Below are 56,900 nucleotides of genomic sequence, written 5' to 3' on the forward strand. Positions count from 1 at the left end.
CCACCCGGCCGCCGCGGCCGCCCCGCCCGCGCGGGCCGGCGCGGCGCCGCCTCCCCCCCCCCCCCCCGCGCGCGCGGGGGGGGGGGGGCGCCCCGCCCGGGGGGGCGGCCCCCACCAGCGCGGTGACGATCAGCCGGCGTGGTACGCCCGGATGATGGTCTGGTCGATCCCGCTACCACCGTTGCCGTCGGCCTTCACCCGCAGCGACACGGCCCCGCCGGCGGGTCCCTTCGGCAGCTCGGCCCGGTAGCTCTCCCCGTTTCGGGTCACCCGGGCCGCCTTCCAGGTGGCGCCGTCGTCGGTCGAGGTCCAGACCTGGAACGAGGTCACCTTCTGCGCGGGCACGCCGCGCGCCTGCCGGACGGCGAACTCGGCGCTGCCACCAACGGTGTGGTTGTCGCTGTCCATCGGCAGCGCGTAGTCGACGGCGAGCAGCGGCAACGGCACGCTCCCGGTCCCGTCCGGTCCGGCGGACCGGAACGTCCAGGAGGTGTTGACCCTGGTCGAGACGGGCAGGATCAGGCTGGTGTCGACGTCGAGGGTCAGCCGGTAGTCCGCCGCCCGCTGGGGAACGGTGAAGTCGGCGAGCGGGCGGTCGCGTTCCTCGACGAGCTTGCCGTCGCGGTAGAGCGACAGCTTGCGCCGCACCCCGATCGTGTTGCCCTGCAGGCAGTCGGCCCGCTGGTGCTGGTCGACCAGGGTGGCCAGGTCGACGTGCAGGTTGCCCCGGGTCCGCGACGGTGGGGTGGCACAGCTCCAGCTGGCGCCGGCCGGGTCGTCGTACCAGCCGGAGCGCAGCGGCTGCCGCGCCCAGATCTTCGTCTGCCGGCTCCCCGGCTGGTAGCTGCGCGGCGCCTCCTGGGCCGACAGTCCACCGTAGACGCCCTCGTCGGCCCAGCGGATGCCGGGCGAGACGTAGTCGGTCCGGTACGGCGGAAGGTTCCCCTCGTGGGTCTGGGTCACACCGACCCCGTCGGGGGTGAAGCCGGTACGGACCAGTTGGGTGACCATCCCCGGCGAATCCATCTGGTGGAACCGCTCGTCGATCCGGGCCAGCTTGGCCTGCTCGGCCTTGGTCACCCGGTACGCGGGCTCGGCCGGCACCCCGTTCGGGTACTCGTGCACCAGGTTGTAGCGGTACGGGTCGGCCGCGCCGGCCGGCGAGTTCAGGTTGACAGCCGCCCAGGTTCGCCGCGATCCGATGCTGGGCTGTGGCAGCGGGGACGTACGGACCGTCGTCGCACCCCCGTACCCACTGATCTGGTGCCACCAGGACAGACCGTTCGACGCGGTCTGGAGGTTGGTGAAGTCGATCCGGGTGGGCGTGGTGGGGACCCCGTCGACCGTCGCCGTCACCGGCCTGGTCCGCGTCGGGTCGAGCGTCACGCTCCGGGCGCTACGCACGTCCAGGTCGGCCTCACCGGTGAGCGTCGTCTCCAGCACGTCGCTGTCGACGTAGTAGGCGACGGAGGCGCCGAGCACCGCGTAACGGCCGGCCGGAACCCGAAGCGTGAAGGTGTCTCCGGGCGTGCCGCCCGCCCCACCGTAGTAGAGCAGCGGGTCGGTGAGGTTGGTGACCATGAGGTTGATCCAGGTCTCCGCCCCGTCCTGAAGTCCCGACAGCGGTTTCGTGCGGATCGTCAGGTCATAGCTGGGCTGCTCGACGTAGAAGCTCACCGGCGTGGTCGAGACCAGTTTGCGGCCGGCGGTACGGGCGGTGACGGTGGCCAGGTAGAAGCCCGGCCTGCCGGCCAGTGCCGCGCGGTCGAGCCGGAGCGTCGTGCCGGCGGTGACACCCCGCTTCAGGGTCAGCCGGCTCGTCGACAGCGTCGCCGCGCCGCGCGGTACCGGCGCTCCGTCGTGGTTGACGACCGACACGTCGAGGTCGAGGACGGTCGTCGCCGGCGTCGGCACACCGGTCCAGCTCAGCGTCGTCTCGCTGGTCCCGGACTGCGGGTACGCGAAGGTGCCGAGGTTGACCACCGGCTGGTTGCTGACCGGCCCGTTGAGGGCCCGCGCGGCGTTGAGCCGTCCGGCGCCGACCGCGTACGGGTCGACGCCGGTCAGCGGGTCGGCGGCGCCGACGAGGGCGGCCTTGAGCTGCTTTCCCGTCCAGTCCGGATACCGCTGGGCGAGCAGCGCGGCGGCGCCCGCCGCATGTGGCGCAGCCATCGAGGTGCCGCTGATGCTTTCGTAGTAGCGGTCGACGGGGTCCTGGAGGTTGGTGCCGGCGGCCCGCGCCGCGACGATGTCGACGCCGGGCGCGACCAGCTCCGGCTTGGCCACGTTGCTGGTGACCAGCGGGCCGCGGCTGGAGAAGTCGGCGAGATTGTCGTCGCGGTCGACGGCGCCGACGGTGAGCGCGCTGGCGGCCGAGCCGGGCGCGGAGATGGCGGCGCCGTTGTTGCCGGCGGCGATGACGAAGAGCGCGCCGGTCTGCTCGCTCAGACCGTCGACGGCGAGCGAGAGCGGGTCGTTGCCGTCGTCCGCGTCGCTGCCGCCGAGGCTCATGTTGATGACATCAGCCCGGGTGGCCGCCCACTCCATGCCGGCGATGATTCCGGAGTCGTCACCGTAGCCGTGGTCGTCGAGGACCTTGCCGATCACCAGCGTGGCGTCCGGCGCCACGCCACGACGCTGACCGCGGGCGGCCGCGCCGGTGCCGGCGATGGTCGACGCGACGTGCGTACCGTGGCCGTTGTGGTCGACGGCGTCACCGCCCTCGGCGGTGAAGTCGGCCCGGTCGGCGACCCGGCCGACCAGGTCCGGGTGGGTGAAGTCGGCGCCGGTGTCGAGCACCGCGACCCGGATCCCCTTGCCGGTGTAGCCGGCCCGCCAGGCCTCGGGCGCGGCGATCTGGTCCAGGTTCCGGTCGAGGTCGCCGCGGTCTGCGCCGCCGTGTCCGCCGGCGGTCAGCGCGGTGGCGCGGACCTTGCGGTCCAGCCAGATCTTCTTCGCGCCGGCGAGCAGCGAGTTCGTCGCCAGCTTCGCGGTGGCCGGGTTCTTCTTGGGTACGTGGCCGGCCACCGCGTCGATGCTGGGCAGTGGCAGTACGTCGTCGAGGGCGGCCACCCGGGCCGACTTCGTGGCCGGCTGGACGATCACCGGCAGTTCAGCGGTGTTCTCGTCGTCGTAGCCGTCGGTGATGAGCGCGGTGACGTCGAAGAGGTCGGGGTCGAGGACCGGACCGATCCGGGCCGCGACCTTCGCGGGGATGACGTGCAGATGCCCGTCCGGGCCGCAGGTCTGCCGGATCACCGCGTTCGGCTCGGCCGGCCGCACCGTGGCCTGCGGGCATCCCGACCCGCTGCTGCGTACGGTCACCACGTCCCCGGTCAGCAGGGTGACGGTGTAGGTCTTCCCGCCGGCGCGGGCGTCGGCTGCGCCCGCCGGGGCGGCATTGTCGGTGGCGGCCGTGGCCGGGTTGCCCGGCAGGGCGCCGAACGCCGTCGCCGTGACAGCGACGGCCATCAGCCACCGCATCGTCCTGTGCATCTTGCTCCCTGTTTCCACTGGACGCCGCGCTCCTGCGCGGCGTGGAGCAAGATCCTATGTGCGGCGACCGCACCGCAATGCCCTGCGGCGCAACGGATTGCGCGGCACTGAGCGGCCGGTGCCAGAACCGTTTCCCGGCTGGTTCGCCGTTGCTCTCCCCGACGTCGGGGGAGATCATCAGGTCACACCTTCGTGGTGCCGGCCGGACCAGCGGACCGCGCCAAACGTCACCCGGTAGGGCAGTTGTTGCTCTGACGCCGGACCGTGTATTCGGTGTCGTCGTTCGTGATGCCCGACGCCGATCCGTCGAAGTACGTCTCGACCTTCTCCCAGCCCCGGCGCTGCTCGTAGTGCAGGTGCGGAGCGCCGGAGTTGCCGGTGCTGCCGAGCCGCCCGATCTGGTCGCCCTGCGCGACCTGCTGACCAACCCGGACCAGCGGCGGCTCGAGCAGGTGCAGATACTGCGTCTCCCACTTGCCGCCGTGGTCGATCTTCACCCAGTAGCCCCCGCCACGGCCGCGCGGCCCCTCCGGGTTCTCCGGGGTGCGCCCACCCAGGGAGCCGTTGATCCCCGCCACGGTGACCGTGCCGGCGTACGAGGCGAGCACGGGTCTCCCCCACGCCTCGCCCTCGGTCGGGAAGAGGTCGACGTCGTAGTCGTCGTGGCCGGGATAGGTACCGAGCTGCCAGGTCTCGCCGCAGGCGACGGGGAGTTGGAAGAGCGGGCGCGGACCCGCGGGCCGCAGCAGCGGCACGACGACCACGGCGATCGCGACGAGGGCTGCGACCGCGCCGAGCACGAGGACCAGGCGAAGGGTACGGCGTGGCCCGCGACGGCGGTGGCGGAAGCGGGAGGGGTGGCCGGTCGTCACCGTCCAGAGCATGACAGACGCCGGCAAGGCCCCGACTGTCAGATGGCGTGACCGCTCGGGCCGGCGGCTCGGGCACAACGGCTCGGGCACCCTCGCTGCCGCCGGCCTGATGCGGCGGACCGTCCGATGCCTTGTACCCCGCCCGCCCGCCGTGCGAGTCTGCCGGGAGAGCAGCGCCGGAGGAAGCGGTTGCACATGTTGGCGATTGACGACCTGTCCGTCGGTTACGGCGACGCACCAGCCGTGCTCAGCGGCGTCTCGGTGACGGTCCGGCCGGGCCGGATGCTGGCGGTGACCGGCTCGTCCGGTGCCGGCAAGACCACCCTGCTGCACGCGATGGCAGGGTTGCTGCGGCCCCGAACCGGCACGGTGAGCGTCGCCGACCAGCGGTTGCGGGACCGCGATCACGCGGTGCAGCGCGGGGTCGTCCTCATTCCGCAGGACAACGGCCTGGCCCCGATCCTGACCGCGACGGAGAACCTGCAGGTGGCCCTGGTCGGCAGCGGCGTCACCGCCCCCGAGGCGCGCCGGCTCACCGCCGCGACGCTGGACCGCCTTGGTCTCGCCGGCCAGGCCGACCAGCTCGTGGAGGAGCTGTCGGGCGGCCAGCAGCAGCGTACGGCGATCGCCCGCGGCGTGGCGCTGCGCGGCGAGGTGCTGCTGGCCGACGAGGTGACCAGCGAGCTGGACGCCGGAAACCGGCAGCGGGTGCTCGACCTGCTGCACGACGAGGCGCGGCGGGGCGTGGCCGTCGTGTTCGCCACCCACGACCCGGAGGTTGCCGCCGGCTGCGAGGCGGAGCTGCACCTCGTCGACGGGCGAGCGGAGCGCGTGCGCGGCTGAGCAGGACGGTAACCGTCGGGTATCGATCCTCGTCGCGGGCCATCCCGATTCTCGGCCGCTCATAGTATGGCTGTCGATGCTGGCTGTGATCGCAGGAGCACTCGCCGCCCGCCGGGCACACGCCGTGGCGGTGCTGCTCCTGTCGGTGCTCGCCGGCGCCGCGGCCGCGGTCGCACCGATGTACGCGGCCGCCGCGGGGCGGGTCCTGGCCGACGCGGAACTCTCCGCCGCCACACCGGAGGAGCGCCGGCTGCGGTTCGTCGCGATCCAGGAGTCCCCGGGCATGCCCGGTGATCCGGCCCGGTCCGGCTTCGCCGACGAGGTCGAGCAGCTCGCACCGGCCGGCTTCGACGTCGTCTTCGGCTCGCAGTCCGGTGGCGTCGCCCGCGGCCCGGCGGCGGCCGTGACGACGAACCTGGTCTTCCGCACGGGGATCTGCGAGCGGGTCGTGGTGACCGGCCGCTGCCCGGCGTCCACCACGGCGAGCGAACGGCCCGAGGTGATGGTCAGTGCGGGCACCGCGGCGCACCTGAAGGTCGCGGCCGGCGGTGAGATCACGTTCAAGGCGGTGCCGCTGCGGGTGTCCGGTGTGTACCGGCCCGTCGACGCGACCGACCCGTACTGGATGGGCCACGAGCTTCTCCGGGCGCCCGCACCGGGGACACCGGCCACGTCAGCGGTGGGCGGCGCCGATGACGCCATCTTCACCGCCGAGTCGGCACGGCTCCCCGACGACGACGCCCTTCTGCACCAGCCGACGGCGGACGTGTTCGTCACCGAGCACCTGTTGCACACGCAGCCGACCGACGGGCTGCGCACCGCGGTCTCGGCGGCGGGCCGCGACGCGAGGCAGTTCGAGATCGGAGTCGGCACCGCCCTGCCCAACCTGCTCGATCGCATCGCGCTGCAGCGCGACCAACTGGCGGCCGGGGTGACGCTGGGTGCCGCGCTGCTCGTCCTGCTCTGCTGGCTGGTGCTCTTCGTGGCGGTCAGCTCGGCCGCCGACGAACGCCGACCGGAACAGGGCCTGCTGCTGCTGCGCGGGCTGCAGCGCCGCCGGCTGTGGGCGCTGGCGATCGGCGAACACGCCGCACCCGCGCTGGCCGCGATCCCGCTCGGCTGCCTGGCCGGCCTCGCCGCGACCGAGCTGCTCGCCGCGCACACCCTGACCGGTGACGCCGACGTCACGCTGAACACCACCGCGATCGGCTACGCCACCGTCGCCGCCGTCGGCGCGCTCGTCGCGGTCCTGCTGGCCCAGGCCCGCACCCTGGCCGCACCCGTCGTCGATCTGCTCCGGCGGGTGCCGGCGCGAGCCCGTGGCTGGCGGGCGAGCGCCGCCGACCTGGTCGCGGTCTCCCTCGCCGCCGCGGCCGCGGTGCAGTTGCGCGCCGGCGGGTCACCCAGCGGGCTCGCCCTGCTGGCACCGGTCGTCGGCGCGCTCGCGGTCAGCTTCCTGCTGGCGCGGGTGGCCATGCTGGTGGGGGCGGCGGCCGGCGCGGCACTGCTGGCACGCGGCCGGACCCGGATCGGCCTTCCGCTCGTGCAGGTGGCCCGGCAGCCACGGTTCCGACCCCTGATCGCCTTGCTCACGGTCGTTGTCGCGATGCTCGCCTTCACCGTGGCGGCGCGGGAGGTCGCGTCGGCCGCCTACGCGGATCGGGCGACCCTCGAGGTCGGCGCTCCCCGGGTGGTCGGCGTCGACGCGCTGTCGCGCCGGCATCTGCTCGAAGCCGTCCGGGCCGTCGACCCCGAGCGGCGGTTCGCGATGGCCACGGTGGTGACGAACCTCGCCGACGAGGTCGGCACCCCGGTCCTCGCCGTGGACTCCGACCGGCTTGCGGCCGTCGTCGCGCCGCACCCGTCGTACGGCGCGGACCTGGCGAAGCTGACCCGGACGCTCCGCCCGGATCCGCTCCCACCGATCCTCCTGCGGGGACGTCTGCTCACTGTCGACCTGACGGCCAGTTACGACGAGGCGGTCTTCGGCAAGCCCCAGCCCCGCCTCTACGCCCTGATCGCCAGCACGAACGGCACCCGTCGGGTCAGTGCGGGCACCCCCATCGTTCCCGGTCGGAAGGGATACTCCGTCGCGGCGCCGGAGTGCGCGTCGGAGTGCCGGTTGGTCGGGTTCGAGATCACCACACCGCTCGCCCTCCCCCAACCGCTCCGCCTGCAGTTCAACGAGCTGCGCTCGGACGACGCCGACCCGGTGCAGGTCAGCGGCGCGGAGTTCGCCGAGCTGAACCGGTGGCGGATGTCCAAGCTGGACGACGTCGCGATGTACGGCGTGACCGAGGGTGGTCCAGCTCTGGGCGTCGAGGCGCCGGACGGCCGGCGGCCGAGGCCGATCTCCCTGAGGGTGGCCGATACGCCGGAGCTGGTACCCGGTTGGCTGACCCGCTCGAAGCTGACACCCGTCGGCTGGCAGCACCCGTACGAGGGAGTCGACTCGCTGCCGACCACGGCCTGGGTCGTCGGCCAGGTGGACCGGCTGCCCCGGCTGGGGGGAACCGGTCTGCTGGTCGACCTGGACTACGTGGACCGGCCCGCCGTCGGCGGGCAGTCCGGGGTCAAGGAGGTGTGGTTGGGCCCGGCGGCACCCGCCGACGTGCTCGACCGACTGCGCGAGCGGGGTCTGGTGGTGCGCTACGACCGGACGATCCCCGCCGCCCGGGCGGACTTCGACCGGCAGGCTCCCTCGCTGGCGTTGACCTTCAACCTGTTCGCCGCGCTGGCCGGGGTCCTGATCGGGGCGGGTGGTCTGGTCGCGATGGCGGCGGCGGAGCAGCGCAACCGGGTGGCCATGCTGGTCGCGCTCCGCCGGCAGGGTGTGCCCGCGCGTGCTGTTCGCGGCAGCTACGGGTGGCCGGTCGCGGTCGCCACGGCGGCGGGCGGGCTCGCCACAGTACTGATCTGGATGCTGGCCCGGTCCGGGCAGCGGTTCTTCGTCGACGGCCGGTCGCCCGTCCCGGTCCCCGTCTGGCCGGACGCCGGCCGGTTGGTGTTGATCACGGTGCCGGCGGTGGCCGTCTTCGCGGTGACCGCGGCGGTGTTGGGCCAGGTCTTCGCCGCCTCGGTCCGCCGGCGGAGCCGTCGGTGACCGCGCGGGTGCCCGACGAGGGCGTGGCGGTCACCTGCCACCGGCTGATCCACATCTACTCGACTCCAGCCGGCGACGTGGTCGCGCTCTCCGGTGTGGACCTGCACATCTCCCCCGGCGAGATGCTCGCGCTGGTCGGGCCGTCCGGCTCCGGAAAGTCCACCCTGGTGTCGATCCTCGGTGGGCTCATGCGGCCCAGCGCCGGACGGGTGTACGTGGCCGACCACGACCTGTCGCGGCTGTCCACGACCGAGCTGGCCACCCTGCGCGGGACGATGGTGGGCACGGTGCTGCAGGGCGCCGAGCGCAACCTGCTGCCGTACGTGTCGCTGGCGCGCAACGTCTGGTTGGCGCAGCGATCCGCGGCCCGTCTCGCCGGGCGCCGACTGGATCCGCCGGAGGCGGTGCTCGACCTCGTCGGCCTCGCCGACGCCGGAGCACGGCGGGCCGGTGACCTGACCCCGGGCCAGCGCCAGCGGGCCGCCCTGGCCCAGGGCCTCGCCGCCGGGCCGGGTCTGCTCCTGGTCGACGAGCCGACCAGTCAACTCGACAGCGCCGGCCGGGACGAGGTGCTCGCGGCCCTGGACACGATCAACTCCGAGCGCGGAACCACCGTGGTCGTGGTGACCCACGATGCCGAGGTCGGTACCCGGCTCGGCCGGGCCGTGACCATCCGCGACGGTCGGGTCGGGGCCGAAGGGCGCGACGGCCGGGAATTCGCCGTGGTGGCCGGGGACGGCACCATCCAGTTGCCGCCCGAGACGCTGGCGGCCTTTCCGCCCGGCACGCTCTTCGCGGTCGACCACACCGCGGACTCCATCACCTTGGACGCGACGGTGAAGCCCACGGCCTCCGCGCAACGACAGGATGGCCGAGCGGAGCGGTGATTCGCCGGGCGACGGCGAAGCTGACGACCGGTCCTCAACCCGCGGTTCCGGCCGCAAGGAGCGGCGCGTCCCGGGTGAACTCCCGGAACCCGACGCTGTAGTACAGCCCGCGCGCCTGGGGATGCCCCGGCGCACCCAGGCAGGCGACCGTCACGTGAGTGGCTCCGGCCGCCCGCGCCAACCGCATCCCGTGCAGAAGCATCGCCCGTCCAAGCCCCCGACGCCGGTAGTCCGGTGCGTACCGACCGGCTCGAACTCGGCGGTCCTGTTCGCTTCGTCGAGCCACATGATCGTCGAGGACGCCATCGTCCCGTCCGGCGCCTCCACCAGGATGTGCAGGTCGCCGCGGTACCCCGCCGCCTGCCGGACGCCCTGGTAGCCCTCGTCGAGGGAGCCCAGGCGTCCAGATGGGCCTGGACAGCGGCCTCCGGCCCGGCCTCGTCGGCGGTGCGAAACCGGAATCCGCCCGGCAGCACCGGCTGCTCCACGTCAGTGAGGTCCCGCTCGCTGAGCTGGGTCCAGGACCCGGTGTCGCCGAGCGAGGCCGGGTCGGTCTCATAGCCGTGCGCCGCCCAACGCTGTAGGGCGAATTGATCGACGGCGCTCGGCATCACCCTACGCGCGACGTCCGCCGCCGTAGCGTCGTACCAGTCGATCACCTCGTCGACCAGCCCGGCGTGGTCGGGGTGGACCTGATACGCCAGATAGGCGCCGGTGACGTCCTGCACCGACCCGTCGCTCCGCCTGACCTGGTGCGGAAGATGCGTCCAGCTCCACGCCACCAGATCCCCGCCCGAGAACCACAACCGACGCCGCCAGGTCGCGCCGTAGCCGGCGTGCCCCTTGCCCCAGTTCCAGGCCAGCTCGCCGAAGGTCGCGTCGCTGTTCACCAGATCCGGGCGGGTGGCGGTGACCCGCTGCGCCAGACCCTGCATGAGCCGCACGTCCGCGGCCGTCACAAGCTCGCCGTTCGTCATGGTGCGCCACTGTGTCAGGGTCCCGCGGCACCGTCGAACCGTTAACGGCCGGCATCCATCCGCCACCGCCGCAACCGTGTGGCGCGGCTGTCAGCGTCAGTGCCGGAACGCGACCGGACCGAACTGGTCAGGGTGGGGGCAGGACCACCTAGGCGGCCGGGTCGAGGTTCAGCGCCTTCAGCACGACGAGCGTCAGGAGCAGGACCGCGAGCGCCACTGCCACGGCCGCCTGCGCGAGGCCACGACGGCGCTGCGGCGCGTACGCCATTCCCGCGCCTGCCGCAGCGCCGACCAGGAGGCCACCGAGGTGGCCCTGCCAGGCGGTGAACCCGGCGGAGATCACCAACCACACCGTCAACAGGATCAGCATCCGGTTGCGGTCGAGTGGCTCGTAGCGCAGGCGGCGGCTGACCACGTAATAGCAGGCTGCCAGGCCGTAGACCGCGCCGGACGCGCCGATCGCGGCGGAATGCGGATCGACCAGGAAGAACAACACCGAGCCGCCGAGCGCCGAGAGCAGGTAGACGGCGAGGAAACGCAGCACGCCCAGCCGCTCCTCCAGGATCCGCCCGAGCACCCAGATCCAGTACAGGTTGAACAGGATGTGGGTTATCCCGAAGAAACCCTGGGTCGGTTCGGTGTGCAGAAAGGCCGAGGTGATCAGGCGGTACCACTCGCCGTGCGCGATGCCGACGAGCTGGTAGCCGGCGTAGCTGCCGCCGTCGTCGACGAAGTAGCTGCCGCTCTCGTCGACCAGGCCGGTGCCCAGGCTGTCGAACCGAGAGATGATCGCCGGCCACACCAGCTCGGCCAGATAGACCAGGACGTTGAGACCGATCAGCACGTACGTCGCCACCGGCCGGCCCAGCGCCCGGCCGCCGAAGACGGTGCGGGACTGCCGCACCGTGCGGTTCTCCGAGCGGATGCACTCGGGACAGCGGAACCCGACGGGCGCCTCGCGCATGCAGTCCGGGCAGATGGAACGGTCACACCGGGTGCACCGCACGTACGTCTCTCGACGAGGGTGCCGGAAGCAGGTGGCGTTCGCCTCGGACGGTGGCTGCTCGGTGTTCAAACTGTCCATTGAGGTGTCCGGATCCTGGGAGGTCTGCCGCTGGGGGTGGCGGCGCGTCGGTGGCCGGGTGATACGCCTCCGGACGCGTCAGCCGCGTCATGGTAGCGGTCAGGACCGGCGCGCGCTTCCCCGTCCAGCGCCGGTCGTGCCGGCCCGCCCCGGAGCCGAACCGCACTCGCCGATCCCCTGGTCGGCCACGGCGGAGTTCACTCCGGCGGCCAGTTCCTGAGGACGGCGTCGAGGGCGTCGAGGGCTCTGGACCACGACACGTCGGCGGTGCGGGGGTGGTGGCGGAAGCCGCCGGTCCGCTCCAGCGACACGTACCCGTGGAAGGTGCTGTGCAGCATCCGGATCGCGTCCGTCTGGTCGGGCTCGGAGAGCTGGTAGCCGCGCAGGATCGCCCGTGTCATCTCCGAGTGCCGGCGGGCCGCGCTCGCGGCCGCCGTCTCCGGGTCGAGGTCGACCTGCATCGCGGCATACCTGCCCGGGTGCCGTTTCGCGTAGTCCCGGTAGGCGTTGGCGAAGGCCACCAGCGCGTCCTTGCCCGCCCGGCCGGCGAGCGCGTCGGCGACCTGGTCGGCGAGCTCTGCCAGGGCCAGCCCGGCCACCCGGATCCGCAGGTCCTGCACGTTCTTGAGGTGGAAGTAGAGGCTTGCGTCCTTCACCCCGAAAAGGCGCGCGAGCGCCGAGATCGTCACGTTCTCCAGGCCGACCTCGTCGGCCAGCTCCGCCGCCGCCAGGGTCAGCCGCTCGGGGGTCAGGCCCGCACGTGCCATGTGTCACGCTCCACCTAGATAATTAAAGCGTTTGCCTAGGCATACTAGAGTAATGCCTATGAAACCGGTGACCGAAGCCGCCGTCCGCGCCTCCTTCGTCAACTGCACCAAGGGCGAGACGCAGCGCCTGGCCGTGCCCAAGGACCTGGCCACCCGCCCCTGGGACGACCTCGACTTCTTCGGCTGGCGTGACCCGTCCGCGCCCGAGCGGGCCTACCTGATCGCCGAGTCCCCCACCGGGCTCGTCGGGGTCGCCCTCCGGGTGGCCGCCCAGACCGGGCAGGCGCGGCGCAGCATGTGCTCGTTCTGCCTGACCACGCACACCGCGGACGGCGTCTCGCTGATGACCGCGCGCAAGGCGGGCAAGGAGGGGCGGCAGGGCAACTCGGTCGGCGCCTACCTCTGCACCGACCTCGCCTGCTCGCTCTACCTACGGGGGAAGAAGGACGCCGGGCGACGCATCGACGAGTCGATCACGCTGGAGCAGAAGATCGAACGGACCACCAGCAGCCTCGGCGCCTTCCTGCAGAAGGTGGCCGGGTGAGCGCCGCTCACCCGATCCGGGTGCGCGCATTTCGATAGGGTGCCGCGGGAAGGGTCCCGCTCGGCCCGTCGAGGGCAGGGACGCGTCGCGACGCTCATCAGGGAGGCGCAACGGTGTCTGGTGTGGACGATGACGGCGGAACGAAACCTGCGACCGCGGCGAGGATCTACGACTACCACCTCGGCGGGACGCACAACTTCCCGGCCGACCGGGCCGCCGCCGAGGCGATGGCCCAGATGTTCCCGTTGGCGCCGGTGCTGGCCCGCACCAACCGGGCGTTCCTGCGGCGAGCCGTGGGTCACCTGAGCGGAGCCGGGGTGCGGCAGTTCCTCGACATCGGCTCGGGCATCCCGACCGAGGGCAACGTGCACGAGATCGCCCAGCAGATCGCGCCCGACGCCCGGGTGGTCTACGCGGACATCGACCCCGTCGCCGTGTCGGAGAGCCTGGAGATTCTCTACGGCAACGACCGGGCCACCGCGATCCGGGGCGATCTGCGGGAGCCGCAGGCCATCCTGACGCACCCGCGGGTGCGGGCGTTGCTCGATCTCGATCAGCCGGTCGGCCTGCTGCTGGGCGCGGTCCTGCACTTCGTACCCGACGACGACCTCGCGTACGAGGTGGTGGGGCAGTTGCGGGCGGCGCTCGCGCCGGGCAGCTACCTGGTGGCGTCGCACGCCTGCGCCGACGGCGGGGACGTCGACCCCGACGACGTGCAGACCGCCCAGGGGCTGTATCGGCGCAACACCGCGACCCCGTTCCACCTGCGCACCCGCCCGCAGTTCGAGCGGTTCTTCGCCGGCCTCGACCTGGTCGCGCCCGGCGTGGTGTGGCTGCCGCAGTGGCGGCCCGCCCCGGACGATCCGGCGGACTTCGCCGACGACCCGTCCCGCAGCTCCGGTCTGGTGGCCGTCGGCCGCAAGCCGTAGCCGGGCGGGCCGGGCGGCGCAGCGATCGCCGCCCCGCCCGTCAGCGGTAGCCGGGCACGCCCCGGTGAGGGCACCGACGCGGCCCCGGCTATTCGGGCAGGTCGGCGAGCATCCTGGCGAGCTCCGCCGGATGAGCCAGATGCGGGAAGTGACCGCCGGGCAGCACGGTCACGTCGATCGTCGGAAGCGCCGCGGTCAGCCACTCCCGGTATGCCGCCGGTGGTTCCGACGAGGTGACCCACCGGTAGTCGATCCCCCGCTCACCGATGACCGTCAGATCCCGCCGCCGCTCGGCGATGATCGCCTCGTCGGAACCGTGCAGGATCTCGTCCCAGTAGCCGAGCAAGAGGTCCGGTCGCGGGTCGGTCGCGGTCTCCACGATCGCGCGCGCATCCGCCGGGAGGGACTCGATCCCCATTCCAGCCAGCAGGCGGTCCCAGATCTGCCGCCAGTCCGGGCCGCGCAACACCGGCTCCGCCGCACGCACGACAGCCCCGAACGGGCCGGGTAGCAACGGCTGGTCCAGGTTCACCACGGCGCGGGCCGGATAGCGGGCGGCGTACACCGTCGCGATGACCGCCCCCACGGAGTGGCCCACCAGCACCGGATCCGCGAGGCCGGCCTCCCGCACCTTCGCGTGCACGAACTCGGCGACGTCCGCCGTCCGATAGGAGTCCTGGCGCGGAGACTCGCCGTGGCCGGGCAGATCCAGCGCCAGCGTCTGACGAACGGGGTCGACCACGTCGAGCTCACGCAGCAGCGGCTCCCACTGCCGCCGGTCGAAGGTCAGACCGTGCAGGAGCACGAGCGGCGCACGCTCACCGGAAACAGACAATGCCACGTTCTCCCATCCCAGCCCAGGGCTGGCGGATCACACCAGCAGCTGCGGCACATCCACCGCAGGCTACCCGGGCGGCACCGACGGGATGCGACTTCCGGCCCAGGTCGCGCGGGCCGCGGCGGCGGCCGCGCTGGTGGTGCAGCGCTCGCGGGCCTTCCTCGACCGGGTGGGCTGAGGCTCAATGCCCGTGCCCTTCCCGGCCGGGGCACCGGGGCGCGGGCCACCCGGCTGGCGCGGCCCGCGCGGGTAGGGTCAGAACGCGTCTCGCCGAAGGCGAGCCGCGGAGCACCCACCTGACCGAGCCGGCCCCCGGTGCCGTGCTGGCCGGCCGATCACGGTCGACGGAGAGGCAGAGCAACCATGGCGATCCCCCATCTGACGGCCGCCGACGGCACGACGTTGCCGGCGATCGGGCTCGGCACCTACCAGCTGACCGGATCGGAGGGTGCCGCCGCGATCGGTCAGGCGATCGCCGCGGGCTATCGGTTGATCGACTCCGCGGTGAACTACGAGAACGAGGGAGCGGTGGGTCGGGCCGCGCGCTCGGCGCAGGCACGGGACGAGCTGGTGGTCACCTCGAAGTTGCCGGGACGCCACCACCGCTACGACGAGGCGCTGACCACCATCGAGGAGAGCGTGTTCCGCACCGGCCTGGACCAGCTCGACCTCTACCTGATCCACTGGCCGAACCCCAGGGTCGACCTGTACGTGCAGGCATGGCGCGCGCTGATCGAGGCGCGTGAGCGCGGCCTCGTCAAGCACATCGGTCTCTCCAACTTCCTGCCCGAGCACATCGACCGGCTGGTGGCCGAGACCGGTGTCGCCCCGGTCGTCAACCAGATCGAGGTGCACCCGTACTTCCCGCAGCAGGAGGCGATCGACTTCCACCGCGCGCACGGGATCCTCGTACAGGCCTGGAGCCCGCTCGGCCGGGGCAACGACCTGCAACAGCAGCGCACCGTCGTGGAGATCGCAGCCGCCCACGGCATCAGCCCGGCGCAGGCCATCCTCGCCTGGCACGTGGCCCGCCAGGTGATCCCGCTGCCCAAGGCCGCCTCCCCGCAGCGGCAGGACGAGAACCTGGACGTCTTCGGCATCAAGCTCAACGACCAGGAGGTCGAGGCCATCACCGCGCTGGGTCGCCCCGACGGGCGCCTCGCGGGCCAGGATCCGGCGACGTACGAGGAGTTCTGAGCCACCCCGTCCGCGCCGCGCCCCGCCCCGCACGTCGCCGTGGGGCCGGGAGAGCATAGGGCGTGCTCGACGGACTTGACGACATCCAGTGGCGGCGGCTCGGCCACGCCTACGGGGCGGCCGACGACGTGCCCGGCCAGCTGCGCGCGCTCCGATCGCCCGATCCGGCGGTACGCGACGAGGCCCTGGGCGAGCTGTACAGCAACATCCTCCACCAGGGCGGCCGGTTCGAGGCGAGCGCGTACGCGGTGCCGTTCCTGCTGGAACTGCTCGCCGATCCGGCGACGCCGGACCCGACGGCGGTACTCGGGCTGCTGGCCTCCCTGGCGGTCGGGCGCGACGAGAGCGTCCTGCCCGACGGCTTCCCGGTGACCGGGTACCGCCGGGCCGCGGCGGGCGGGCGTGAGCTGCTGGCCGCGAAGCCACCACCGTGGGTTGGCGAGGACGAGGCCGAGAAGGAGTACGTCGAGTACGCGTACGTCGAGTCCCTCCACCCGTCGGAGCAGGCCCGGTTCTGGGCGTACATCGAGTTGGCGGTCTACGACGCGGTACGGGCCGGAGTGCCGCTGTTGCGCACCCTCCTGGCCCACCCCGACCCGGGGTTGCGGATCGGGGCGGCCTACACCCTCGCCTGGTTTCCGGAGGAGGCCGCGGGCAGCGTGGCGGCGCTGGCCCGCGCGATCGACGCCGCTCGGGAACCCGCCCGAGCCGGGGTCACGCCGGGCGAGGTGGCCACCATGCTGGTGGCCGGGGGGCTGCTCGGCGTCGCGCCGGACGACCGGTGGCTGACCGACCCGCGCCCGGTGGTCCGCTGGGGCGCCGCGGTCGGCCGCGCCCGGGTGCTGGGCGCCGGGGCCGACCCGGTGACCGTCGACGAACTGCTGGCCTGGACGGCGGCCCCACCCGCCGACGCGCCCGTCCCGGCCGGCGACGCGGCGACCGCACCGACGGACGACTGGGTGCCGTTTCTCGACGGCGACCTCGGCGGCTACGCGGGACTGGCGCTGCGGCAGCTCGGCCCGCAGCACGCGGAGCGCGCCTTCGACGCGCTGCTGGACCGGCTCCCGGCGGTCAGCGGCGACCGGTCGTTGACCGTGTTGGGTACGGCGTTGCGCCTCGCGTTCCCGGACGGGCCAGCGCCGGCGGGGACGCCGGCCGCGGCGCTGGCACCCCGGCAACGTCGGCTCGCCGAGGTGCTGGGCCGGTCACCCGAACCCTGGCTGATCGACGGGCAGGAGTTCGGCAACGTCGCCATGCTCGTCGACGAGTACGGCCTGCCGGACAGCCGAGCGGCGATGCTCGCCTATCTCGCGCCGCTGCCGTAGCCGGTCGCGCGCCGCGGCGGGGTCAGCGAGCGGTCCGGCGCCGAGAGGACCGCACGGCGCTCAACGGTCGCGGTGGTCGTCGGCCGGCAGACTCGGCCCGTCCACCGGCTCGGGGCGCTGGTCGGGCTGGCCGAGCTGGGCGACGTGGGTCGGGTCGAGGACCCGGGAGAGGAACGAGCGGGTCCGTTCGTGCTTCGGCGCGCCGAGCACGTCCTGCGGTGGCCCCTGCTCGACCACCACACCGCCGTCCATGAACACGACCCGGTCGGCGACGTCCCGGGCGAACGCCATCTCGTGGGTCACGACCAGCATCGTCATGCCGTCCTCAGCCAGCTTGCGCATGACCGTCAGGACGTCACCGACGAGTTCCGGGTCGAGCGCCGAGGTCGGCTCGTCGAAGAGCATCAGCTTCGGATCCATCGACAGCGACCGGGCGATCGCCACCCGCTGCTGCTGGCCGCCGGAGAGCTGCGCGGGAAACGCGTCGGCCTTGTCGATCAGGCCGACCCGTTCCAGGTTGCCCCGGGCGACCTGCTCGGCCGCGCCACGGCCGCGCTTGAGCACCCGGCGCTGGGCGATGGTGAGGTTGTCCAGCACGGTCAGGTGCGGAAAGAGGTTGAAGGACTGGAAGACCATGCCGATACCGCGGCGTACCGCGTCGATCTCGACGTCCGGATCGGTCATCTCGGTGCCGTTCACCCAGATCTTGCCGGCGGTCGGCTCCTCGAGCAGGTTGACGCACCGCAGCAGCGTCGACTTGCCGGAACCGGACGGCCCGATGACGCACACCACCTCGCCGTGGCCGACCTCGAAGTCGATGCCCTTGAGCACCTCGAGCGGCCCGAAGGACTTGTGCAGGTCACGGATCTCGACGGCGGGCCGGGGTTGGGTGGTCGTCATCTGGGTCACCGAGCCTTGGCGTAGCGGAGTTCGAGGCGTCGTACCACCTGGGACAGGGGCAGGGTGATGATCAGGTAGGTGAAGCCGGCCACCAGCAGGGGGGTGGCGTTCACCCGGTCGTTGAGCGTGTCCCGACCGAACTTGGTGACCTCGATGGTCTGCGCCGTCACGCCGAGCACGTAGGCCAACGACGAGTCCTTGGTGAGCAGGATGAGCTCGTTCGTCAGCGGCGGGATCACGATCCGGAACGCCTGCGGGATGATGATCGTGCGCAGCGCGGTGAAGTGGGACATGCCGAGCGTGCGCGCCGCCTCCATCTGCCCCTTCGGCACGGCCTGGATGCCGGCCCGGATGGTTTCGGCCATGTAGGCGGCGGCGGTCAACCCGAGACCGATCGCGATCGAACCGAACACGCCGCCGGGGATCTCCCGCTCGGGGAAGGCGATGGGGATGCCGTACCCGACGAGGAAGAGCACCAGCAGCGCGGGCAGGCCCCGGAACAGCTCGATGTACGCCGTCGCCACCCACCGGTACGGCGCCACCCGGGAGAGCCGCATCAGCGCCAGCAGGGTGCCGAACACGAGGCCGAAGGCGAACGCACCCAGCGTGTAGAGGATCGTGTTGCGCAGCGCGACCGTGATGATCGTCGGGAACATCGACTTGATGATGTCGACGCGGAAGAACGCATCGCTCAGCCGGCCCCAGTCGGCGGCGAAGATCACCGCCACGATGACAACGACAAAGGCCAGGTACTGGAGCCAGAGGGACAGCCGCTCTCGTTGGCGGCGTCGCAGCTTCACGGTTCGGCGCTCCTTGACTGTGCGCGGGTTACCGACGCGGAGGGCGCGCGCCCAGCGCACGCCCTCCGGTCAGGAGTCTCAGGTCACGCGTTCGGCAGCTTGCCGATCCACTTCTCGTAGATCTTGTTGTACGTGCCGTCCTGCTTGGCCTTCGCGAGCACCTCGTTGATCTTCTTGAGCAGCTCCGGGTTGCTGTCCTTCTTCACCGAGAACCCGTACTGCTCGCCGGTGTCGAATTCGGCCGTGACCTCGAACCCGCCCTGGTGCTCCTTGATGTACTCGGTCCAGACCGGCAGGTCGTTGACGGCGGCCTCGACCTGGCCGTTGGCGAGGGCCTGCTGCAGGGCGGCGAGGTCCTCGAACTCGACGAGCTGCAGGCTCTTCTCGGCCTCGTGCTTGCGGGCGTAGTCGCGGCCGGTGGTCGCCGCCTGGACGCCGACCTTCTTGCCCTTGAGGTCGTCGAGCGACTTGTACGGCTTACCGGTCTTGACCAGCAGGGCCTGAGTGGCGTCGAAGTACGGATCGGAGAAGTTCATGACCTTCTGCCGTTCCTCGGTGATCGTCATGCCCGCCGCGGCCACGTCGCACTTGCCGGTGTTCAGGTCCTGGCCGGACTTGATGCCCTCGAACGGCGTGTCGATGATCTTCTGCTCGGCGCCCAGTTCCTTGGCCACCAGGTCGATCACGTCGACGTCGAACCCGACGACCTTGCCGCTGGCGTCCTTCGACTGGAACGGCGCGTACGGCAGGTGGGTGCAGACCGTCAGCTTGTCCTTCTCGACCAGCTTGACCCCGCTCGCCTGGACCTCGCCCTCGTCCTTCTTGGCGCATCCCGCGGTCACCGCGAGAGCGCCGATCGCCACGATCAAGCCAGCCTTGCGGACTGCGCTATGGAAGTTCACGGCGAGGTCCCTCCGTTTCGGCTCCTGTGACAGGCAGCCAAGGTTCGTGCAAAGACGGTGTGACAGGCGACGGTACCTGATGTGAATGGCCTTACCTAGATCACGTCCAGGCGTTGGGCCGATGGTGCAACCCGTCACACTCGGTAATCGGGCAGTCGGCGGGCAACCGGACGTCGGGGACGCCCGCAGAGCGCCGTCACCCGGGTCTTTCGTCCACGTCAGGTCCGGGCCGTTCGACCCGGGTGGGGTTGCCCCGGACCAGCTCGTCGTGGATGCGCCAGCGGCCGGTGGTGACCGACCGGGCCGTTGCCTCGTCGCCCCGCTCGATGCGCTGCCGCAGCCGCTGCAGGGCCAGGCGGCGGTTCAGGCTGAACTGCCGCTCGGTGTCGACCACGACGACCAGCCCGGAGGGGCGGTGGGTCGCCCGCACCGCCGTGCTGGCCTTGTTCCGGTGCTGGCCGCCGGGGCCGCCGGTGCGGCAGGCGACGACCTCGACATCCGCCTCGGAGAACGTGCTGCGCGGGCTGTCGACCTGGCACGGCCGGGCGATGACGTACCAGTTCTTACGGCCCGTGGCGGCCCGGTAGGGGCTGGCGGCCTGCCAGCAGAGGGTGCCGGTCCACGAGGCGGCGAAGCCCTCGGCGTCATCGCCGGAGATCCGGACCAGGACCGACCGGTAGGTGCCGGGCCGGTCGCCGGGGACGGTCTCGACCCGATGGGTCCGCAGGTCGTGCCGGGTGGCGTCGACCTCCAGGCGGCGCAGCAGCCGGGCCAGCGCCCAGGCGCACTCCTGCGGGCCACGCCCGGCCGACAGGAACAGGTGGAATCTCATGCTCGGCCGCCCCCGCGTCGGCGATCCCGACGGTCCCGTGCGGGTGCCGGCCCGAGGTCCGCCGTCTTGTACGTGACCAGCGGGACCGTGGTGGCCACGGGAGTGGCCAGGTCGTGGTCGACGAGGTCGGCGATCACCTGCTCGACGCGCTTGTAGGCCGTCGGGGCCTCTTCGAAGAGCAACTGGCGATCACCGCACACCACCAGCGACCCCACCGGGGTGCGGCGCAGCTCCTCGACGGTGTGCTTGGCCCGGCCCCGGCGCAGCGCGTCGGCGCGGGACATCTTGCGACCCGCGCCGTGCGCCACCGAATGGTTGGCCTGCGGGCCGGCGTGCGCGGCCACCAGGTAGGAGGGGGTGCCGCGGGTGCCGGCGATGAGCACGTCCCGACCGTCACCGGGCGCCGCACCCTTGCGGTGCAGGTAGACCCCGTCGCGGACCTCGACCAGGTTGTGGCACTGGTCGACGATCGGCTCGGTGGGTTCGGCGCCCAGCGCGTGGGCGACCCGGGCGGCCAGCAGCCGCCGGTTGAGCGATCCCCAGCGGACGGCGTCGTCGTGCATGGCCAGGTACGCGGCGGGATCGGCGGCGGGGCCCGCGCCGTGCAGCTCGGTGTGCGCCCGCAGGATCCGCTCGCCCAGCCCTCGGGAACCGGTGTGGACGACGAGCACGAGGTCGCCGGCGTCGAGCCCGAGCCGGTCCGCGTGGTCCGGATCGAGGACGGTTCCGATCCGGGCCAGCTCGACGAAGTGGTTACCCCGGCCGACCGTTCCGAGTCCGTCCAGGTGACCGGCGGGAACGTCGCCCGCCAGCACGGCCCACGCCGGGTCGCCGGCATCGCGCTCGGGGTCGAGCGCGCGGTCGAGGTCGGGGAACCGGGCGGCGAGCCGCTCGGGTACGACGCGCTTCAGCCTGATCGGGAACACGGCGATGCCGCATCCGATGTCGGAGCCGACCAGGAACGGGTACAGCACGGTCGATGCCATGGCGGCGCCGATCGGTGCGCCCTTGCCGGGGTGCAGGTCCGGCATCGCGGCGACGTGGATCATGCCGTCGAGGGCGGCCACCTGCTGGCACTGTGCCAGGGCGTCGGATTCGATCCAGCTCGCGGCCGAGGCGAACACGGTGACGGAGGCCGAGGTGGACTGCGGCGGGGGAACCCGCCGGGGGTCTCGCTGAGACAAGGACGTTCTCTTTCCGGAGAAAGGATGGCGGACGGCGGCGCGGCGCCGATCGGCGCCGGAATCGCGGGTTGCTGGGTGCTGTCCGTCAGAACGTCATGCCGAGCAGCCTCCCCGAGTCCGCCCCGGCCGGCAAGCCGTTTTCGCCCGCGGAGAAGGCGGAGACCGCGTGCTGTCCAGCTTCCCGGAAGGGGTCGGGAGGCGGCCCTCTCCCGTCGCCCGGCGCGGCCGGTGGGAGTCCGGGCTCAGCGGCGGGAGGAGGCGCAGCCGATGCAGGTGCGGGTGGCCGGGAGCGCCTCGAGCCGCTCCGACGCGATCGGCCCGCCGCACCGTTCGCACCGGCCGTAGCTGTCGTCGTCGATCCGGTCCACCGCGCGGTCGATCGACGCGAGCCGCTCCCGAGCCTCCCGCAGGAGCGCGCTCGCCTGGGCACGCTCGAAGGCGATCGTCTGGCCCTCCGGGTCGTGCTCGTCATCGGTGTTCTCCGACGACGCGGCGGCGATGATCCCGGCGACGACCCTGGTCAGGTGGTCGATCTGCTCGATCGTGTGGGCGCGTTCGGCCCGGAGCCGCCCGACGGCGCCGACGACGGCCTCGTCGGCGCGGTCCGGAGTGTCAGCCATCGACCCAGCGTAGGCGCAGTTCGTCGGCGGGGCTGCCACGGCGACCCGGCGACGCGTACCCGCGGCAGGCCCGGTGCGCAGGCGGCGAGCCTGCGCACCGGGCCCCGACCGGTCGGCTCAGCCCGCGGCCGGCGCGCCCCGCGCCTTCAGCCGGCGCAGCTCCTCGGCCGACATCAGCCAGGTCGAGTTCGTCGCCCCGAGGCCGAGAAGCACCTGGTCGAACGAGTTCCCGTCGTTGTCGTCGGTGTAGCAGACGCTCACCTCGCCCCAGGGCGACGCGGCGACGGCCATCTGGTCCTGCCGGCCCGTCGTGGTCTGGCTCAGCGCCTGGACCGCCAGCCGGCCGGTGGTCGTACCGTCCGGGTTGAGGCCGCGCGCCCAGACGTCCGGATTCGCGCCCGACACCGTCCAGCCCACCACCACGTTGCCCTGGTCGTCGATGCCGGCCCCGGCCTCGGTGGCCCCGGCGCCGGTGGAGACCTCGACCTCGGCGTGCCGCGGCGCGCCGGCCGCGGTGAACGAGCGCCCCCAGACGCCGCGGGTGCCGGTGTGGTCGGACTCCCAGGCGATCGTGAAGTCACCGGCGAAGTTCGCGGCCACCGAGGCACGCTGCTGCTGCCCGCCGCTCTGCGCGTTGGCCGTCCGCCGGGACAGCGCCACCGCCCCGTTGGACCGCGCCAGCCGGGTCAGCCCGATGTTGTACGCGCCGTTCGCGTCGGCGTCCTCGTCCCAGACCACCAGCGCCTCACCGGAGGCGGACACCGCCACGTCGGGGCGATGGTGCGCACCCGTCGTCTGCGAGGCCGTCACCTCGTACGCCTTGGTGGTGGCGGCGGTGAAGCCGGCGGCCTTGACGGTGGCGGGGGCGGTCCCCTGCACGTCCTCCCAGACCACGGTGAAACCGACCGCGGCGGCGTTGTTGGGCGCGCCGTCCGGATCGACCGCCACCCTCGGCCAGATCTGCTGGCCGGCGTCGCTGGCGTTGGCCTGCCCCGACCCGAGCACCGCGCCGGCCGGCGACACTACCCGGTACTGGATGTTGTAGACGCCGTTGCCGTCGCCGTCGGCGGCCCATGCCACCACCGCGTTGCCCCGGTCGTCGAGCCCCACGTCCGGGCTGATGTGGCGCCAGGCGGCGCCGCTGGTGCCGCCGCCGGAGAGCTTCAGCTCGTAGGCCGGGGTGCCGTCGCCGAACAGGCGCAGGAAGATCTCGCTGTGGGTGTCGTCCTCGGGGCCGGTGCTGTCCCGGTCGTCCTCCCACACCACCGCGACCTTCCCGGTGCGGTTCATCGCGATGGCGGGCAGGTCCTGGTCGCCGGCCGAGGCGCTGTTGGCGGTGGTCCAGGTGACCGCCGCGGCGGTCACCGCGATCGGCGCCGGTGCGGCGGCCGCGACCACGCCCGGGACCAGCACGGACGCGGCGAGCAATGACGTGAATGCTGACATCGGTGGTCTCCTCCTAGCCGGCCTGCAGGCCGGGCTGGCCGTCGAGAATGACGAACGAGCGCACCGTGGACGCGGCCGCGCCGTGCTCGGTCACCGTGCTGACCGCGCGGAAGTCCGCCCGGACCTGGCTGCGGCCGATCGTGGTACGCACGTAGCCACGCCGGTCCGAATGGAACTTCAGGTGCGGGTTGGTCGCCGCGTTCGGGATGGTGGTGCTGCCGCTGCCGTTGCCGCCGGAGGTGATCGAGGTGCAGACCAGCTCGGTGCCGATCGTGGCGGAGGACGGGTTGGCGTAGTCGGCCTTGAGCTCGTTCGCCCACGCCTTGTGCACGTCGCCGGTGAGCACCAACGGGTTGCGCACCCCGCGCTGCTGCCAGCCGGTCTGGATCCGGCTGCGGGAGGCCCGGTAGCCGTCCCAGGCGTCCATGTTCGCTGCCCCGCTCGCCTCGAACTGGCGGGCGAAGAAGACCTGCTGGCCGAGGATGTCCCAGGTGCCGTAGCGCTGCGCCAGCCCGTCGAGCAGCCAGCTCTCCTGCGTCGCGCCGGTCAGCGACCGGGAGGCCAGGTCCGCGTCCGTGCAGACCTTCCAGCCGTCGCCGCACGCCTGGTCGTCGCGGAACTGGCGGGTGTCGAGCATGTGGAAGGTGGCCAGCTGCCCCCACCGGACGCGGCGGTACAGCGGGATGCTGTTGCCGCTCGGCGCCGAGGCCGGCCGCAGCGGCATGTTCTCGTAGTAGGCCCGGTACGCGGCGGTACGCCGGGCGGTCCACTGCGCGGCGGTCAGCGCCGGGCTGCTGTCCGCGCGGACCATGTTGGCGTAGTTGTTCTCCACCTCGTGGTCGTCCGGCACGACCAGCCAGGGCGCGGCCGCGTGTGCCGCCTGCAGGTCGGGGTCCGACTTGTAGAGCGCGTACCGGCGTCGGTAGTCGGCCAGCGACACGATCTCGCTGCCGACGTGCTGCCGTACCGCGGAGGTGTTGGTGCCACCCTCGTAGATGTAGTCGCCGAGGTGCAGGATCAGCCCCGGGTTCTCCTCGGCCATCCGCCGGTAGGCGGTGTAGTAGCCGGTCTCGTAGTGGGCGCAGGAGGCGAAGGCCATCACCAGGTCGCGGCCGAAGGAGCTGGGAGCCGGGGCGGTACGCGTGCGCCCCACCGGCGAGATGTGCCCCTGGGCCCGGAACCGGTAGTAGTAGTCGGAATCGGCGGCGAGCCCGCCGGCGATCACGTGCACCGAGTGCGCGTCGGCGTAGCGGGCCACCACCGAGCCGGAGGCGACCAGCGAGGTGAAGCGGTCGGTGGTCGAGACCTGCCACTCGACGGTCACGTCCGCGTTGGCCATGCCACCCTGCCCGTCGGCGTTCAGCGGCGAGGGCGCCAGCCGGGTCCAGAGCACGACGCTGTCGGGCGCCGGATCCCCGGACGCCACACCGAGTTTGAAGGGGTACGGCACCGCGGCCCGGGCGCCCTGCCAGGGGGTCACCGCGGCGCCCGCGGCAGCGAGTCCACTGAGGACGAAGATACGACGGCTCAGCCTTGTCATGAGCCATACCTTCGTGATCGTCGATGAACGGCGAGCGGTGTGGCGCGGAATCCGAAGTGACACCATGCTGTCCGCGCCAAGGCGGTCAGGTGTCCTGAGCCAGCCGCGCCCGGCTCGCCGCGACCACGGCCCGTTCCGGCCCGTGCCCGGCCCAACCAACAACCCGGGGTACGTCAGGGCCGGCGCGCGGCCTGGGCGGCGAGCGTCGCCCGACCGCCGCCGGCCCGTCCACGACGGGCCGGCACCCGTGGGTTGCCGCCGATCCGACCGGGTCGGCGGCAGCCCGTCGGGGCGCGCGTGAATCCGGTGGCGACCGGCCGGGATCAGGTCAGCGAGCGCGCCGGTTGGCCCGCAGGGCGCCCAGGACCACGCCGGGCGTGGCCAGCGAGCTGGGATGCTCGCGCATGGAGACGACCTGGTTGAACCGCCGGGCGATCGACACGTCCGTGACGGTCGCCGTGACGATCTGGTTGCTCAACCAACTGGTGATCCGGTAGCCGCGCGGGTAGGGGCCGTCGACGTGCGGCAGCGCCAGGTCGGCGGAGGTCGACATCGACCAGGCGGCGTCGACCACGACCTTCTGCACGGCGAGGAACTCGCGCGCGGGCACGCCCAGGTCCGGCTTCGACCGCAGGTACATCGACAGGCCCGCCGCGTGCAGGGCGGCCGCCGTCATCCCCTGCCCGTACACCGGGTTGAACGACGCGACCGCGTCACCGACGCTGACCAGACCGGCCGGGAACCGCTCCAGCGCGTGGAAGTCCCGCCGCCGGCTGTCGGCGTGCCGGTAGGTCTGGACGTCGCCGAGCATCTCGCCCCCGGCGACCTCGCCGAACTCCGGTGGGAACTGCTCCCGCAGCCGGCGGACGAAATCCTCGGCGGTACGCCCGGGACGGTTGTCCCCGTAGCCGGCCATCATGGCCATCCACCGGCCGTCCTCGATGGCGAAGAACGCGGCCCCGGCCACGTCCAACCCCATCCGGGGACTGTGCAGCGCCAGCGCGATGGTCAGCTCCGGGCTCGCCTCCGGACGTCGGAACAGCGCCGTCGCGTAGTTGAGGTCGACGGTCATCCGCCGGGTGACGGGTCGCTCCCAGCCGGCCTGCTCCAGCCAATCGGACAGCCTGCTCGAACGCCCCATGGCGTCCACCACGAAATCGCCGCTCTCCACGCCGGAGACGCCGCCGACGTCACAGCGCACCCCGGTGGTCACCGCACCGTCGAGCACGAGACCGGTTGCTCGGGCGGTCACGGTCTTGACGTTGGGCAGTCGAAGCACCTGCTGGCGGATCAGCCCCTCCAGCAGGGGTCGACTGCCGGCCAGGCTGTCTGCGTCGTCGGGTACGACCACCTTCCGCCGGCCGTCGAGGTAGTTCCGCCTGGTCGCGGGCGGAGCCTCGATCGCCCCCCGGGCCACGGCCTGCTCGCGGAATCCCGGCAGCAGCTGCTCGAGCTGGGCAAGTCCGCCGGGCAGCAGCGCGTGCAGCTGCGTCCCCTGTGGCACGCCGGGTCGCGCGCCGGTCGCGTGCAGGTCGTCCCGGTCGATGATGACCACACTCTGCGCGTGGTCGGACAGCACCCGGGCGGCCAGCAGGCCGGCGACGCTGCCGCCGACGACGACGGCCTTGTCCATGAGCGGCGTTGCCTCGTCGGGTGGCCGTTGCGCGTTCAGCGCGGCGAAGACCCGAGCCGGGGAGGGGGGCATCCTGCTCTCCAAGCGGTGCGAGATGGCGACATGACCGTCCGTCGATCCTCGCACGGCCGCCGGGCGCGGGCGGGGCAGGTCCTGGCTGCCCCGCCCGCGCGCCGGTCAGCGGCTCGTCGGGCCCGCGTGGTCCCGCCACGAGTGCCGGGGCTGGTAGCCCAGCACCCGTCGGGCCTTGTCGATGCTGAGCAGGGTCTCGTGTTCGCCGAGTTCCTTGCGGAGCTCGACACCCGGGTACACCTCGGCCATCAGGCTGGCGCTGGACCTGCTCATGACCGTGTCGGCGTTGGCGATGATGAACACGTCGGCGCCGGGCTGGTCGTGGGCGAGGCCCCGCTCGACCGCCTGGGCGCCGTCGCGGGCGTCGATGTAGCCCCACAGGTTCCACCGGCGCAGTCGGGGGTCGGCGTCGAAGGAGGGGAACGGCGCGTAGTCCTCGACGTCCATCACGTTGGAGAAGCGCAGGCCCACCATGACCAGCTCCGGGTCCCACCGGCAGAAGTGCCGCGCCATCTCCTCCTCCAGCGCCTTGTTCAGCGAGTAGGTCGACTCCGGGCGGGGCGCGTACTCCTCGTCGACCGGCGCGTACGGCGGCGGGGTGTCGAACGGCAGCCCGAGCACCGTCTCGCTCGACGCCCACACCACCCGCTTGATCCCGGCTGCCCTTGCCGCGGCGAAGACGTTGTACGTCGCCGCGGAGTTGTTGGCGAAGGTGGTCGCGTTCGGCAGCAGCCCGGGTGCCGGGACCGCCGCCAGGTGCACGATCGCGTCGACCCGGCCGGCGTGCTCGTCGGCGCCGCCGGTGAACGCCTCCACCACCTGCCCGTAGTCGGTGAGGTCGACGAGGAGGAACTCGCCGTCGACGTCGCGGGGGTCCCGCCCGCCGGCGCGGTCCACCGCCAGCACGTCCACGCCCACGTCACGCAGGTGCCGCACCACGGCGCGGCCGAGTTTGCCGGTCGCCCCGGTGACGACAACGCGCCTGGGGAGTGCGGATTCGACAACAGGATCGGTCATGGCCACATCCTTCCCGCGGTGCGCCGTGCCGCAGAAGCTGGGGTCCGGCCGCTCGCGGGGCGACACGCGATCCGGTCGTCCCGGCGACCCCCGGTTCGGCGGGGGCGTGAGGGAACCTCGTGTTCTGACCCGACCGGGTCAAATGAGCCGAACGGCGAGGCGCGGGCGGCCCGCAGCCCTGAAGATGGAGAAGGCATGGATGCGACGAAGGAGTGAGCGGCATGAGGCGTCGACGGAGCAGAAGAGGCCCGCTGTGGCAGGCGGCGGCGATGGTGCTGACCGCGGCGGTGGCCGCGGCTGCCGTCGCGCGGGCGGCACGTCGGCGCGCCGGCGATGACCAGACGGCCGCCGACCTTCCGACCTTCCCGACGGGCACGTTCGCCGGCGCGGGGGTGGATGCGCCACCGGTGGCCGGCACCGCCCCGGGCCGTAGCAGCGCGACCGCGTCATCGGCCGGGCCGACCCGCTGAGAGCGGGCGAGCACCGGACCGGAACCGCGATGACGCCGGCCCGGCCGCCGAGCATCGACCGACCGAGATCGCCGAAGTGGGCGGAGCCGTCACCATGAGCGATACGACCGTCGACACCAGCCGTCAGGGCGGCAGCGAGTATGCGGACCTGTCCCGCCTGGTCCGTCGGGCGGGCCTGCTCGACCGGCGACGCGGCTACTACGTGGCGCGGGTCGGCCTGCTCGGTGCCGGCTACGTCGCAACCTGGGTCGTGTTCGGGTGGCTCGGCGAGTCGTGGTGGCAGATCGCCGTCGCCGCGGCCCTCGCCGTGATCTTCGCGCAGGCCGCCTTCATCGGTCACGACGCCGGACACCGGCAGATCTGCCGCACCAGGCGCGCGAACGACCTGGTCGGTCTCGTCCATGGCAACCTGATGACCGGCATCAGCTACGGCTGGTGGGTGGGCAAGCACAACCGGCACCACGCCCACCCGAACACCGAAGGCCGAGACCCGGACATCGCCGTCCGGCCGCTCTCCTTCACCTCCGAGCAGGCGCGCCGGCAGCGCGGGCCGGGCGCGTGGCTGGTCCGGCACCAGGCCTGGCTGTTCTTTCCGCTGCTGCTGCTGGAAGCCGTCCACCTGCACGCCATCAGCCTCAGGGCCATGGTCGGACGACGGGACCGGGTCAGGCGCCGCCCGGTCGAAGCGACGCTGCTGGCCCTGCACTTCGGCGGGTACGTCGCCGCCGTGGTGACGGTGCTGAGCCCCGGCCAGGCGGTCGCGTTCGTCCTCGTCAACCAGGGCCTGCTCGGCCTCTACCTGGGCAGCTCCTTCGCGCCGAACCACAAGGGCATGCCGATCCTCGCCGCCGACGACGAGGTCGACTACCTGCGACGCCAGGTCCTCACCTCCCGCAACGTGCGCGGCGGGTGGTTCATGGACGGTCTGCTCGGGGGTCTCAACTACCAGATCGAACACCACCTGTTTCCCAGCATGCCCCGGCCGAATCTCCGCCGCGCCCAACCGCTGATCCGGGGCTTCTGCGCCCAGCACGACATCTCCTACCACGAGACGACGCTCTGGATTTCCTGGTCGCAGGCGCTGAGCCACCTGCGGTCCGTCGGCGCCCGGCCGGCGCCGGAGGAGACCCGGAGCCGCTGAGCGCGGACCACACCGGAGCAGGGGGCGCACCAGCCGCGCCGGCGCGCTCCCCCGAATCCCGGCCCGCTACCGCGGTGGGTTCGCGTCCTGCTGCTGTCGGAACTGCTCGACCGGGAGACCGCCACGCCCCCAGTTCTCGGTCTCGACCTCGTCGATCACCACGAAGGTCGACGTCAACGGCTTGTTCAACACGTCGAGCAGCAGCTGGCTGACGCCCTTGATGAGCGCCGCCTTCTCCTCGGCGGTCGCCGCGGACGCGCCGGGCGTGCTGCCCTCCCGGGTGATCTGGATGGTGACGATCGGCATCGTCTGGTCCTCTCTGCGTGGGATGGGGTCAGTGACCGGCGTTCTGGCCGCCGTCGACGTGCAGGATCTCGCCGGTGACGAAGGGCGCGGACTCGAGGTAGAGGACGGCGTCGACGACGTCGCTGGTCTCGCCCATCCGGCCGACCGGGTGCAGCCCGGCGAGCGTCTCGTGGGTCTCGACCGGGTGCATCGGGGTCTTGATGACGCCCGGCGCGACCGCGTTGACCCGGACTCCGCGGGTGGCGTACTCGATGGCCAGGGACTTGGTCGCGGAGCTGAGGCCGCCCTTGGTCAACGACGCGAGCACGGACGGGACGTTGGAGTTGGGCTGGTCCACGAAGCTGGTCGTGATGGTGACGATGTGCCCCTCCCCGCTCGCCACGAGGTGCGGCAGGACGCGCCGGGTGAGGTGGAAGAACCCGGCGAGGTTGATCCCGGTGACCAGGGCGTACTCCTCGTCGGTGTAGTCGGTGAAGGGCTTGGCGACGAAGATGCCGGCGTTGTTGACGAGGGTGTCGATGCGGCCGAAGCGCTCAAGGGCCGCGTTGGTCACGCGCTCCGCCGTGTCGGCGTCCGCGATGTCGCCCCGGACGACGACGATCTCCGGGTCGTCGGCCTCGGTGATCGAGCGCGACGTCGCCACGACGCCGTAGCCGAGCTTGCGGTACGCCTGCACGAGGCCGGCGCCGATGCCCTGAGAGGCACCGGTGATCACTGCGACCTTCTGTTCCTGACTGGTGCTCATGACGACCCTTCCTGACTCGCCGCGGACCTTGCTGGCTGCGGCTTCCGAACCAGTAGACGACTGGTCGACAAAAAGCTAGCCGACCGGTCGTGTATCGTCAAAGGCATGGGACGGACGAGTGACGCGCGGAACAAGATCCTCAACGCGGCCGCGACGCTGCTGGAGCAGCGGGGATATTCGGCGCTGGGCGTGGCGGAGATCTGCGCGACGGCGGGCGTGCCGAAGGGCAGCTTCTACTACTTCTTCGAATCCAAGCAGGCGCTCGCGCTCGCCGTGATCGACGAGCACTGGGTGAGCCAGCGCCGACAGTGGGTCGAGCTGCTCAGCAGCGACCGCGACCCGCTGCGGCGCCTGCGGGACCTCTTCGAAGCCACCGAGGAGGTGCAGCGCACCGGGCAGCAGGAGGCCGGCCGGGTCGTCGGCTGCCTCTTCGGCAACCTCGCGCTGGAACTCAGCACCCAGGCCGAGGAGATCCGCAGCCGGCTCCAGGAGATCTTCGAGGCCCAGATCGACCTCATCGAGGCGGTGGTCGTCGAGGCGAAGGACCTGGGCCAGGCCGGCCCGTCCGTCGACACCCGCGAGGCCGCGCGGTCGATGGTCGCCCAGATCGAGGGGCGCGCGCTGCTCGCGAAACTGCTCAACGATCCGGCTCAGCTCGAGACGCTGTGGCGGAACAGCCTGGACCTGCTCCAGGTGCCGCCGGGGGTACGGGCCGCGGTGGACTGAGCAGCGCCGACGCCGTCACGCCCGAGAGGCTGGCTGCAACCATCACCGGGCCACCGCGCGTGTAACCCACGATGGAAAATCTCAACCCGCCCGGCGGGACGGTGCCGACGGTCCCGGCCTCGGCCGCCCCTCGGGCATCGCAACCTCGCGCCACCCGCCGCACCCTGCTCGGGGTGGCAGCGCTGCTGCCACTGGCCGGGTGCGCGGCCGGCGACCCGCCCGCCTCCTCTCCCCCCGCCGCTTCTCCGCCCTCCGATTCTCCGCCCTCCACCGCCCCGGCCGTCGATCGCCACGACCGCCTGGTGGAGTTGGAGCGGAGGTTCGACGCACGCCTGGGCGTGTACGCACTCGCGACCGGGACCGGCGCCACCATCGCCCACCGGGCGGATGAACGGTTCGCCTTCTGCTCGACGTTCAAGGCCCTCGCGGCGGCCGCCGTCCTCGATCGGAAGCCACTGTCGCAGCTGGAAACGGTCGTCAGGTACGGCAGGCGCGACCTCATGAAGAGTGCCGTGATCACCGAGAGGCACGTGGCCACGGGAATGTCTCTCCGCCAGCTCTGCGACGCCGCGGTCCGCTACAGCGACGGCACGGCCGGCAACCTGCTGCTGCGCGAGCTCGGCGGGCCGGCCCAGCTGACGGCGTACGTGCGCAGCCTCGGCGACACGGTCACCCGGATGGACCGGATCGAGCCGGACATCGTGTCGGCCATCCCGGGCGACCCCCGCGACACGACGTCACCCCGCGCCCTCGGTGCCGATTTCCAGCGGATCGTGCTGGGCGACGCCCTGCCGGCCGACCGGCGAGCCTTCCTGCGCGATCTGCTGGAACGCAACACCACCGGTGCCCGACGCATCCGGGCCGGCGTGCCGCGGGGATGGACCGTGGCCGACAAGACCGGGACCGGCGACTACGGCACGGCCAACGACATCGGCGTCGTGTGGCCCCCGAACTCCGCGCCACTCGTCCTCGCCATCATGTCCAGCAGAGCCGCCGGAGACGCCGAATACGATCAGGCCCTTCTTGCCGAGGCGGCCGCGTACGTGGTGGCCACCCTCACCTGAGCCGGTCACCACCCGCCAGGTGACACCTACAACCGCCGCGCCGGCCAGCCGGCGCGGCAGTCGGGGGAGATACACGATGCTGGACGCCGCGACGACCCAGGTGATCGAGCCGGTCCCGCCGCAGCGGCCGAGCCGGCGCCGCGGCCTACGGGTACTGGTCACCGGACTGCTGACCCTGCTGCTGGCCGGCGCCGGGGCTGTCGCGGTCGAGCCGCTACGGCACCCGTTGTCCGCGCCGACCGTCACCCGGACCCTGCCCGCGTCGACCGTCATCGCCGGGACGCCCCCGACGGTGCCGTGGCCGAAGACCGGGCAGGCCGCGCTCTCCGTGGAGGGAATGGGCTCGCTCGGCACGTCGGGCGGAAGCGACCCGGTGCCGATCGCGAGCGTGGCCAAGGTGATGACCGCGTACGTCATCCTGACCGAACACCCGCTGAAGCGCGGCGAGCAGGGGCCGCGGCTCACGGTCAGCGCGGCGCAGGCCGCCGCGTACCCCCGGGAGCGGGCGCGCGGCGAGTCCCTCGTGCCGGTCGTCGCGGGCGCGGTCTTCACCGAGCGCCAGGCGCTCCAGGCGGTGCTGCTCCCATCGGCGAACAACATGGCCCGGATCCTGGCCGCCTGGGACGCCGGCAGCGTCGACGCCTTCGTCGCCAAGATGAACGACACGGCCGCCGCGCTCGGCATGGCCGACACCCGGTACACCGACCCGGCCGGGCTCGATCCGCGCACCGTGAGCACCGCCGTCGACCAGATGATCCTCGCCCGCAAGGCGATGGAGCTGCCGGCGTTCGCGGAGATCGTGGCGCAGAAGAAGGCCACCCTGCCGGTCGCCGGCACCGTGCGGAACTACAACTCGTTGGTCGGCAAGGACGGCGTGGTGGGGATCAAGACCGGGTCCACCGACGAGGCCGGTGGGTGCCTGGTCTTCGCCGCCGTCGTCGAGGTGGGTGACCGGAGGATCGTCATCGTGGGCGCCGTCCTCGGGCAGCCCGGCGCCAACACTCCCGTGCAGTTGGACCGGGTGTTCCGGGTGACCCGTTCGCTGGTCCGCACCGCCACCGCCGCGATCGCGGTACACCCGGTGGTCCGGGCCGGTGATCAGGTCGCCACCGTGCGCGGGCCGCTCGGCGCCAGCACGAGCATCGACGCCGCGCAGGACCTGACCGTGCTGGGTTGGCCGGGCCTGCCGGTACGCCTCGACGTCGACATCCCGGCCGTACCCGCTCGGCTGACGGCCGGGGCCGAACACGGCCGGGTCAGCGCGGTCGCCGGCGATGCCGCCCCGGTCACCACGGCGCTACGCACGGGCATCCGGCTGGAGCCGCCGAGCACCTGGGAGCGGATCCGGGCGCACCGCTGACCCGTACCGCCGACCGGGCCTCGGTCATGCCGGTCCGCTCGCCGAGGGCGCTGGGCCGGGAGGGCGCGCCGGGAGTGCGGTCGCCGGCCGGATACCGTACCCGGGCGCGGGTCGCTCCGCGCCCGGTCGCGCGGGGTGGGAGGCTCGGATGCGCCTGCACGTGGGGTGTGCGATGTGGACGCACAAGGCCTGGCAGGGTCGGTTTCTGGAACACCCGCTGCCGGCCCACGAGCGGCTGCGCGCCTACGCCGGCTGGTGCACCGCGGTCGAGGGGAACACCACCTTCTACGCGACTCCCGCTCGGGAGACGGTGGCGTCGTGGGCGGCGCAGACCGGCCCCGACTTCCGGTTCGTGCTCAAGCTGCCGAAGGTCGTCACGCACGAACGCCGGCTCACCGGCGCCGACGAGGAGCTGCGGGTCTTCCTGGACGCGATCGAACCGCTGGGCCCGCGAGCGCACGCGCTCTGGATCCAGTTGCCGGGCTCGTTCGGCCCCGCCGACGTACCTGTGCTGGCCCGGTTCCTGCGCGGGCTGCCCACCGCCCACCGGTACGCCGTGGAGGTCCGCCACGCGGCATTCTTCGACGACCCCCGGGAGGCGCGGACCCTCGAGGAAACGCTCGGCGCGGTCGGGGCGGAGTGGATTCCGTTCGACACCACCGGGTTCTTCCGCACTCCGCCGACCAGTGACGCGGAACGAGACGCGTGGACGAAGAAGCCACGCACGCCGCTGCGTACTCGCGCGCTGACCGATCGTCCGATCGTCCGGTACCTCGGTCGGGACGACCCGGCACGCACGATCGAGGGCTGGCGACCCTGGCTCGACGTGGTGACCGGCTGGCTGCGCGAGGGGCGTTCACCGACGGTCTTCGTGCACACCCCGGACAACGCCGACGCGCCCGAGCTCGCCCGCAGGTTCCACGCCGAGGTCCGGGCGCGGCTGCCCGAGGTCGAGCCGCTGCCGGAGCCGACGCCGGTCGGGCCGTCGACGCTCTTCTGACCCGCTATTCGTTGTACGCCAACACGTCTGCTGATCAACATATTGCCTGCTAGGGTCGGGGCTGTGTCCGACGCCGACGACTGCGAGCTGCCCGCCGACCGTACGCGCGGTTCCAACTTCGGTTGGTCCCTCGGCATGGTCCTGCGCCGCTGGCACGACTACGTCGAGGAGGCGCTGAAGGACCTGCCGCACGGCAGCCGCGGCTACCACATCCTGGCCGTGGTCGTGCACGAGGACGTGCCGACGCAGGGGGCGCTGGCGTCCCGCCTGGTGATCGACCGCAGTGTCCTGACGTACGTGATCGACGATCTGGAGAACGCCGGCCTCATCGAGCGGCGGTTGGACCCGCGCGACCGGCGTGCCCGGCGCATCGTGGCGACCGACAACGGCCGGACGGTGCTCGCCGACGCCGAGCGGCGGGTCGCGCACGCCGAGGACCACGTGCTGGGCGGGCTGCCCGAGCCGGAGCGCGCGACCTTCCGCGAGTTCGCCGAGCGCGCCGCCGAGGCGATCCAGGCCGCCGCACCCGGGACGGACCCATGCGCGGCGGTGACGGACGTCCTCTCCCCGCCCGACCAACCCGGGCGCTGAGGCGGGGCGGCGGTGTGTCCGCCGGACGTGATCAAGCGACATCGTCGGTCTCCGCTCCGGTCTGCCGCGCACCTGCCGGCGGGATGGGGAAGTTGCGGTTGAAGATGTTCTCCGGGTCGTACGTGGCCTTGATGGCACGTAGCCGGCTGAGGGTCGGCTCGGGGAAGGCGTCGAGGAGCCGCTCCGGGCTGGTGTCGGACTCGAAGCTGAGATACATGCCGTCGAGGTGCTCGTACAGGTCGGCCCAGAGCTTGTCGAGCCGGGCCCGGCGGTCCGCGACGGTGGCGGCGAGCACCGAGAAGTTCTGGTCCCGGTGTGCGTAGGCGGTCGCGTCGCGGGCGACGTCGTTGACCGCACCGCCGACGGACCGGAACTGCATGATCATCACGTCGCCGGAGCGGATCATCGTCGCCATGGCGTCGGCCGCCTGCGGCGTGATGTGGTGCAGCAGGCCGCTGTGGCTGTCGGACAGTCCCTGGCCCCGGTGCTGGTTGCCGGGCGGCGCGACGATCGCCGGGTAGGGCGCGAGCTGGGCCTGCTGGTCGAGGATCGGTCCGATCTCCAGGAACGGGCTCAGGGCGGCCTGCGCGGCTTCGACGTCGTCGCCGGCGTAGACCAGGGTGACCTGGGCCATCGGCGGGTTGCCCCGGCGACCGGGGAACAGGGCGAGGAAGCTGGTCAGCTCCCGGGGCGCGTCCTCGACGAGCTGGCCCCAGCGACGGAGCAGTTCGGCGGTGTCGGTCGCGTCGGCGACGAGTTGGGCGTAGACGACGTCGCCGACCTCGTACGCCTCCAGTTCGAGGGCGGTGACGACGCCGAAGTTGCCGCCGGCGCCGCGGATCGCCCAGAACAGGTCGGGGTGTTGGTGTTCGTCCACCCGGAGCAGGCTGCCGTCGGCGGTGACGATCTCGGCGGCGACGATGTGGTCGATGGTCAGGCCGTACCTGCGGACCAGGTACCCGATGCCGGCGGTGGTGGCGAGGCCACCGACGCCCACGTCGCCGTAGTCCCCCGAACTCATCGCGAGGCCGTACGGGGCGAGCGCCTGGGCGACGTGTCCCCAGCGGGCGCCCGGCTCCAGCCGGATCCGGCGGGTTGCCCGGTCGAGCACCTCGACCTTGTTCATCGTGGACAGGTCGAGAACGATTCCGCCGTCGTTCGTCGAACGACCGCTGATGCCGTGCCCGCCGCTGCGCACGGAGAACGGGAGGTTCTGGGCTCGCGCGTAGGCCACGGCGTCGATCACCTCGGCGGCGGCGCGGGGGCGGAGGACCAGCGCCGGCGAGCCCTGCCAGCTGTACGAGTGGCGCACCCGCTCGTACTCCGGGTCGCCGGGCTCGACGGCGCGGGCGGCCAGTGACGCGGGCAGCGCGTCGTAGTCGACGCCGGGCTGACGCCGGGCCAGCGCGACGGCCGACCGGAGCGGGCCGGTGCTGCTCCCGCTCCCCCGGCGCTCCCTGGCCACGGCCTCGCGGAGAGCGGGCGCGATCTCCTGCCCGAAGGTCTGGATGAGGCGTGGGTCGTCGCGGCCGATCAGGAAGGCGCTGAACCCCTCGTCGAGCACCAGCGGGAGGAGCTGGTCGACCCACTGCTCGGCGGGGCCCTGCAGGAAGCCGCGGTCGCGCGACGACACGTCGACGGTGAAGATGTTGAGCAGCCGGCGGATCTGCCGCGGGTCGCGTCCGGCCGCGACCGCCGCCTCGTCGATGAGCCGGTTGGCGGTGACCCGGTCCGGCGACCGGAGGTACTCCAGGGTCGGCAGCCAGCCGTCGGCCGTCTGGCCGGTCAACGCCAGCATCCGGGGCTGATAGGCGCCGAGCCAGATGTCGATGTCGTGATCCGGCGCCGGCCCGCGCTGCATGCCCGGGATCGGGTAGTACTTTCCGTCGCGCTTCAGCGGCCCCGGGGTGGCGTCGTCCCAGACGCCGCGCAGGATGTCGATCGCTTCCCGCAGCGCCGCCACGCCCTGCCCCGCGGTCAGCCGACGGCCGCCCATGCCCTCGACCCCGTCGGGGAAGGCGCCGGCGCCGAGGCCGAGTTCGAACCGGCCGTGGGACAGTCGGTCGAGGCTCGCCGCGGCCCGGGCCAGGACGGCCGGCGGGCGAAGCGGCAGGTTCAGCACGTTCGCGGAGACGCGCAGCCGCTCGGTACGGGCGGCGACCCAGCTCAGCAGCGTCCAGGTGTCGAGGAACTCGGCGTTGTACGGATGGTCCTGGAAGGTGGCGAGGTCCAGCCCGGCCGCCTCGGTCAGCTCCGCCAGCGTCACGACCCGGTCCGGATCGTGTGCGCTCGGCGTGAGGAACGTCCCGAACAGGAGTTCGTGGCCGTAATCGGGCATTTCTACGCTCCCGCTTGTCATCGTTGATCGAACATGAATTCTGTCTGGCATATCTGTTGTCGAACAACGCATCTTGTGCCGGGGTGATTCCCGGGGTGCGGTGCGGCGCCGCCGCGCAGGCCCCTCAGCGCCCCGTTCGGCCGTCGGCGGGAGACCCAGTCCGTCGAAATCCATCTATCCTTTCTTCTCTCGACGGACACGCCCCTGGTGTCCGGGGCCACGATGATCCATTGCGATTTGTCAATTCGGACGCAGGAGCACACATGCGCGACAGCAGCAGCAAGTCCTGGCGATCCCGGGTGGTGAAGGCGCTGACGGCCGCCGGCGCCGTGGCGACGCTGGCGGCAGCGCCGCTCACGGCAGCGGCCCCCGCGAGCGCCGCGGTCAGCCGGGCCGAGCTCGCCCTCCGCTGGGCCCCCATCCACTACCAGGACGTCGACGCCACCGGAAGCCACGCCCTGGGCGGGCAGTCCGACTACATCGCGAAGGTCGACTTCGACGGCGACCTTAACGGCCGCAACAACTGGGACCGGACGGGCCAGGCCGGCACCTCGCTCGCCGCGCACGCGTACTACTCCGTCGTGGAGACCAGCACCCACTGGTACATCACGTACCTGTTCTTCCACCCTCGGGACTGGACGGACCACCCGTTCTTCGAGACCGAGCACGAGAACGACGGCGAGGGGGTGCTCTTCGCGATCGAGCGCGACGGCTCCACCTACGGTGTCCTGCGGGCGGCCGTCACCGTGGCGCACAGCGACTTCTACTCGTACACGCCGACCGGCAGCACCTGGACCAGCGGTCGCGAGAGCGTCGACGGCACCCTGCAGTTCCAGACGTCGCCGCACGACGCGTTCCCGCACCCGGTGACCGCCCAGGAGGCCCAGGGCCACGGCCTGAAGGCGTATCCCCAGTACTCGATCAACGGTGACGGCCTGATCTACTACCCGTCGACGGTCGCCGAGACGCCGAGCAACGGCAACGACCGCGACGTGCGATACCAACTGATCGACATCTTCGCCGCCGGCGGCCTCTGGGCGCAGCGAGCGAACTCGAGCCTCTTCGCCAGCCTCGGCACCTTCGCCGGGGACGCCTCCGGTGACTGCGGCTCGGACACCTGGAGCTGCTCGTCCAACTCGGCCAACGCGCCCTGGGGCTGGGACGACGGCAATGACCTGCCCGCCCGCGGGGAGCTGGCCAGCGACCCGGCGAAGCTGTCCGCCGAATACTTCACCGTCCCGGCCGGCCTGGCCCGGACCTACGCCCACAATCCGTACACCGCGGCGGCGGCGGCCCTCAAGGAGGCGGCGCGGACCGCACCGCCGACCATCGACTGACCGGTCCGCCTGAGTGTGGTCTCGCCCGGCCGGGCCTCCCCCGGCCGGGCTTCGCGTCTATTGTTCAAGCTCGGCGAGGCGAGGTCGGTACATCGTGGACCGGCCGACGCGCGCGTCGGTGGCGCGGCCGGCCGCATCCGGTCCCGCCACCACCACGGGGAGGACGAACGGTGGACACCACGACGGTTCTCGGCAGCGGCAGGTGAGCGAGAGCCCCGACACGGCCGGTCGGCCGAACCGGTGGTGGCGGCGGCTGGCGCGTACGGCCGCGCTGGGCCTGGCCGGGCTGCTGCTCGCCAGCGTCCCGTGGCTCTGGACGACGATCGCCGCGCGCGGCCACGTGTACGACGAGGCCGACGCGCCGGCCGCCGACGTCGTGATCGTCCTGGGCACCAGCGTGGCGACGGACCGACGTCAGCCCGGGGACCGGCTCACCGGCCGGCTGGAGACCGCCGCCGAGCTGGTGGGCAGCGGCCGCGCCCGGGTGGTCCTGGTCTCGGGAGACGGGGGCGGATCATCCGGTGACGAGCCGACCGTGATGACCTCCTACCTGACCGAGCGGCTCGGTGTCGATCCGCGCCGCGTCGTGGCCGACCCGTACGGCCTGGACACCTACGACACCTGCGCGCGAGCGCGCGACGTGTACGGAGTCGACCGCGCCCTGATCGTCACCCAGTCCTACCACGTGTCCCGGGCGGTGACGCTCTGCCGACACCTCGGCCTCGATGTCGACGGGGTGGTCGCCCGCTGCGCCGACTGCCGGTTCGCCCTGCTCGCCGAGAAGTCGGTCCGGGACTACTTCGCCAGCGGCAAGGCGGCGTGGGACGCGATCCGCCGCAGGCCGCCGGCGGTCAGTTCGCCCGCGGATCCGGCGGTTCAGGACGCGCTCAGCCGCTGACCGTCCGGCATGCGGGGAGCCCGATCGTCGGTCTCGACGATCAGCGTGCGGGCGATGCCGACCATCCACAGAAAAGTGAAGGCGATGACGGTGGGATTCTTGACCGCCACCACGACCGCGGTCACCGTCTCCCGACCCGCCTCGGGCACGACGGCAGCGATGACCGCGTTGGGAATGACGTCGAAGACGACGAACGCGACCGCCAGGACCACCCACTGGAGCCAGAACGCGACGCGCCGCGCGTCGATACCGGCCGTGAGACGCGCCCAGGCGCGGTGACGGTCGATTCCCGACGCCGCCAACTCGGTCAACAGCAGCCGGATGATCAGGAGCAGCAGGAGCAGCCGGACGAGCACGACCAGCGCCTCGGTCGTCACCGCTACCGGCGTGACCACGTCGTAGCGCACCACGAGGAACCGTTGCACGGTGGGCACCAGCGACAGCCCGAGGACGAGCAGCAGGTGACGGGCGTAGAAGACGGCCGCCCAGTGGAGCGCAGCTTTGCTCAGTGCGAGTGTCTGCCTCATACTTTACGAGAATGAACTATCCAGATAGATGAAGCAATGGGTGAGTCTGATGCGGGACTACGGCTGGGAGTTGAGCACCGCGGTGGTGCTGTTCCACGAGGCGATCGCGCGACGGCTCGGCCTCAACGCCGCCGAGCACAAGGCGCTCGGCCTGATCGTCCGGTCCGGCCCCATACCGACCGGCACGCTCGCCCCCGAACTCGGAGTGGGACCCACCGCCGTCACCGGCATCGTCGACCGGCTGGAGCGCGCGGGGTACGTCCGGCGCGAACCGGATCCGACCGACCGTCGCCGGGTGCTCCTCGTCGCCGACGAGTCCGCGGTGCCCGACCTGAGCGGCATCTTCGCGGACCTGGGCCGGGAGATGACCGCCTTCATGGCGGCGTACGACGAGCGCGAGATGGCGGCGATCGTCGACTACATCGAGAACACCATCCGGGTCCTGCGGGCGCAGACCGTCAAGCTCGCCGACCCGCCGGCTCCCTCCTGAACTCGTGCGCGCACGCGGTCCGACGTCAGGTGCCGGCGTCGGCCCAGCTCGCCGTCCAGCTGTCGGCCGCAGGGGCCGGGCGGGAGGCCACCAGGTGCCGACGCAGTGCGGCGAGTGTCGGGTGCGGGTTGTCCGCCCGGTGCACGAACGAGTGCGGGTAGACCGGCGTCGGGCCGCGCAGCGGGATGCGGCGCAGGTCGTGGGTGGCCGGCCAGCTGTACCGGTCACCGGCGCCCACCAGGGTCGCCAGCTCGGCGGAGCCGGCGATCTCGTCGATCTCGGTGCCGAAGTTCGGGCCGATGGCGTCGATCCGCAGGTCGAACGCCTCGGTGAGCTCGTCGTAGTAGGCGGCCCACTCGGTGCCCTGCTTGATGCCCGGGATCCAGATGCGGTGCCCGACCAGGTCGGCGGGGGTCAGCGAGCGGGCGGCGGCGAGCGGGTGGGCCGGGCCGACGAGCAGTTGCAGCGGGTCGTCCAGGACCCGTTCGACCAGGATGCCGTCGGGTAGTTCGCGGGCGGGCACGGGTACGGCCCGGAACGTCGCGTCGATCTCGCCGGCCCGGACCGCCTCGATCGCCGTCTCGACGTTGGCGTTGGAGAGCGTGGCGACGTCCAGCTCGGTGCCGGGGTGGGCCCGGTAGAAGCCCTGCAGGGTCACGGCCGGGGCGATGCGCCGGTTCAGGACGTCCACCCGCAGCGCGCGTTCGCCCGGCCGGACCGAGGCGGCCGCCCGTTCGGCGGCTCGGAGCAGTTCACGGGAGTGCGGGAGAAAGGCTTGCCCGTCGAGGGTGAGCCGGGCGCCGCGGGCGGTGCGGGCGAAGAGGGTGACGCCGAGGTTGCGTTCGAGGTTGGCCACACGCTTCGAGACGGCCTGCTGGGTGATGCGCAGGTCGACGGCGGCTTCCTGGAACTGGCCCGCGTCGGCGACGGCGACGAAGGTGCGCACGGCCTCGATGTCCACGCCCGGATGATACGGACGCACAACCGCTGGTTGTGGCTCGCCGGCGGGCCCGTTGTTGGATCACGGATCACCGGGCCTGGTCGAATCCTCGCCGTCAACGATCGGTGGTGGCGGAAGGGTCAGCATGGCGCGGGAGCGGTTGGGGCGGTCGTTCGGGTGGTTGTGGTCGGCGTACGCCGCCAGCACCGTGGGCACCTGGTTGGGGTTCGGGGCCTTCCCGCTGATCGCGATCCAGGTGCTGGACATCGGTCCGGCGGCGGTCTCCGCGCTGGCCGCGGCGGGGCTGGCGGTGGGTGCCGGGCTGGCGCTGCCGCTCGGCCCGTGGGTCGAGCGGCAGCCGAAGAAGCCGGTCATGATCACCACGGACGTCATTCGGTTCGCGGCCCTGCTGAGCATCCCGATCGCGTTCGGGCTCGGCCTGCTGAGCTACCCCCACCTGCTGATCGTCTCGGTGCTCAGCGCGGCGGCGAACATCGCGTTCAGCGCCGCGAGCGGCGCCTTCCTGAAGTCGATCGTGCGCCCCGACCTGCTGCTCGTCGCGAACGGCCGCTTCGAGTCGACCACCTGGACCGCGACCGCGGTGGGGCCGACCCTGGGTGGGGGCGCCATCAGTCTGCTGGGGCCGGTGGTCACCCTGATCGCCAACGCTTTCGGGTTCCTGCTGTCGGCGCTCTCGATCGGCATGATCCGGGAGCGCGAGCCACGCCCGACGCACCGGAGCGCCACCCGGGCACGCGGCGCGGATCTGCTTGCGGGGTGGCGGTTCATCGTCGCCGACCGCGAGCTGCGCCTGCTGTTCCTGAACACCGTGACCGTCAATGCGCTGATCATGGCGACCGAGCCGCTGCTGGCGGTGCTGCTGCTGGGCGATCTGGGCTGGGCGGCCTGGCAGTACGGGCTGGCGTTCGGGCTTCCGTGCGTCGGCGGGTTCATCGGCTCCCGACTCGCCCCGCGCCTGGCAGCCCGCTACGGGCGCCGCCGGGTCCTGGTGGTCTCGGGCGTGCTGCGCGCGCTGTGGCCGGTCGGCTTGTTCTTCGTGCTGCCGGGCACGGCGGGCGTGATCCTGGTGATCGCGGTCGAGCTGATGCTGATCACCTGCATCGGGGTGTTCAGCCCGCTCTTCGCGACCGAGCGACTCCAGCGGGTGCCGGCCGGACGGGTCGGCCGGGTGCTGGTCGCCTGGAACGTCACGGGTACCGGGGCGATCGCGGCGCTGACCGCGCTCTGGGGCGTGCTCGCCGCGGCCACCGACGTCCGCATCGCGATCGGCCTTGCCGGCGTACTGCTCCTGGCCACCCCGCTGCTGCTGCCGCGCGGCACCGGCGCGCCGTCGCCGGCCGGCGAGCCGGTCCCGCCGGCGGTGACCGCCGCTCGATGACCTTCGCCGAGCGCGCCCCCGGCTGCCCCGAGGTCGACGGCGGCACGGGCCGGTGTGACTTTGGCGTCGGCTCCCACCCCGAGCCCGGCCGCGGGATGCGTGGGAGGCCGTGCGGTGCGTACAGTTCCGGGTCGGATCTGGGGTGGGCCGGTTAGCGCCGGCTCAGGGAACGGGACGAGACAGCGACAGCATGACGGCGGAAAATCTTACCGAAACCGGTCAGCACGGCATTGACCGCAGCCAGCTCGAAACCTGTCTCAGCGTCTTCGAGGCGTTGGAGGATCTGCCGCCGGACCACCCCGACGTGGTGCGGGTGCAGCGGGCCACCGCGAAGCTCTACAAGATGATCAAGCAGCGGCGACGCGAGGAGCGGCGGGACGCCATCGCGGCGGCCGACCGCGCCGTGACGGCGGCCACCGCCACCGGCGCCCCCGGCCGGATCGACGACGAGACCCAGGGCATCCCGCTCGCCTCCCCCACCGAGGGCGCCACGGCCGGTTTCCTGCACAACCCGCGCGGTTGCTACGTCTGCAAGCAGCGCTATCGCGAGGTGGACGCCTTCTACCACCAACTCTGCCCGTCCTGCGCGGCGCTCAACCGGGAGCGGCGAGACGCCCGCACCGACCTGACCGGCCGGCGGGCGCTGCTCACCGGTGGCCGGGCGAAGATCGGCATGTACATCGCCCTACGGCTGCTGCGCGACGGCGCGCACACCACCGTGACCACCCGGTTTCCGCACGACGCGGTGCGCCGATTCGCCGCGATGCCGGACAGCGACCAGTGGCTGCACCGCCTGCGGATCGTCGGGATCGACCTGCGCGACCCCGCCCAGGTGATCGCCCTCGCCGACTCCGTCAGCAGCCAGGGACCACTCGACATCCTGATCAACAACGCGGCGCAGACCGTGCGCCGCACGCCCGGGGCGTACGCCCAACTGGCCGCCGCGGAGGCGGCCGCCCTGCCGGACGGTCCGCTGCCCGAGATGATCACGTTCGCCAAGCCGGGTGGCTGGGGCGACCCGGCGGGCAGCCTGACCGCCGCGCCGGAGTCGACCGCGATCACTCCGCACGCGCTCACCGCGCTGGCGCTGACCAGCGGCTCGGCCTCGCCGGAACGGATCGCGGCGGCCACCGCGATCGACGCCGGCGGTCTGGTGCCGGACCTCGACCCGGTCAACAGCTGGGTGCAGCGGGTGCACGAGGTCGACCCGGTCGAGTTGCTCGAAGTGCAACTGTGCAACGTGACCGCGCCGTTCGTGCTGGTCAGTCGGCTGCGCCCGGCGATGGCAGCGGCGAGCGCACGCCGCAAGTACGTGGTGAACGTGTCGGCGATGGAGGGGCAGTTCGCGCGCGGCTACAAGGGGGCGGGGCACCCGCACACCAACATGGCCAAGGCCGCGTTGAACATGCTGACCCGCACCAGCGCCGAGGAGATGCTCGCCGACGGCATCCTGATGACCAGCGTCGACACCGGCTGGATCACCGACGAGCGGCCGCACCCGACGAAGATGCGGCTGGCGGACGCGGGCTTCCACGCCCCGCTGGACCTGGTCGACGGCGCGGCCCGGGTGTACGACCCGATCGTCCGCGGGGAGCAGGGCGAAGACCTGTACGGCTGCTTCCTGAAGGACTACGCGCCCTGCGCCTGGTGATCGGCACGCAACTCATTGCGACCGGGACGGCAGGAGCTGCCGGGTCGCTTGGACATCGGCGTGCTCGAAGCTGGTAGCCGCCGCAGGACCCAACCGGCGCCGCCGCACGTGGTCTTCGCGGCGCTCACCGAGCCGGACCGCGACCCGGCCCGTCCGTGGCTGCTGCTCCTGGACGACGAAGAACGGCCGCGGACGCTCGACGCCCACGAGCCCGCCCTCGTCGTGTGGTCCTCGATCTGGATCAGGCGGCCGGACGCCCTTGTGCGCTTCGACCTGGCGACCGACGGCGGCGGTGGGACCGATCTGCGCTGGACCCTCCTGCTGGCAGCGCCACTGCCGGACCCGGCGCTGCTCGGGCACCTGCGCAAGCGGGTCAACCAGTTGATCAACGCGAACCTGCGGTGCACGTTCGGCCAGTGAGGCCCGCGCGCCCGCCCAGCTCTTGACCGCGGAATGTGATCGGCTTAACTTCATCAATCAGAAAGGTCTCTTAACTAATTCCGCTCCATTCACCGTGGAGAGTGCCGATGCGACCATTCCGTCCCCGCCGCCTCACCGCCCTCGTCGCCCTGGCGACCCTGCTGGTCACCGCCGCCCCGCCCGCCGCCGCCAGCGCCGGTGCCAGCTCACACCGCCGCGACGGCTACCACCGGGTCGGCTACTTCACCCAGTGGGGCATCTACGGCCGCGCCTTCCCCGTCAAGAAGCTCGACACCTCGGGGGCGGCGAGCCGCCTCACTCACATCAACTACGCCTTCGGCAACGTGAGCGAGGACGGGCGCTGCTTTGTCGACGGCGGGCCCGGCGAGGGCGACGCCTGGGCCGACTATCAGCGTCCCGTCCCGGCGGAGGAGAGCGTCGACGGCGTTGCCGACGCGTGGGGCGAACCGCTCAACGGCAACTTCGGCCAACTGGCCAAGCTCAAGGCGAAGCACCCCGACCTGAAGGTGCTGATCTCGCTGGGCGGCTGGAGCTGGTCCACGTACTTCTCGAACGCGGCCCGCACCGACGCCTCCCGCAAGGCGTTCGTCGCCTCGTGCATCGACCTCTACCTCAAGGGAAACCTGCCGAACCTGGACGGCGGCAGCGGCGGACCCGGTTCCGGCGCCGGCGTCTTCGACGGCATCGACCTGGACTGGGAGTGGCCGAACTGGCCGGGCGAGCCGGGCAACGTGATCCGCCCGGAGGACCGGCAGAACTTCACCAAGCTGCTCGCCGAGTTCCGCCGGCAACTCGACGCCTACGGCCGGACGACCCGCACGCACCACCCGCTGACCGCGTTCCTGCCGGCCAACCCGGCGGCCATGGACGCCGGATTCGAGGGCCGCAAGATCTTCAAGTACCTGGACTTCGCGACGGTCCAGGGGTACGACTTCCACGGCTCGTGGGACGCGGTGACCAACCAGCAGTCGGCGCTGCGCGTGCCGGCGGGCGCGCCGGACGACCCGGACTTCTCGGTCGAGGTGGCGATCGACGGCTGGATCGCCCGCGGGGCGCCGCGCGGCAAGCTGGTCCTCGGGATCCCGTACTACGGCCAGGGTTGGACCGGGGTCACCGGCGGCGGTGACGGCCTGTTCCAGCCCGCCGCCGGGCCCGCGCCGGCCACCTTCGCAGCCGGCTACGAGGACTACAAGCAGCTCAAGACCCTGCCCGGCAACGGCTACAGCGTCCACCGCGACCTGCGCTCCGGGCACGCCTGGTTGTTCGACGGCACGACCCTCTGGACGTACGACGATCCGGCGGTCGTGCTGCAGAAGATGCTCTACATCCGGCGGGCCGGCCTGGCCGGCGCGATGGCCTGGTCGTTGGACGGCGACGACGACAACGCCACCCTGACCAGGACGATGAGCCTCGGGCTCACGACGCGCTAGCCGTACCTCACGACGCCGGCCTGCCACCGACCAGTCCTCGGTCGGTGGCAGGCCGGTGGCCGTTTCAGTGCCCCACGCCCGGCCCCGGTTCGGCCGGGAGCGGCGCGGCGTCGCTGGTGGCTACGGCTCGGGCCGGGCCGTCGGTCGTCGGTACCGCCGCCTCGGTCGCCATCCGTCCCGCGCGCGACCTGGCCGCCGTCGCGGCGGTGCGCCGGATCATGCGCGGCGTCACCCGCCGGTAGGCGCCCGGATCGACCGGCAGCAGCCACTGCCGGGCGCGGGTCAGGGGGCCGACGTTGAGACCGAGTTCGTCGAGCACCTCGTCGATGTTGTGCATCGAGAACGGGATGATGTTCGTGCCGCGGGCGTGGTGTCCGCCGGTGCGCTCCTGCATCCAGGCCAGGCGGTCCCGCACCTGCGCCCGCATCTCCTCGGCGCCCGGCAGCGTGACCCCGCCCCGCAGGTACGCGGCGATCCACACCGCCGCCATCTCCGCGCTGAGCGGGCTGAAGAACGACGAGTTGTAGCCGGCGAAGGTCAGGCACGGGACGTCGATCGGCAGGATCTGCCGGTGCAGCATGAAGTTGCCCGCGCCGTCCTCCAGCCGGGCGTGCAGCGCGGCGTCGAAGAAGGGCACGTGCTGCCGGAAGCCGGTGCCACAGATCACCAGGTCGGCGGGGAGCACCGTGCCGTCGGCGAGACGGGCGGCCGGTCGTCCGCCGTCGACCAGGAGTTCGCTGATCACGCGGTCGCGGTGGACGGTGATCCGGCCGTCCGCGACGCGCTCGGGAAAGCCCTCGGTGGCGAGGCTGACGGTGCTGCGGGCGATGTCCGCGAACGTGCCGTGCGGCACCAGATCCAGCTCCCGCAGCTTGAGCTGCCGGGTGGCGGCGTCGCCGACGCGGCGCAGCATCGCCTGGCGTACGCCGTCGCCGGGGCCGTGCAGGAACCGCTCGAAGCCCTTCAGCGTGATGTAGCGGAACAGTCCCTCGCCCATCCGGGTGAGCAGGAGGTACTTGTAGTTCACCGGGCCGAGCTTCCTCGGCATCTTCCAGAGCAGCTCGCGGGCGACGAGGTGGGTCTGCGCCGCGACGTCGCTGAGGGGCACCGCCACGTCGCACGACGACTTGCCGTGCCCGACCACGACAACGTGCCTGCCCCGGGCCGTCTCCAGGTCGTGGAACCCGCCGGCGGCCAGGACGCGTCCCCCGGCGGCGACGAAGTCCTCCCGGCCGGGAAACGGCGGGATGTACGGGTCGGAGAAGATGCCGTTCGCGACGGTGAGGTGGTCGTACCGCTCCCAGGTCACCGGTTCGTCGCTGCCCGCCGGCCGGAAGCCGATCCGCCACCCCGTCTCCCCGTCGACGAGTTCGGCGGAGACGACCTCGGTGGACAGGCGCAGCACGGGGCCGAGCCCGAACAGGTCCGCGTAGCTCTCCAGGTAGCGCTGGACCTGCTCACCGGTCAGCCACTGTGGGTAGTGCGCGGGCATCGGCAGGTCGGAGAGGTGGTAAGTGCCCTTGTCGTTCTGGGTCTGCAGACCGGGGTAGCGCCGGGTGCGACTCCACACGCCCCCGACGTCGGGGGTCTTCTCGAACACGGTGACGTCGAACCCGCTCTGCCGCAGCACCTTCGCTGCGCTCAGTCCGCCGAATCCGGCCCCGACGACGGCGATCTTCATGACGACCTCCAGAGAGGATGGCGGCTGACGCGACCGCGGCGGCGGATGGCCGCCGATGTCCGCACGCTATCCAGCACCGCGGCGGCGTCGCTATCCGCCGGGCGCGGGGGCTGTCCGGGGTACGCGGGAAGCGGCAACTGTCGGATCAGCGGCTCGGCGAGCGGGCACGCCGTACCGCTCCCCTACGGTCGGGGCAGCCCAGCGGGGTCGGGAGGTGCCGGTGGACGCCGTGACGGTCCGGACGAACGACATCGAGCACGCTCGCAGCGAGGTGGGCCGCGTCTTCTGCCCCCACCGGCTCACGCCGCAGTCGGGCGTACGCGAGGTCCGCCTGCGGATGACCTCGCACCGGGTGGCCGGCGTGGGCGTGGTCGACCTCGACTACGGGCGGGCGGTACGCATCCAGCCGGGCCCGCTGGGGTCCTTCTATCTTGTGCAGATCCCCCTCGGGGGCGGCGCGGTCATCCGGCACGCCGGGCGGACCGTGACCTCCACCCCCGAGACGGCCTCCGTCCTCTCCCCCTTCGACGCCTCGGACATGCACTGGGCCGAGGGGTCGCCGCACCGGATCTTCTACGCCGACCAGCGCGCCCTGGACCGGGAACTGGCCCGGCTGCTGGGCCGTCCCGCGGACGGTCCGGTCCGCTTCGACCCCGGGATGGCCATGGGCACTCCCGCAGCCCTGGCGTGGACGCGCGGGGTGGACTTCCTCGCCACCGAGCTGGCGCAGCCCGGGGGCGGGTCGCTGCTGGACCATCCCCTGGTCGCCGGCCGGCTCGCCCGGGCCCTGATCGGCAAGCTGCTGCTGACCCACCAGCACACCTGGAGCGGTCTGCTCGCCGCGCCGGCCCGGCACCCGGCACCGGGGCGGCTGGTGCGGCGGGCCTGCGCCCTGATCCAGGACCACCACGCCGAGACCCTGACGGTCGGGGACGTGGCGGAGACCCTGCAGGTCAGCGTCCGGACGCTGCAGGACTGCTTCCGCCGGGAGTTGGCGACGACGCCGACGGCGTACCTGCGCGCGTGCCGGCTCGACGCGGTGCACCGGACGCTGCGCACGGCCGGGGCCGGCGCCTCCGTCACGGCCGTGGCCCTCGCGCACGGCTTCGCCCACCTGGGGCGCTTCGCCGGCGAGTACCGGGCCCGCTTCGGCGAACCGCCGTCGGCCACCCTGCGTCGCTGACGTCCTCCGGGCGGAGCCAAATCTATTGACAATCGATAGGTGGCGAGCGAAACTCGATACATGGTCACAGAAAATCGGGCGGTAGCCCCACTCAGAGTGTTCCTGGTGCTGCTCTTCGGGATCCTGGTCGTGTTCCAGACCCTCTCGCTGCCCGGGCAGTTCGCGTACATGGCCGAGCAGGATCCGGAGCACGCCTACCTGAGGTGGCCGGCGACGGCCGTGTCGGTCTTCTGGGTGCTCTGCGTCCAGGTGGTGATCGTCGCCACCTGGAAGCTGCTCACCCTGGTCAAGAACGACCGCATCTTCACCCAGGACGCCCTGGCCTGGGTGGACGCGATCGTGTGGGCCATCGCGGCCGCGTGGGTGGTGCTCCTGGGCGTGTTCCTCTACATCGGCTTCAACGCCGACGACCCGGGGCTGCCACTCCTGCTGTTCCTGACGTTGGTCGGGGTCGCCGTGCTGGGGCTCCTCATGGTGGTGATGCGGGCACTGCTGCGGCAGGCCACCACCCTGCGGACCGACATGGAAGCGGTGATCTGATGCCGATCGTGGTGCGCATCGACGTCGAGTTGGCCAAACGCAAGATGAGCGTGGGCGAGTTCGCCGAGCGGGTCGGGCTCACGCCGGCGAACATCGCGGTGCTGAAGAACGGTCGCGCCAAGGCCGTCCGCTTCAGCACCCTGGAAGCCATGTGCCGGGTGCTCGACTGTCAGCCCGGCGACCTGCTCGAGTGGGTCGACGAGTGATCCGGCGGGCGCCCCGGCGTCCCGGCTACGAGGCCAGAACCAGCTCGCGCAGCTTGCCGTCGAGGGTCGCCGCGTCCACCCCGCCCGGCCAGCCCCGCAGCAGTGCGCCGTCCTTGGCGATCACCACCACGGCCGGGGGCTCGCGGACCGCGTACGCCCGCCAGATCGCGCCGTCGTCGTCGAGGACGACCGGGTACTCCACCCGGTGCTCCCGCAGGTACCGCTGCACGTCCGGCGCCTTGTCCTCGGTGGCCACTCCCACGAACACCACCCTGTCCCGGTGGGTGCGGGCCAGCTCGCTCAGCGCGTCCTGTCGCTGCGCGCACACGCTGCACCAGGAGCTGAAGAAGACCAGCACGACCGGGCGGGTGGCCCACAGGTCGGCGAAGGCGACGGTGCTGCCGTCGGTGAGCGCGCCGCTGACGGCGGGCGCGCCGGGCGCCCCGGGCGGGGCCGGACGCAGCGCCAGTCCCGCCGGTACCGGACCGGGCAGCACGGCGGCCCCACCGGCGACCGGCTGCGGCCGCCCCGACGGGTCGTCGTCGGCCGAGCAGGCGGTCGCGGAGAGGGCCGTGACCAGCGCCAGCGCGGCGGCGGCCAGGCACCGGGCGCGGCGGGTCATGACGGCACCACCGCGACGAGCGCCGGCCCTTCGCTGTCGTTGGCGGTGAGGGCGATCGGTGGCTGCCCGTCGACGACCAGCCGGTAGGCGTCCCGCGCGGCCACATTGACCGGCACGGCGAACTCGCAGTACGTCGGCACGCGCGCCACCTCCAGGTCCTCCTCGAACGTCGCCACCGAGGTGCCCGGCGGCAGCGCGCCCTCGGCGAGCGTCCGCCCGCCGGCGTCGATCACCTGGAACGGCGCCCGATTGTGAAAGTGGGTGTACGGGCCGGTGCCGGCGCACTCCACGCCCTCCGGCCGGATGTTGATGTCCCGCACGAGCACCCGCACGGTCATCGCCGAGCGGGCCTCCTCGGCGTCTCCACAGGCCGCCAGCGCGCCGGTGAGCAACGACGATAGCCACAGCGCTGCGAGCAGGCGCCGCATCTGTCCTCCAGGTCGTCGGGGTGCGTCCCGAGTGGTGGCCGTCCGAACAGCCACCACCCGGGCCGCGCCGCGGATCAGCCGAGCAGCGCGCGCGGTCGTTCGACCCGGCACTGGCTGGTCACGGTCTTGCTGGGGTCGCTCACCGAGGTGGCGGTGAGCGTCACCAGGGTGGTCGCGCTCGCCCGGGCGTCGGCGCCCACCGAGACGCTGACCGGGGCCTTCTCACCGAACTCGGCCGTGGCCAGCGCGTTCGGCAGCTCCACCCGCCAGCCCCTGCCGGCGACGCTCGCCGAGAGCCGGTACACGTCGGACTGCAGGTACGCGGCGGCGTCCTCCGGGTGCTGCTGCTCGCCCGCGACGTACCTGCCCGTGTTGGTCAGGTCGAAGGCGCAGGTCGCGCCCTTGCCGCTCGGCTTGCCCCGGGTGACCAGCTTGCCCTTGGAGAGCTTCACGCCGTGCGCGCTCGGGCCCGCGCCGTCCAGCGAACGGACCGCCACCGTGTACGACAGCACCCCGTTGCCGTCCCGCCGGAGGTTGAGCACGTAGAAGTGCAGCCGGTTGGCCTCGTCCACGTACTCGTACTCGCTGCCGGAGTTGGCGCCGGCGTGGAACAGCGCGTCGGAGAGCTGCCGGTAGTCGCCCATGGTGATCTTCTGCGGGGTGCCGTTCGGCTGGTAGAAGTCCACCATGTCGATGTCCTGCGGGTTGGCGTCGACGACCCACTGGAACGGGGCGCTGTCGGTGTTCTTGGTCTTGCTGATCAGCACGCCGTTGTCCGGGGTGAACGAGTCGGCGCCCATCCGGTCGACGACCTCGAGGGTGTAGTTGTTGAACCGGCCGCCGTCGCAGAGCGGGTCGGTGGTGACGGTGCAGGACGGGGAGCGGTCCTGGTCCATGGCGATGTTGAGGCCGGTCAGCCCGCCCTGGCCGGCGTCGACCGCGCGGGCGGTGACGTCGGCGACGACGAGGCCGGAGGAGGCCAGCGCCTCCCGCGACAGGCGGAGCACGTGCTCCTCACCGACCAGACCGATCTTCATCTTGTCCCGCAGGGTGTGCAGCGAGCCCATCGAGCCGCCGTTGACCGGGGGGATCTGCCAGCGGGTGTGCGGGCCGCCGGGCCCGTTGAAGGAGCCGCGCGACATCATGCTCCAGATGCCGGTGTACGCGCGTCGCAGCGGGGTGCCGTACGGGTTGTTGTAGTTGTCCCCGATGCTCAGCAGGTGGCTCAGCTCGTGGGCGTACACGCCCATGCCGGAGCTCTCCGCCTGGGTCGACGAGCCACCGCCCGCGTTCGGCCAGATGGTGGCCGCCGCCTTCCAGGAGGTCCAGTCGACGTAGCGGGTCTTCGCGTAGTTGGGCAGCGCCGGGTCCGGCGGGCCCCACGCGTCCGGCACGTCCTCCTTGGTCTGGAACATCATCTGGCCGAACTCCTGCCAGGTGGAGGACTCGTCCTGACCGGCGGAGAGGATGAAGACCAGCTCGAAGCTGTTCGCCACCTCCTCGCCGACCGCCGCGCGCCAGGCGCCCAGCCCGTCGGTCCGGATGTTCTTCGCGCACGTCTCCCCCGACGGGCAGGCGCCGGGGTTGAAGCCGTTGTCGATGCCGTACTGGTAGGACTTCGCGGGCATCTCGTACGGGCCGAAGCCGTTGAGGTCCACGCCGTAGCGGCCGTTGGAGTCCTGCATCCAGTACTCGTGCAGGGTGTGTCCCCGGTTCAGCTCGCCGGGCTTGTTGAGGAAGTCCGTGTAGAACGGCGCGACCTGGTTCCGCGGCACGTTGGCGGCGGTCGCCTGGGGGTTGCCGAACACCGTGGAGCCGGCCGGCTGGGTGATGACGAACGGCTGGTCCGGGTAGTCCAGGGTGACCAGCGCGATCTTGAAGTTGCGGACCGACCCGCGCACGGTGGGGTCGGCCCAGTTCCTGTTGGGGACGGGGACGTAGTCGTCCCAGGTCATCGTGTCCGGGTTCTGCCAGTTCTGCGGGTCGAGCACCTGGAACGGGGCGGGCCCGTCCGGTGGGCCGCCCGGTGCGGCGGTGGCCGGCTGCGTGGCGCCGGTCGCGACCAGGACGGTCGCGACCGCGGCGGCCAGCACCGAACGCCACGCCGCGCGCCTGGTGGGCAGAAGGTGCATCGGGTCACCTCTCAGGTCGAGGGCTGGTGAGGGCGCGCCGATCGGGGCCGGCAGCGCTCACCGTCCGCATGATCACGCCCGATCATGAATCTAGGAGCCGGCCCGTCACGCGGTCACTGTGCAGATGTCGGCAGATAGACCGGCAGCACTTCCGACACGTGCAGGACACTCGCCCGCGCCGAGGTCCGGTCGGGGCGTTGCCGGTGTTCCGGCCGAGGACGGCCGTGGCCGGCACGGGTGGGCCCGCGCCGGCCACGTTCTCGGTGGTGGTTCAGCTGCCGTACGCCTCCAACTCCCAGAGCGAGTGGCCCCACGGGGTGCCCCGGGCCGTGCCGTAGATCCGTAGGTAGCGACCGTTGGCGCCGAGGGCGGCGTGCTCGTCCACGCCGCCGTCGGCCCCGGTCACCGTCTTCACGTTGCTCCAGGTGGTGCCGTCGTTCGACGTCTGGATGATGTACGCGCTGCTGTACGCCGCCTCCCAGCTCAGCTTGACCCGGCCGATCGCGGTCGGGCTGCCGAGGTCGACCCGGATCCACTGCGGGTCGGAGAACGCGCTCGACCAGCGAGTGGTGAGGCTGCCGTCGACCGCCTGGGCGCCGGCGACGTCGGCTCCCTCGTTGCTGGAGGTCAACGTCGGCTTGTTCAGCAACAGGTTCGTACCCGGGCCGGTCGGGCCACCGGTGCCGCCGTAGACCTCGAACTCGAAGAGCGAGTAGCCCCAGGCGGTGCCGCGGGTGGTGCCGGTGAGCCGGACATACCTACCGGTGCCGGTGAGCCCGGTCAGGTCGTCCACGCCGCCGTCGCCGCCGGTCACCGTCCGGATCGGAGTGAAGTTGACCCCGTCCGGCGAGGTCTGGATCTGGTAGCCGCTGCCGTACGCCGCCTCCCAGGTCAGCTTGACCCGGTTGATGTCGTACGTGGCGCCCAGGTCCACGTCGATCCACTGCGGATCGCTGAACGCGCTGCCCCAGCGGGTGCCGAGCGCGCCGTCGAAGGCGTTCGCCGCGGTGAACGCGCCCTCGAAACTGGACGCCCGGGCGGGCTTGCCCTTGGCCAGGTTCCCGGTCGGCGGGTCCGGGTCCGGACCCGGGCCGCCGGGGGTGGTGGAGAGGGTGAACTCGTCGATGTCGAACCACGGGCCGGTGCCCTTGAAGACCAGGAAGAGGGTCCGGGTGCCGGTCGGGGCGGTGATCCCGCCGGTGACCGTGGCGAAGTTGGCGTACCCGCCGGTGGGTACGACGGTGGCCGAACCGACCAGCGGCCCGGTGGGCGAATCGACCCGCAGCTCCAGTGTGCCGCCGCCGCCGGCCGGAGCGCCGACCCGGGCACTGAACGACTGGACGCCGGTCAGGTTGTACGGACGGAACGAGATCCAGTCGTTGTTGTCGATGTAGCCGACCGCGGCGCCGCCGTGCCCGGCTGCCCCGGCGACGATCTGGACGCCGGAGGAGTCGCCGAAGTGCTCCGCCTGGCGCACCCGGGGCTGGAGCACGGCCTGGGTGTGCGTGGTCAGTGCCGGCTGGCCACCTCCGCCGAGGTCGGTGTACTCGGCGTCGATGATGCCGAAGATGTTCGCCGCGGTGTCGTGCTCGCCGTCGGCCGAGGTCTGGATGACCCCGGAGCAGCCCTGCACGCTGCCGAGCTGGTGGCCGTGCGAGTCGTGACCGAGGACGTAGTTCACCTTCACCCGGGCACAGTTGACGGCACCGTCCTGGGCGTCGGTGACGGTCACGGTGAACGGCACCGCGTCGCCGAAGTTGAAGGTCTGCCCGTTCAACGGGGTGTTCACGGTGACGACCGGGGCGCTGTTGCCGACCGTGACGACCACGCTGGCGGTGGCGGTCTTGCCGGTGCTGTCCCGCACCGTCAGGGTCGGGCTGCGGGTCCCGTTGGTGGTGTAGGTGAAGCTCGGGTTCGCCGCGGTCGAGTCGGTGGTGCCGTTGTTGTCGAAGTCCCAGGCGTAGGTGAACGGGTCACCGTCCGGGTCGAGGGTGCCGGCCGAGGAGAACGCCACGGTCAGCGGCGCGACGCCGCTGGTCGGGGTGGCCGAGACCACCGCGCGTGGCGCCCGGCCCTCGCGGGCGTACTCGATCCGGTACAGCGCCGAGTTGGCGTCGCCGTTGAACCAGCCGGTGCCGTAGTCGAGCACGTAGAGCGCGCCGTCCGGGCCGAACTCCATGTCCATGACCTGCGTGCCGGTCCACGGGAACGGGTTGATCTTCAACGGCTGGCCGGCCGGGTCGAGCTTGATGTTCTTGATCCAGCGGCGACCGAACTCACCGGCGAAGTAGGTCCCGTCGTAGTACTCCGGGAACGCCACGTCCGAGGTGTTGTTCGGGTCGTACCGGTAGACCGGGCCGCCCATCGGGGACAGGCCGCCGCCGGTGAACTCCGGCGGGGAGCCGGAACCGCCGTACGGCAGCCACGCCGGGATGGCCGGCGGCAGCTGGGTGATGCCGGTGTTGTTGGGCGAGTTGTTCACCGGCCCGTTGGCGCAGTCGAACTTCGGCCCGGACGGGCCGGACGGGAAGGTGTAGTCGTTGTAGGCGTCGTTGCGGGCGGTGCAGTACGGCCAGCCGTAGAAGCCGGGCCGGTCGATGCGGGCGAACTCCACGTTGCCCGCCGGTCCCCGGTTCGGGTCGGCGGTGCCCGCGTCGGGACCGTAGTCACCGAGGTAGACGATGCCGGTGGCCTTGTCGACGCTCATCCGGAACGGGTTGCGGAAGCCCATCGCGTAGATCTCCGGGCGGGTCCGCGCGGTGCCCGGGGCGAACATGTTGCCGGCCGGAACGGTGTAGCCGCCGGCCGCGCTCGGCTTGATCCGGAGCACCTTTCCGCGCAGGTCGTTGCTGTTCGCCGAGGTGCGCTGGGCGTCGAAGGCCGGGTTACGGCCGGCCCGCTCGTCGATCGGGGTGAACCCGGCCGAGTCGAAGGGGTTGGTGTCGTCGCCGGTGGACAGGTAGAGGTTGCCCGCCGCGTCGAAGTCCATGTCGCCGCCGACGTGGCAGCACATGCCCCGACTGGTCGGTACGTTCAGGATCAGCGTCTCGCTGGCCAGGTTGAGGGTGTTGTCGGCGTTCACGGTGAACCGGGACAGCCGGTTGACGCCGTCCCAGACGGCGAAGTCGGCCGGCGTGCCGGTGGCCGGCGCGCCGCCACCAGGGGTGCTCAGCGGTGGCGCGTAGTACGCGTACACCCAACGGTTGGTGGCGAAGTTCGGGTCGGCCTTGATGCCCTGCAGACCCTCCTCGTCGCCGGTGTAGACCGGCAGGGTGGCGGCGACCTTGGTGTTGCCGGCCGCGTCGGTGTGCCGGATCACGCCGTTGCGCGAGGTGTGCAGCACGCCCCGATCCGGTAGCACGGTGAGGCTCATCGGCTCGCCGGTCTCGGCCGCGCCCTTGGCCAGCTCCACCTGCTGGAAGTTGCTGTTGACGGTGGGGCCGCAGT

General features: G+C 72.2%; 50 protein-coding genes (1 of these 50 running past the window's edge). 24 read left to right on the forward strand and 26 right to left on the reverse strand.

Translation table 11 applies throughout. The features are described 5' to 3' along the window. Positions 1-129: 129 nt before the first annotated feature. Positions 130-3,495, reverse strand: a complete 3,366-nt coding sequence (locus tag ACIBBA_RS21705; RefSeq protein ID WP_396699740.1) for a S8 family serine peptidase — start codon at positions 3,493-3,495, stop codon at positions 130-132. Between the two features lie 227 nt (positions 3,496-3,722). After that, entirely contained in the window at positions 3,723-4,379 is a 657-nt protein-coding gene (locus ACIBBA_RS21710; RefSeq protein WP_396699907.1) for a M23 family metallopeptidase, read from the reverse strand. A 183-nt stretch (positions 4,380-4,562) separates the two neighbouring features. On the opposite strand from ACIBBA_RS21710, the gene ACIBBA_RS21715 reads away from it, so the two are divergent. From ACIBBA_RS21715 to ACIBBA_RS21725, 3 genes are all read left to right on the forward strand, one after another. Further along, positions 4,563-5,210, forward strand: coding sequence for an ABC transporter ATP-binding protein (locus ACIBBA_RS21715; RefSeq protein WP_396699742.1), 648 nt, complete (start codon positions 4,563-4,565; stop codon positions 5,208-5,210). Positions 5,211-5,286: 76 nt separating this feature from the next. Further along, positions 5,287-8,313: an FtsX-like permease family protein gene (locus tag ACIBBA_RS21720; RefSeq protein WP_396699744.1), complete on the forward strand. Its 3,027-nt coding sequence runs from the start codon at positions 5,287-5,289 to the stop codon at positions 8,311-8,313. After that, on the forward strand, positions 8,310-9,200 hold the full coding sequence (locus ACIBBA_RS21725) for an ABC transporter ATP-binding protein (RefSeq protein WP_396699746.1): 891 nt from the start codon (positions 8,310-8,312) through the stop codon (positions 9,198-9,200). The genes ACIBBA_RS21720 and ACIBBA_RS21725 overlap by 4 nt, the downstream gene beginning before the upstream one ends. Before the next feature lie 34 nt (positions 9,201-9,234). Here ACIBBA_RS21725 and ACIBBA_RS21730 read toward each other — a convergent pair whose 3' ends face one another. The 3 genes from ACIBBA_RS21730 to ACIBBA_RS21740 form a co-directional block, all read right to left on the reverse strand. Next, entirely contained in the window at positions 9,235-9,759 is a 525-nt protein-coding gene (locus ACIBBA_RS21730; RefSeq protein ID WP_396699748.1) for a GNAT family N-acetyltransferase, read from the reverse strand. A 566-nt stretch (positions 9,760-10,325) separates the two neighbouring features. Beyond that, on the reverse strand, positions 10,326-11,261 hold the full coding sequence (locus ACIBBA_RS21735) for a rhomboid family intramembrane serine protease (protein ID WP_396699750.1): 936 nt from the start codon (positions 11,259-11,261) through the stop codon (positions 10,326-10,328). A gap of 197 nt (positions 11,262-11,458) precedes the next feature. Next, positions 11,459-12,028, reverse strand: a complete 570-nt coding sequence (locus ACIBBA_RS21740; protein WP_396699752.1) for a TetR/AcrR family transcriptional regulator — start codon at positions 12,026-12,028, stop codon at positions 11,459-11,461. Positions 12,029-12,086: 58 nt separating this feature from the next. Here ACIBBA_RS21740 and ACIBBA_RS21745 point away from each other — a divergent pair, with 58 nt between their 5' ends. After that, positions 12,087-12,572 (forward strand): FBP domain-containing protein, encoded by a 486-nt coding sequence (locus tag ACIBBA_RS21745; RefSeq protein ID WP_396699754.1) that lies wholly within the window; start codon positions 12,087-12,089, stop codon positions 12,570-12,572. 113 nt (positions 12,573-12,685) lie between these two features. Next, on the forward strand, positions 12,686-13,501 hold the full coding sequence (locus tag ACIBBA_RS21750; RefSeq protein WP_396699756.1) for an SAM-dependent methyltransferase: 816 nt from the start codon (positions 12,686-12,688) through the stop codon (positions 13,499-13,501). Between the two features lie 88 nt (positions 13,502-13,589). Here ACIBBA_RS21750 and ACIBBA_RS21755 read toward each other — a convergent pair whose 3' ends face one another. Further along, positions 13,590-14,342: an alpha/beta fold hydrolase gene (locus ACIBBA_RS21755; RefSeq protein ID WP_396699758.1), complete on the reverse strand. Its 753-nt coding sequence runs from the start codon at positions 14,340-14,342 to the stop codon at positions 13,590-13,592. A gap of 360 nt (positions 14,343-14,702) precedes the next feature. Between ACIBBA_RS21755 and ACIBBA_RS21760 the strand changes: the two genes are divergently transcribed. Together ACIBBA_RS21760 and ACIBBA_RS21765 are read left to right on the forward strand one after the other, a co-directional pair. After that, on the forward strand, positions 14,703-15,536 hold the full coding sequence (locus ACIBBA_RS21760) for an aldo/keto reductase (protein ID WP_396699760.1): 834 nt from the start codon (positions 14,703-14,705) through the stop codon (positions 15,534-15,536). Positions 15,537-15,598: 62 nt separating this feature from the next. Then, on the forward strand, positions 15,599-16,861 hold the full coding sequence (locus ACIBBA_RS21765; RefSeq protein WP_396699762.1) for a hypothetical protein: 1,263 nt from the start codon (positions 15,599-15,601) through the stop codon (positions 16,859-16,861). 60 nt (positions 16,862-16,921) lie between these two features. Here the strand turns inward: ACIBBA_RS21765 and ACIBBA_RS21770 are convergent, their stop codons facing one another. The 10 genes from ACIBBA_RS21770 to ACIBBA_RS21815 all read right to left on the reverse strand — a co-directional run bounded on the left by ACIBBA_RS21770 (position 16,922) and on the right by ACIBBA_RS21815 (position 27,807). Further along, positions 16,922-17,761: an amino acid ABC transporter ATP-binding protein gene (locus ACIBBA_RS21770; RefSeq protein WP_396699764.1), complete on the reverse strand. Its 840-nt coding sequence runs from the start codon at positions 17,759-17,761 to the stop codon at positions 16,922-16,924. 5 nt (positions 17,762-17,766) lie between these two features. Beyond that, a complete protein-coding gene (locus ACIBBA_RS21775) occupies positions 17,767-18,561 on the reverse strand; it encodes an amino acid ABC transporter permease (RefSeq protein WP_350870546.1) in 795 nt (264 codons plus the stop codon). 83 nt (positions 18,562-18,644) lie between these two features. Next, entirely contained in the window at positions 18,645-19,424 is a 780-nt protein-coding gene (locus ACIBBA_RS21780) for a basic amino acid ABC transporter substrate-binding protein (RefSeq protein ID WP_396699767.1), read from the reverse strand. Between the two features lie 235 nt (positions 19,425-19,659). Beyond that, complete coding sequence (gene prfH / locus ACIBBA_RS21785) at positions 19,660-20,295, reverse strand: peptide chain release factor H (protein WP_396699769.1); 636 nt, start codon at positions 20,293-20,295, stop codon at positions 19,660-19,662. Then, complete coding sequence (locus ACIBBA_RS21790; RefSeq protein WP_396699771.1) at positions 20,292-21,479, reverse strand: RNA ligase RtcB family protein; 1,188 nt, start codon at positions 21,477-21,479, stop codon at positions 20,292-20,294. Before ACIBBA_RS21790 ends, prfH begins: the two co-directional genes overlap by 4 nt. A 242-nt stretch (positions 21,480-21,721) precedes the next feature. After that, positions 21,722-22,099 carry a TraR/DksA family transcriptional regulator gene (locus ACIBBA_RS21795; RefSeq protein WP_396699773.1) on the reverse strand — a complete coding sequence of 126 codons (378 nt, stop codon included), beginning with the start codon at positions 22,097-22,099 and terminating at the stop codon, positions 21,722-21,724. A 117-nt stretch (positions 22,100-22,216) separates the two neighbouring features. Beyond that, positions 22,217-23,545 carry a hypothetical protein gene (locus ACIBBA_RS21800; protein ID WP_396699775.1) on the reverse strand — a complete coding sequence of 443 codons (1,329 nt, stop codon included), beginning with the start codon at positions 23,543-23,545 and terminating at the stop codon, positions 22,217-22,219. Positions 23,546-23,558: 13 nt separating this feature from the next. Then, positions 23,559-25,085: an alkaline phosphatase D family protein gene (locus ACIBBA_RS21805; protein WP_396699777.1), complete on the reverse strand. Its 1,527-nt coding sequence runs from the start codon at positions 25,083-25,085 to the stop codon at positions 23,559-23,561. 328 nt (positions 25,086-25,413) lie between these two features. Further along, positions 25,414-26,790: an FAD-dependent oxidoreductase gene (locus ACIBBA_RS21810; RefSeq protein WP_396699779.1), complete on the reverse strand. Its 1,377-nt coding sequence runs from the start codon at positions 26,788-26,790 to the stop codon at positions 25,414-25,416. Positions 26,791-26,895: 105 nt separating this feature from the next. Then, entirely contained in the window at positions 26,896-27,807 is a 912-nt protein-coding gene (locus ACIBBA_RS21815; RefSeq protein WP_396699781.1) for an NAD-dependent epimerase/dehydratase family protein, read from the reverse strand. Positions 27,808-28,028: 221 nt separating this feature from the next. Between ACIBBA_RS21815 and ACIBBA_RS21820 the strand changes: the two genes are divergently transcribed. After that, positions 28,029-28,277, forward strand: a complete 249-nt coding sequence (locus tag ACIBBA_RS21820; protein WP_396699783.1) for a hypothetical protein — start codon at positions 28,029-28,031, stop codon at positions 28,275-28,277. A gap of 94 nt (positions 28,278-28,371) precedes the next feature. Next, positions 28,372-29,418 (forward strand): fatty acid desaturase family protein, encoded by a 1,047-nt coding sequence (locus ACIBBA_RS21825; protein WP_396699785.1) that lies wholly within the window; start codon positions 28,372-28,374, stop codon positions 29,416-29,418. A 66-nt stretch (positions 29,419-29,484) separates the two neighbouring features. Here ACIBBA_RS21825 and ACIBBA_RS21830 read toward each other — a convergent pair whose 3' ends face one another. Both ACIBBA_RS21830 and ACIBBA_RS21835 read right to left on the reverse strand, forming a co-directional pair. After that, positions 29,485-29,724 (reverse strand): 4-oxalocrotonate tautomerase family protein, encoded by a 240-nt coding sequence (locus ACIBBA_RS21830; RefSeq protein WP_396699787.1) that lies wholly within the window; start codon positions 29,722-29,724, stop codon positions 29,485-29,487. Positions 29,725-29,752: 28 nt separating this feature from the next. After that, on the reverse strand, positions 29,753-30,469 hold the full coding sequence (locus ACIBBA_RS21835; protein WP_396699789.1) for an SDR family NAD(P)-dependent oxidoreductase: 717 nt from the start codon (positions 30,467-30,469) through the stop codon (positions 29,753-29,755). Positions 30,470-30,574: 105 nt separating this feature from the next. Between ACIBBA_RS21835 and ACIBBA_RS21840 the strand changes: the two genes are divergently transcribed. The 5 genes from ACIBBA_RS21840 (at position 30,575) to ACIBBA_RS21860 (ending at position 35,210) form a co-directional block, all read left to right on the forward strand. Then, complete coding sequence (locus ACIBBA_RS21840) at positions 30,575-31,195, forward strand: TetR family transcriptional regulator C-terminal domain-containing protein (RefSeq protein ID WP_396699791.1); 621 nt, start codon at positions 30,575-30,577, stop codon at positions 31,193-31,195. Between the two features lie 101 nt (positions 31,196-31,296). Further along, on the forward strand, positions 31,297-32,259 hold the full coding sequence (bla, locus tag ACIBBA_RS21845) for a class A beta-lactamase (protein ID WP_396699908.1): 963 nt from the start codon (positions 31,297-31,299) through the stop codon (positions 32,257-32,259). A 76-nt stretch (positions 32,260-32,335) separates the two neighbouring features. Next, positions 32,336-33,619 (forward strand): D-alanyl-D-alanine carboxypeptidase family protein, encoded by a 1,284-nt coding sequence (locus tag ACIBBA_RS21850; protein WP_396699793.1) that lies wholly within the window; start codon positions 32,336-32,338, stop codon positions 33,617-33,619. A 172-nt stretch (positions 33,620-33,791) separates the two neighbouring features. After that, positions 33,792-34,619 (forward strand): DUF72 domain-containing protein, encoded by an 828-nt coding sequence (locus tag ACIBBA_RS21855; protein ID WP_396699909.1) that lies wholly within the window; start codon positions 33,792-33,794, stop codon positions 34,617-34,619. 63 nt (positions 34,620-34,682) lie between these two features. Next, positions 34,683-35,210 carry a MarR family winged helix-turn-helix transcriptional regulator gene (locus ACIBBA_RS21860; RefSeq protein ID WP_396699795.1) on the forward strand — a complete coding sequence of 176 codons (528 nt, stop codon included), beginning with the start codon at positions 34,683-34,685 and terminating at the stop codon, positions 35,208-35,210. Between the two features lie 31 nt (positions 35,211-35,241). Here the strand turns inward: ACIBBA_RS21860 and ACIBBA_RS21865 are convergent, their stop codons facing one another. After that, a complete protein-coding gene (locus ACIBBA_RS21865; protein WP_396699798.1) occupies positions 35,242-37,548 on the reverse strand; it encodes an LLM class flavin-dependent oxidoreductase in 2,307 nt (768 codons plus the stop codon). A 263-nt stretch (positions 37,549-37,811) separates the two neighbouring features. On the opposite strand from ACIBBA_RS21865, the gene ACIBBA_RS21870 reads away from it, so the two are divergent. Both ACIBBA_RS21870 and ACIBBA_RS21875 read left to right on the forward strand, forming a co-directional pair. Beyond that, the gene (locus ACIBBA_RS21870; RefSeq protein ID WP_396699800.1) at positions 37,812-38,885 is read left to right on the forward strand and encodes a hypothetical protein; all 1,074 of its coding nucleotides are present in this window, start codon (positions 37,812-37,814) and stop codon (positions 38,883-38,885) included. A gap of 202 nt (positions 38,886-39,087) precedes the next feature. Continuing rightward, positions 39,088-39,783: a vancomycin high temperature exclusion protein gene (locus tag ACIBBA_RS21875; RefSeq protein ID WP_396699802.1), complete on the forward strand. Its 696-nt coding sequence runs from the start codon at positions 39,088-39,090 to the stop codon at positions 39,781-39,783. On the opposite strand, the gene ACIBBA_RS21880 is transcribed toward ACIBBA_RS21875, so the two are convergent. Then, complete coding sequence (locus ACIBBA_RS21880) at positions 39,762-40,310, reverse strand: hypothetical protein (RefSeq protein ID WP_396699804.1); 549 nt, start codon at positions 40,308-40,310, stop codon at positions 39,762-39,764. The genes ACIBBA_RS21875 and ACIBBA_RS21880 overlap by 22 nt on opposite strands. Positions 40,311-40,338: 28 nt before the next feature. On the opposite strand from ACIBBA_RS21880, the gene ACIBBA_RS21885 reads away from it, so the two are divergent. Then, entirely contained in the window at positions 40,339-40,800 is a 462-nt protein-coding gene (locus tag ACIBBA_RS21885) for a MarR family transcriptional regulator (RefSeq protein ID WP_396699806.1), read from the forward strand. A gap of 25 nt (positions 40,801-40,825) precedes the next feature. Here the strand turns inward: ACIBBA_RS21885 and ACIBBA_RS21890 are convergent, their stop codons facing one another. Continuing rightward, positions 40,826-41,761 carry a LysR family transcriptional regulator gene (locus tag ACIBBA_RS21890; RefSeq protein ID WP_396699808.1) on the reverse strand — a complete coding sequence of 312 codons (936 nt, stop codon included), beginning with the start codon at positions 41,759-41,761 and terminating at the stop codon, positions 40,826-40,828. A gap of 124 nt (positions 41,762-41,885) precedes the next feature. On the opposite strand from ACIBBA_RS21890, the gene ACIBBA_RS21895 reads away from it, so the two are divergent. From ACIBBA_RS21895 to ACIBBA_RS21910, 4 genes are all read left to right on the forward strand, one after another. Further along, positions 41,886-43,139 carry an MFS transporter gene (locus tag ACIBBA_RS21895; RefSeq protein ID WP_396699810.1) on the forward strand — a complete coding sequence of 418 codons (1,254 nt, stop codon included), beginning with the start codon at positions 41,886-41,888 and terminating at the stop codon, positions 43,137-43,139. 190 nt (positions 43,140-43,329) lie between these two features. Next, positions 43,330-44,790: an SDR family NAD(P)-dependent oxidoreductase gene (locus tag ACIBBA_RS21900; RefSeq protein WP_396699812.1), complete on the forward strand. Its 1,461-nt coding sequence runs from the start codon at positions 43,330-43,332 to the stop codon at positions 44,788-44,790. Between the two features lie 60 nt (positions 44,791-44,850). Further along, positions 44,851-45,210 (forward strand): hypothetical protein, encoded by a 360-nt coding sequence (locus ACIBBA_RS21905; protein WP_396699814.1) that lies wholly within the window; start codon positions 44,851-44,853, stop codon positions 45,208-45,210. A 107-nt stretch (positions 45,211-45,317) separates the two neighbouring features. Next, entirely contained in the window at positions 45,318-46,661 is a 1,344-nt protein-coding gene (locus ACIBBA_RS21910) for a glycoside hydrolase family 18 protein (protein WP_396699816.1), read from the forward strand. Between the two features lie 64 nt (positions 46,662-46,725). On the opposite strand, the gene ACIBBA_RS21915 is transcribed toward ACIBBA_RS21910, so the two are convergent. Beyond that, positions 46,726-48,342: a flavin-containing monooxygenase gene (locus ACIBBA_RS21915; protein WP_396699818.1), complete on the reverse strand. Its 1,617-nt coding sequence runs from the start codon at positions 48,340-48,342 to the stop codon at positions 46,726-46,728. Between the two features lie 220 nt (positions 48,343-48,562). On the opposite strand from ACIBBA_RS21915, the gene ACIBBA_RS21920 reads away from it, so the two are divergent. The 3 genes from ACIBBA_RS21920 to ACIBBA_RS21930 are packed head-to-tail and all read left to right on the forward strand — an operon-like array spanning position 48,563 to position 50,271. Beyond that, positions 48,563-49,525 (forward strand): AraC family transcriptional regulator, encoded by a 963-nt coding sequence (locus tag ACIBBA_RS21920; protein ID WP_396699820.1) that lies wholly within the window; start codon positions 48,563-48,565, stop codon positions 49,523-49,525. A gap of 60 nt (positions 49,526-49,585) precedes the next feature. Further along, positions 49,586-50,065 carry a DUF2975 domain-containing protein gene (locus tag ACIBBA_RS21925; RefSeq protein ID WP_396699822.1) on the forward strand — a complete coding sequence of 160 codons (480 nt, stop codon included), beginning with the start codon at positions 49,586-49,588 and terminating at the stop codon, positions 50,063-50,065. Beyond that, positions 50,065-50,271: a helix-turn-helix transcriptional regulator gene (locus ACIBBA_RS21930; protein WP_120729441.1), complete on the forward strand. Its 207-nt coding sequence runs from the start codon at positions 50,065-50,067 to the stop codon at positions 50,269-50,271. The genes ACIBBA_RS21925 and ACIBBA_RS21930 overlap by 1 nt, the downstream gene beginning before the upstream one ends. Positions 50,272-50,296: 25 nt before the next feature. On the opposite strand, the gene ACIBBA_RS21935 is transcribed toward ACIBBA_RS21930, so the two are convergent. The 4 genes from ACIBBA_RS21935 to ACIBBA_RS21950 all read right to left on the reverse strand — a co-directional run. Next, positions 50,297-50,893, reverse strand: a complete 597-nt coding sequence (locus tag ACIBBA_RS21935) for a TlpA family protein disulfide reductase (protein ID WP_396699824.1) — start codon at positions 50,891-50,893, stop codon at positions 50,297-50,299. Then, positions 50,890-51,321 carry a hypothetical protein gene (locus ACIBBA_RS21940; protein ID WP_396699827.1) on the reverse strand — a complete coding sequence of 144 codons (432 nt, stop codon included), beginning with the start codon at positions 51,319-51,321 and terminating at the stop codon, positions 50,890-50,892. The genes ACIBBA_RS21935 and ACIBBA_RS21940 overlap by 4 nt, the downstream gene beginning before the upstream one ends. 74 nt (positions 51,322-51,395) lie before the next feature. Further along, entirely contained in the window at positions 51,396-53,453 is a 2,058-nt protein-coding gene (locus tag ACIBBA_RS21945; RefSeq protein WP_396699828.1) for a M6 family metalloprotease domain-containing protein, read from the reverse strand. A 271-nt stretch (positions 53,454-53,724) separates the two neighbouring features. Continuing rightward, positions 53,725-56,900: the 3' portion of a ThuA domain-containing protein gene (locus ACIBBA_RS21950; RefSeq protein WP_396699910.1), read on the reverse strand. 703 nt of this gene lie beyond the right edge of the window; the window shows 3,176 of its 3,879 coding nt (coding positions 704-3,879); its start codon lies beyond the right edge, outside the window; its stop codon occupies positions 53,725-53,727.

The sequence above is a fragment of the Micromonospora sp. NPDC051006 genome (assembly GCF_044456245.1).
Classification (GTDB): domain Bacteria; phylum Actinomycetota; class Actinomycetes; order Mycobacteriales; family Micromonosporaceae; genus Micromonospora.

Coding starts and splice junctions, on each gene's coding strand:
- ACIBBA_RS21705 (WP_396699740.1), bottom strand. CDS start 3,495: ATGCACAGGACGATGCGGTGGCTGATGGCCGTCGCTGTCACGGCGACG.
- ACIBBA_RS21710 (WP_396699907.1), bottom strand. CDS start 4,379: ATGCTCTGGACGGTGACGACCGGCCACCCCTCCCGCTTCCGCCACCGC.
- ACIBBA_RS21715 (WP_396699742.1), top strand. CDS start 4,563: ATGTTGGCGATTGACGACCTGTCCGTCGGTTACGGCGACGCACCAGCC.
- ACIBBA_RS21720 (WP_396699744.1), top strand. CDS start 5,287: ATGCTGGCTGTGATCGCAGGAGCACTCGCCGCCCGCCGGGCACACGCC.
- ACIBBA_RS21730 (WP_396699748.1), bottom strand. CDS start 9,759: ATGAGACCGACCCGGCCTCGCTCGGCGACACCGGGTCCTGGACCCAGC.
- ACIBBA_RS21735 (WP_396699750.1), bottom strand. CDS start 11,261: ATGGACAGTTTGAACACCGAGCAGCCACCGTCCGAGGCGAACGCCACC.
- ACIBBA_RS21740 (WP_396699752.1), bottom strand. CDS start 12,028: ATGGCACGTGCGGGCCTGACCCCCGAGCGGCTGACCCTGGCGGCGGCG.
- ACIBBA_RS21745 (WP_396699754.1), top strand. CDS start 12,087: ATGAAACCGGTGACCGAAGCCGCCGTCCGCGCCTCCTTCGTCAACTGC.
- ACIBBA_RS21760 (WP_396699760.1), top strand. CDS start 14,703: ATGGCGATCCCCCATCTGACGGCCGCCGACGGCACGACGTTGCCGGCG.
- ACIBBA_RS21770 (WP_396699764.1), bottom strand. CDS start 17,761: ATGACGACCACCCAACCCCGGCCCGCCGTCGAGATCCGTGACCTGCAC.
- prfH (WP_396699769.1), bottom strand. CDS start 20,295: ATGAGATTCCACCTGTTCCTGTCGGCCGGGCGTGGCCCGCAGGAGTGC.
- ACIBBA_RS21795 (WP_396699773.1), bottom strand. CDS start 22,099: ATGGCTGACACTCCGGACCGCGCCGACGAGGCCGTCGTCGGCGCCGTC.
- ACIBBA_RS21800 (WP_396699775.1), bottom strand. CDS start 23,545: ATGTCAGCATTCACGTCATTGCTCGCCGCGTCCGTGCTGGTCCCGGGC.
- ACIBBA_RS21805 (WP_396699777.1), bottom strand. CDS start 25,085: ATGACAAGGCTGAGCCGTCGTATCTTCGTCCTCAGTGGACTCGCTGCC.
- ACIBBA_RS21810 (WP_396699779.1), bottom strand. CDS start 26,790: ATGCCCCCCTCCCCGGCTCGGGTCTTCGCCGCGCTGAACGCGCAACGG.
- ACIBBA_RS21815 (WP_396699781.1), bottom strand. CDS start 27,807: ATGACCGATCCTGTTGTCGAATCCGCACTCCCCAGGCGCGTTGTCGTC.
- ACIBBA_RS21820 (WP_396699783.1), top strand. CDS start 28,029: ATGAGGCGTCGACGGAGCAGAAGAGGCCCGCTGTGGCAGGCGGCGGCG.
- ACIBBA_RS21825 (WP_396699785.1), top strand. CDS start 28,372: ATGAGCGATACGACCGTCGACACCAGCCGTCAGGGCGGCAGCGAGTAT.
- ACIBBA_RS21830 (WP_396699787.1), bottom strand. CDS start 29,724: ATGCCGATCGTCACCATCCAGATCACCCGGGAGGGCAGCACGCCCGGC.
- ACIBBA_RS21835 (WP_396699789.1), bottom strand. CDS start 30,469: ATGAGCACCAGTCAGGAACAGAAGGTCGCAGTGATCACCGGTGCCTCT.
- ACIBBA_RS21840 (WP_396699791.1), top strand. CDS start 30,575: ATGGGACGGACGAGTGACGCGCGGAACAAGATCCTCAACGCGGCCGCG.
- ACIBBA_RS21850 (WP_396699793.1), top strand. CDS start 32,336: ATGCTGGACGCCGCGACGACCCAGGTGATCGAGCCGGTCCCGCCGCAG.
- ACIBBA_RS21855 (WP_396699909.1), top strand. CDS start 33,792: ATGTGGACGCACAAGGCCTGGCAGGGTCGGTTTCTGGAACACCCGCTG.
- ACIBBA_RS21865 (WP_396699798.1), bottom strand. CDS start 37,548: ATGCCCGATTACGGCCACGAACTCCTGTTCGGGACGTTCCTCACGCCG.
- ACIBBA_RS21870 (WP_396699800.1), top strand. CDS start 37,812: ATGCGCGACAGCAGCAGCAAGTCCTGGCGATCCCGGGTGGTGAAGGCG.
- ACIBBA_RS21880 (WP_396699804.1), bottom strand. CDS start 40,310: ATGAGGCAGACACTCGCACTGAGCAAAGCTGCGCTCCACTGGGCGGCC.
- ACIBBA_RS21885 (WP_396699806.1), top strand. CDS start 40,339: ATGAAGCAATGGGTGAGTCTGATGCGGGACTACGGCTGGGAGTTGAGC.
- ACIBBA_RS21895 (WP_396699810.1), top strand. CDS start 41,886: ATGGCGCGGGAGCGGTTGGGGCGGTCGTTCGGGTGGTTGTGGTCGGCG.
- ACIBBA_RS21900 (WP_396699812.1), top strand. CDS start 43,330: ATGACGGCGGAAAATCTTACCGAAACCGGTCAGCACGGCATTGACCGC.
- ACIBBA_RS21910 (WP_396699816.1), top strand. CDS start 45,318: ATGCGACCATTCCGTCCCCGCCGCCTCACCGCCCTCGTCGCCCTGGCG.
- ACIBBA_RS21915 (WP_396699818.1), bottom strand. CDS start 48,342: ATGAAGATCGCCGTCGTCGGGGCCGGATTCGGCGGACTGAGCGCAGCG.
- ACIBBA_RS21925 (WP_396699822.1), top strand. CDS start 49,586: ATGGTCACAGAAAATCGGGCGGTAGCCCCACTCAGAGTGTTCCTGGTG.
- ACIBBA_RS21930 (WP_120729441.1), top strand. CDS start 50,065: ATGCCGATCGTGGTGCGCATCGACGTCGAGTTGGCCAAACGCAAGATG.
- ACIBBA_RS21935 (WP_396699824.1), bottom strand. CDS start 50,893: ATGACCCGCCGCGCCCGGTGCCTGGCCGCCGCCGCGCTGGCGCTGGTC.
- ACIBBA_RS21940 (WP_396699827.1), bottom strand. CDS start 51,321: ATGCGGCGCCTGCTCGCAGCGCTGTGGCTATCGTCGTTGCTCACCGGC.
- ACIBBA_RS21945 (WP_396699828.1), bottom strand. CDS start 53,453: ATGCACCTTCTGCCCACCAGGCGCGCGGCGTGGCGTTCGGTGCTGGCC.